Annotated in this window: 50 protein-coding genes, 1 tRNA gene and 1 pseudogene (2 of these 52 running past the window's edge); 25 read left to right on the top strand and 27 right to left on the bottom strand. The window is 72.4% G+C overall.

Annotated features, from left to right (window positions below; genetic code table 11):
- On the bottom strand, positions 1-190 hold the beginning of the coding sequence (locus HG542_RS00495) for a hydroxysqualene dehydroxylase (RefSeq protein WP_171077926.1). Its footprint begins 1,595 nt before the window's first position; 190 of the gene's 1,785 nt are visible here — the first part of the coding sequence; its start codon is at positions 188-190; its stop codon lies off the left edge, out of view.
- A 180-nt stretch (positions 191-370) separates the two neighbouring features.
- On the opposite strand from HG542_RS00495, the gene HG542_RS00490 reads away from it, so the two are divergent.
- Complete coding sequence (locus HG542_RS00490) at positions 371-676, top strand: 4a-hydroxytetrahydrobiopterin dehydratase (RefSeq protein ID WP_171077925.1); 306 nt, start codon at positions 371-373, stop codon at positions 674-676.
- Positions 677-733: 57 nt separating this feature from the next.
- Here the strand turns inward: HG542_RS00490 and HG542_RS00485 are convergent, their stop codons facing one another.
- The 3 genes from HG542_RS00485 to HG542_RS00475 all read right to left on the bottom strand — a co-directional run bounded on the left by HG542_RS00485 (position 734) and on the right by HG542_RS00475 (position 4,703).
- On the bottom strand, positions 734-1,576 hold the full coding sequence (locus HG542_RS00485) for an aldo/keto reductase (protein WP_308438077.1): 843 nt from the start codon (positions 1,574-1,576) through the stop codon (positions 734-736).
- 88 nt (positions 1,577-1,664) lie between these two features.
- Positions 1,665-3,488, bottom strand: a complete 1,824-nt coding sequence (locus HG542_RS00480; protein ID WP_171077924.1) for an AMP-dependent synthetase/ligase — start codon at positions 3,486-3,488, stop codon at positions 1,665-1,667.
- Between the two features lie 288 nt (positions 3,489-3,776).
- On the bottom strand, positions 3,777-4,703 hold the full coding sequence (locus tag HG542_RS00475; RefSeq protein ID WP_171077923.1) for a LysR family transcriptional regulator: 927 nt from the start codon (positions 4,701-4,703) through the stop codon (positions 3,777-3,779).
- A 65-nt stretch (positions 4,704-4,768) separates the two neighbouring features.
- Here HG542_RS00475 and HG542_RS00470 point away from each other — a divergent pair, with 65 nt between their 5' ends.
- Entirely contained in the window at positions 4,769-5,812 is a 1,044-nt protein-coding gene (locus HG542_RS00470; protein WP_227725052.1) for a bile acid:sodium symporter family protein, read from the top strand.
- Positions 5,813-5,879: 67 nt separating this feature from the next.
- On the opposite strand, the pseudogene HG542_RS00465 reads toward HG542_RS00470, so the two are convergent.
- Positions 5,880-7,718 (bottom strand): annotated as a pseudogene (locus HG542_RS00465) (exo-alpha-sialidase); the annotation flags it as partial.
- 121 nt (positions 7,719-7,839) lie between these two features.
- Entirely contained in the window at positions 7,840-8,772 is a 933-nt protein-coding gene (locus HG542_RS00460) for a quinone oxidoreductase family protein (RefSeq protein ID WP_171077922.1), read from the bottom strand.
- Positions 8,773-8,870: 98 nt separating this feature from the next.
- On the opposite strand from HG542_RS00460, the gene HG542_RS00455 reads away from it, so the two are divergent.
- The 9 genes from HG542_RS00455 (at position 8,871) to HG542_RS00415 (ending at position 20,246) form a co-directional block, all read left to right on the top strand.
- A complete protein-coding gene (locus HG542_RS00455; protein WP_171077921.1) occupies positions 8,871-9,431 on the top strand; it encodes a MarR family winged helix-turn-helix transcriptional regulator in 561 nt (186 codons plus the stop codon).
- 157 nt (positions 9,432-9,588) lie between these two features.
- Positions 9,589-11,931, top strand: coding sequence for a serine/threonine-protein kinase (locus tag HG542_RS00450; RefSeq protein WP_171077920.1), 2,343 nt, complete (start codon positions 9,589-9,591; stop codon positions 11,929-11,931).
- A gap of 1 nt (position 11,932) precedes the next feature.
- Entirely contained in the window at positions 11,933-13,180 is a 1,248-nt protein-coding gene (locus HG542_RS00445) for a TRAFAC clade GTPase domain-containing protein (protein WP_171077919.1), read from the top strand.
- A complete protein-coding gene (locus tag HG542_RS00440; protein ID WP_171077918.1) occupies positions 13,177-15,552 on the top strand; it encodes a GTPase-associated protein 1-related protein in 2,376 nt (791 codons plus the stop codon). The genes HG542_RS00445 and HG542_RS00440 overlap by 4 nt, the downstream gene beginning before the upstream one ends.
- Positions 15,549-17,150 (top strand): TRAFAC clade GTPase domain-containing protein, encoded by a 1,602-nt coding sequence (locus HG542_RS00435; RefSeq protein ID WP_171077917.1) that lies wholly within the window; start codon positions 15,549-15,551, stop codon positions 17,148-17,150. Before HG542_RS00440 ends, HG542_RS00435 begins: the two co-directional genes overlap by 4 nt.
- Before the next feature lie 64 nt (positions 17,151-17,214).
- On the top strand, positions 17,215-17,370 hold the full coding sequence (locus tag HG542_RS00430) for a hypothetical protein (RefSeq protein ID WP_171077916.1): 156 nt from the start codon (positions 17,215-17,217) through the stop codon (positions 17,368-17,370).
- A 31-nt stretch (positions 17,371-17,401) separates the two neighbouring features.
- Positions 17,402-18,067, top strand: a complete 666-nt coding sequence (locus HG542_RS00425; RefSeq protein ID WP_171077999.1) for a vWA domain-containing protein — start codon at positions 17,402-17,404, stop codon at positions 18,065-18,067.
- On the top strand, positions 18,064-18,915 hold the full coding sequence (locus HG542_RS00420) for a PP2C family serine/threonine-protein phosphatase (protein ID WP_308699096.1): 852 nt from the start codon (positions 18,064-18,066) through the stop codon (positions 18,913-18,915). The genes HG542_RS00425 and HG542_RS00420 overlap by 4 nt, the downstream gene beginning before the upstream one ends.
- Positions 18,915-20,246 carry a protein kinase domain-containing protein gene (locus HG542_RS00415; RefSeq protein WP_171077914.1) on the top strand — a complete coding sequence of 444 codons (1,332 nt, stop codon included), beginning with the start codon at positions 18,915-18,917 and terminating at the stop codon, positions 20,244-20,246. The genes HG542_RS00420 and HG542_RS00415 overlap by 1 nt, the downstream gene beginning before the upstream one ends.
- Before the next feature lie 15 nt (positions 20,247-20,261).
- Here HG542_RS00415 and HG542_RS00410 read toward each other — a convergent pair whose 3' ends face one another.
- Genes HG542_RS00410 through fdhD form a run of 3 tightly spaced genes read right to left on the bottom strand, consistent with a single transcriptional unit; the run spans position 20,262 to position 22,964 of the window.
- On the bottom strand, positions 20,262-20,585 hold the full coding sequence (locus HG542_RS00410) for a hypothetical protein (protein WP_171077913.1): 324 nt from the start codon (positions 20,583-20,585) through the stop codon (positions 20,262-20,264).
- 35 nt (positions 20,586-20,620) lie between these two features.
- Positions 20,621-22,087, bottom strand: a complete 1,467-nt coding sequence (locus tag HG542_RS00405; protein WP_171077912.1) for an AbeC-like domain-containing protein — start codon at positions 22,085-22,087, stop codon at positions 20,621-20,623.
- Between the two features lie 43 nt (positions 22,088-22,130).
- Positions 22,131-22,964, bottom strand: coding sequence for a formate dehydrogenase accessory sulfurtransferase FdhD (gene fdhD, locus HG542_RS00400; protein ID WP_171077911.1), 834 nt, complete (start codon positions 22,962-22,964; stop codon positions 22,131-22,133).
- Positions 22,965-23,208: 244 nt separating this feature from the next.
- Here fdhD and HG542_RS00395 point away from each other — a divergent pair, with 244 nt between their 5' ends.
- A complete protein-coding gene (locus tag HG542_RS00395; RefSeq protein ID WP_171077910.1) occupies positions 23,209-24,756 on the top strand; it encodes an aldehyde dehydrogenase family protein in 1,548 nt (515 codons plus the stop codon).
- 28 nt (positions 24,757-24,784) lie between these two features.
- On the opposite strand, the gene HG542_RS00390 is transcribed toward HG542_RS00395, so the two are convergent.
- Positions 24,785-26,107, bottom strand: coding sequence for a DUF2254 domain-containing protein (locus HG542_RS00390; RefSeq protein ID WP_171077909.1), 1,323 nt, complete (start codon positions 26,105-26,107; stop codon positions 24,785-24,787).
- A 107-nt stretch (positions 26,108-26,214) separates the two neighbouring features.
- Between HG542_RS00390 and HG542_RS00385 the strand changes: the two genes are divergently transcribed.
- Positions 26,215-26,302, top strand: a tRNA-Leu gene (locus HG542_RS00385).
- Positions 26,303-26,399: 97 nt separating this feature from the next.
- On the opposite strand, the gene HG542_RS35885 is transcribed toward HG542_RS00385, so the two are convergent.
- The 5 genes from HG542_RS35885 to HG542_RS00360 are packed head-to-tail and all read right to left on the bottom strand — an operon-like array spanning position 26,400 to position 31,477.
- Positions 26,400-27,035, bottom strand: coding sequence for a helix-turn-helix transcriptional regulator (locus HG542_RS35885; protein WP_171077908.1), 636 nt, complete (start codon positions 27,033-27,035; stop codon positions 26,400-26,402).
- A complete protein-coding gene (locus HG542_RS00375) occupies positions 27,032-28,096 on the bottom strand; it encodes an LLM class flavin-dependent oxidoreductase (protein ID WP_171077907.1) in 1,065 nt (354 codons plus the stop codon). The genes HG542_RS35885 and HG542_RS00375 overlap by 4 nt, the downstream gene beginning before the upstream one ends.
- Before the next feature lie 39 nt (positions 28,097-28,135).
- A complete protein-coding gene (locus HG542_RS00370) occupies positions 28,136-29,482 on the bottom strand; it encodes a YcaO-like family protein (RefSeq protein ID WP_171077906.1) in 1,347 nt (448 codons plus the stop codon).
- Positions 29,466-30,512 (bottom strand): TOMM precursor leader peptide-binding protein, encoded by a 1,047-nt coding sequence (locus HG542_RS00365; protein WP_171077905.1) that lies wholly within the window; start codon positions 30,510-30,512, stop codon positions 29,466-29,468. Before HG542_RS00365 ends, HG542_RS00370 begins: the two co-directional genes overlap by 17 nt.
- Positions 30,513-30,541: 29 nt before the next feature.
- On the bottom strand, positions 30,542-31,477 hold the full coding sequence (locus HG542_RS00360) for a SagB/ThcOx family dehydrogenase (protein ID WP_171077904.1): 936 nt from the start codon (positions 31,475-31,477) through the stop codon (positions 30,542-30,544).
- Between the two features lie 552 nt (positions 31,478-32,029).
- On the opposite strand from HG542_RS00360, the gene fabG reads away from it, so the two are divergent.
- The 6 genes from fabG to HG542_RS00330 are packed head-to-tail and all read left to right on the top strand — an operon-like array spanning position 32,030 to position 36,915.
- A complete protein-coding gene (gene fabG / locus HG542_RS00355) occupies positions 32,030-32,770 on the top strand; it encodes a 3-oxoacyl-ACP reductase FabG (RefSeq protein ID WP_171077903.1) in 741 nt (246 codons plus the stop codon).
- Positions 32,771-32,812: 42 nt separating this feature from the next.
- Complete coding sequence (locus tag HG542_RS00350; RefSeq protein WP_171077902.1) at positions 32,813-33,070, top strand: acyl carrier protein; 258 nt, start codon at positions 32,813-32,815, stop codon at positions 33,068-33,070.
- A 3-nt stretch (positions 33,071-33,073) separates the two neighbouring features.
- Positions 33,074-34,282, top strand: coding sequence for a beta-ketoacyl-[acyl-carrier-protein] synthase family protein (locus HG542_RS00345; protein WP_171077901.1), 1,209 nt, complete (start codon positions 33,074-33,076; stop codon positions 34,280-34,282).
- Positions 34,279-35,424 (top strand): beta-ketoacyl synthase N-terminal-like domain-containing protein, encoded by a 1,146-nt coding sequence (locus tag HG542_RS00340; RefSeq protein WP_171077900.1) that lies wholly within the window; start codon positions 34,279-34,281, stop codon positions 35,422-35,424. The genes HG542_RS00345 and HG542_RS00340 overlap by 4 nt, the downstream gene beginning before the upstream one ends.
- Entirely contained in the window at positions 35,414-36,184 is a 771-nt protein-coding gene (locus HG542_RS00335; protein ID WP_171077899.1) for an alpha/beta fold hydrolase, read from the top strand. Before HG542_RS00340 ends, HG542_RS00335 begins: the two co-directional genes overlap by 11 nt.
- A 23-nt stretch (positions 36,185-36,207) precedes the next feature.
- Complete coding sequence (locus HG542_RS00330; RefSeq protein ID WP_171077898.1) at positions 36,208-36,915, top strand: DsbA family protein; 708 nt, start codon at positions 36,208-36,210, stop codon at positions 36,913-36,915.
- Here the strand turns inward: HG542_RS00330 and HG542_RS00325 are convergent.
- On the bottom strand, positions 36,882-38,168 hold the full coding sequence (locus HG542_RS00325; protein ID WP_171077897.1) for an ATP-binding protein: 1,287 nt from the start codon (positions 38,166-38,168) through the stop codon (positions 36,882-36,884). The genes HG542_RS00330 and HG542_RS00325 overlap by 34 nt on opposite strands.
- A 208-nt stretch (positions 38,169-38,376) precedes the next feature.
- Here HG542_RS00325 and HG542_RS00320 point away from each other — a divergent pair, with 208 nt between their 5' ends.
- The 3 genes from HG542_RS00320 to HG542_RS00310 all read left to right on the top strand — a co-directional run bounded on the left by HG542_RS00320 (position 38,377) and on the right by HG542_RS00310 (position 41,671).
- Positions 38,377-39,012 (top strand): PadR family transcriptional regulator, encoded by a 636-nt coding sequence (locus tag HG542_RS00320; protein WP_171077896.1) that lies wholly within the window; start codon positions 38,377-38,379, stop codon positions 39,010-39,012.
- Positions 39,009-40,574: an MFS transporter gene (locus tag HG542_RS00315; protein WP_171077895.1), complete on the top strand. Its 1,566-nt coding sequence runs from the start codon at positions 39,009-39,011 to the stop codon at positions 40,572-40,574. The genes HG542_RS00320 and HG542_RS00315 overlap by 4 nt, the downstream gene beginning before the upstream one ends.
- Positions 40,575-40,672: 98 nt before the next feature.
- The gene (locus HG542_RS00310; protein ID WP_229922759.1) at positions 40,673-41,671 is read left to right on the top strand and encodes a beta-ketoacyl-ACP synthase 3; all 999 of its coding nucleotides are present in this window, start codon (positions 40,673-40,675) and stop codon (positions 41,669-41,671) included.
- A gap of 13 nt (positions 41,672-41,684) precedes the next feature.
- On the opposite strand, the gene HG542_RS00305 is transcribed toward HG542_RS00310, so the two are convergent.
- The 4 genes from HG542_RS00305 to HG542_RS00290 all read right to left on the bottom strand — a co-directional run bounded on the left by HG542_RS00305 (position 41,685) and on the right by HG542_RS00290 (position 45,397).
- Positions 41,685-42,698: a ketoacyl-ACP synthase III family protein gene (locus tag HG542_RS00305; protein WP_171077894.1), complete on the bottom strand. Its 1,014-nt coding sequence runs from the start codon at positions 42,696-42,698 to the stop codon at positions 41,685-41,687.
- 107 nt (positions 42,699-42,805) lie between these two features.
- Entirely contained in the window at positions 42,806-43,915 is a 1,110-nt protein-coding gene (locus tag HG542_RS00300; RefSeq protein ID WP_171077893.1) for a beta-ketoacyl synthase N-terminal-like domain-containing protein, read from the bottom strand.
- Positions 43,912-45,141 (bottom strand): beta-ketoacyl-[acyl-carrier-protein] synthase family protein, encoded by a 1,230-nt coding sequence (locus HG542_RS35880; protein WP_171077892.1) that lies wholly within the window; start codon positions 45,139-45,141, stop codon positions 43,912-43,914. Before HG542_RS35880 ends, HG542_RS00300 begins: the two co-directional genes overlap by 4 nt.
- A complete protein-coding gene (locus HG542_RS00290; RefSeq protein ID WP_218038987.1) occupies positions 45,128-45,397 on the bottom strand; it encodes an acyl carrier protein in 270 nt (89 codons plus the stop codon). The genes HG542_RS35880 and HG542_RS00290 overlap by 14 nt, the downstream gene beginning before the upstream one ends.
- Positions 45,398-45,573: 176 nt before the next feature.
- Here HG542_RS00290 and HG542_RS00285 point away from each other — a divergent pair, with 176 nt between their 5' ends.
- The gene (locus HG542_RS00285; protein ID WP_171077891.1) at positions 45,574-46,809 is read left to right on the top strand and encodes an LLM class flavin-dependent oxidoreductase; all 1,236 of its coding nucleotides are present in this window, start codon (positions 45,574-45,576) and stop codon (positions 46,807-46,809) included.
- 44 nt (positions 46,810-46,853) lie between these two features.
- On the opposite strand, the gene HG542_RS00280 is transcribed toward HG542_RS00285, so the two are convergent.
- Positions 46,854-47,231: a hypothetical protein gene (locus HG542_RS00280; RefSeq protein ID WP_171077890.1), complete on the bottom strand. Its 378-nt coding sequence runs from the start codon at positions 47,229-47,231 to the stop codon at positions 46,854-46,856.
- A gap of 638 nt (positions 47,232-47,869) precedes the next feature.
- Here HG542_RS00280 and HG542_RS00275 point away from each other — a divergent pair.
- Entirely contained in the window at positions 47,870-48,130 is a 261-nt protein-coding gene (locus HG542_RS00275) for a hypothetical protein (protein ID WP_171077889.1), read from the top strand.
- 37 nt (positions 48,131-48,167) lie between these two features.
- Here the strand turns inward: HG542_RS00275 and HG542_RS00270 are convergent, their stop codons facing one another.
- Together HG542_RS00270 and HG542_RS00265 are read right to left on the bottom strand one after the other, a co-directional pair.
- Positions 48,168-48,344 carry a DUF397 domain-containing protein gene (locus HG542_RS00270; RefSeq protein WP_171077888.1) on the bottom strand — a complete coding sequence of 59 codons (177 nt, stop codon included), beginning with the start codon at positions 48,342-48,344 and terminating at the stop codon, positions 48,168-48,170.
- The gene (locus tag HG542_RS00265; RefSeq protein ID WP_171077887.1) at positions 48,341-49,240 is read right to left on the bottom strand and encodes a helix-turn-helix domain-containing protein; all 900 of its coding nucleotides are present in this window, start codon (positions 49,238-49,240) and stop codon (positions 48,341-48,343) included. Before HG542_RS00265 ends, HG542_RS00270 begins: the two co-directional genes overlap by 4 nt.
- A gap of 186 nt (positions 49,241-49,426) precedes the next feature.
- Between HG542_RS00265 and HG542_RS00260 the strand changes: the two genes are divergently transcribed.
- Positions 49,427-50,989 carry an FAD-dependent monooxygenase gene (locus HG542_RS00260; RefSeq protein WP_171077886.1) on the top strand — a complete coding sequence of 521 codons (1,563 nt, stop codon included), beginning with the start codon at positions 49,427-49,429 and terminating at the stop codon, positions 50,987-50,989.
- A 37-nt stretch (positions 50,990-51,026) separates the two neighbouring features.
- Here the strand turns inward: HG542_RS00260 and HG542_RS00255 are convergent, their stop codons facing one another.
- From HG542_RS00255 to HG542_RS00240, 4 genes are all read right to left on the bottom strand, one after another.
- Positions 51,027-51,905: an NADP-dependent oxidoreductase gene (locus HG542_RS00255; protein ID WP_171077885.1), complete on the bottom strand. Its 879-nt coding sequence runs from the start codon at positions 51,903-51,905 to the stop codon at positions 51,027-51,029.
- A 230-nt stretch (positions 51,906-52,135) separates the two neighbouring features.
- Positions 52,136-53,347, bottom strand: coding sequence for a cytochrome P450 (locus tag HG542_RS00250; protein WP_171077884.1), 1,212 nt, complete (start codon positions 53,345-53,347; stop codon positions 52,136-52,138).
- Entirely contained in the window at positions 53,344-54,951 is a 1,608-nt protein-coding gene (locus HG542_RS00245) for an FAD-dependent monooxygenase (RefSeq protein WP_373313178.1), read from the bottom strand. Before HG542_RS00245 ends, HG542_RS00250 begins: the two co-directional genes overlap by 4 nt.
- Positions 54,952-54,955: 4 nt before the next feature.
- Positions 54,956-56,141: the end of a ferritin-like domain-containing protein gene (locus HG542_RS00240; protein ID WP_171077883.1), read on the bottom strand. It continues 2,102 nt past the right edge of the window; the window shows 1,186 of its 3,288 coding nt (coding positions 2,103-3,288); its start codon lies beyond the right edge, outside the window; it ends in the stop codon at positions 54,956-54,958.

Raw genomic sequence — 56,141 nt, 5'->3', positions numbered from 1 at the left:
CATGGGCGGCGGTCAGTCCGGCGACGCCACCGCCGAGGACGGCGACCGTCCGGGCCGCGGTGCTGCGGCGGTTCCGGCGGGGCGTGGTGGCGGCGGCCGGTGCGGGGCGGGCGAGTGCGGCCGCGGCGGTGAGGGCCGCCGCGCCGCCGATGAAGCCTCTGCGTGTGCCGGTGCCTGTCGTGCCTGCCATGACCCACCCGCCCCTGCCGTCGGACCTTCTTGTCATGCTCGGCGCAGGAGCATAGAAGTGGGCCGTGTGCCCCGGAAGGCCGAAGCGGGTACGTGAGGGGCGTGGGTACACATTGGCGCGAAAGCGCCCCTGTCCCATGGGACGCTCGCACCACAGAGGCTCGCGACGAAGGGATGGGCGATGGCTGTCGAACCGCTCTCGCAGAAGGACGTCGAGGTGCGCCTTCAGGAACTGCCCGGCTGGTCCGCCGACGGTGACCGGATCACCCGGACGTATTCCTTCGGCGGGCACTTCCCGGCTGCCGCCATGGTGATCCACATCGCGCAGATCCAGGAGGAGCTCGACCACCATGCGGAGGTGGTACTGGGGTACAACACGGTGTCACTTGCCGTGAACACGCACAGCGTCGGGGGCAAGGTCACGGACCTGGACCTGCAACTGGCCCGCCGCGTGGAGGCGATTGCGGCGGGACACGGGGCGCGGTGACCCGGCACGCCGGACGGGCCGGTTTCCCCGGCCCGTCCGGCGGTTCAGTTCAGCGGCTCAGTTCCAGTCGAACTCGTCCGGATCCGGCCCCAGTCGCTTCCCGCTGTCGAGCGCGGCGAGCGCCTTCATGTCGTCCTCGTCGAGGGTGAAGTCGAAGACGTCGATGTTCTCGCGGATGCGGGCCGGCGTCACCGACTTCGGGATCGCCACGTTGCCCAGCTGCAGGTGCCAGCGCAGCACCACCTGGGCCGCCGACTTCCCGTGCTTGGCGGCGATGCCGGCCAGCACCGGGGCCTTGAGCAGCTCGCCGCCCTGGCCCAGCGGCGACCACGCCTCCGTCGCGATGCCGTGCTCGGCGTGGAACGCGCGCAGCTCGGCCTGCGCGAAGTTCGGGTGCAGCTCGATCTGGTTGACGGCCGGGACGAGCGACGTCTCGGCGAGCAGCCGCTCCAGCTGCGGAACATGGAAGTTGGAGACACCCACCGCCTTCGCCCGGCCGCTCTCGGCGATCTCGGCGAAGGTGCGCCAGATGGTGAGGTAGTCGTCGCGCATGGCGCGCGGCCAGTGGATGAGGTACAGATCCACGTAGTCCAGGCCCAGCTTGGCCAGGGACGCGTCGAACTCGCGCAGGACGCTGTCGCGCGTCCAGGTCTCGGACGCGCTGTTCCACAGCTTGGTGGTGACGAACAACTCGTCACGCGGGATGTCCGAGGAGGTCAGCGCCTTGCCGGTACCCGCTTCGTTCTCGTACACCGCGGCCGTGTCGATGCTGCGGTAACCCGCCTCGAGGGCGTGCGACACCGCGGCGGTCGCCTCGGCGTCCGGAACCTGCCAGACGCCGAAGCCGAGCTGCGGCATCTCGACGCCGTTGTTGAGGGTGATGGACGGGACCTTGCTCACGAGCAATCGATCCTTACTGGTTCGGTTCGGAAGCGCTTACTCCAAGCGTCAACCGGAACCACTCGCATCGCATTCCCGCACACCCGGCTCATTTGCCGTAGAGCGCCTCGACCTCCACGGCATAGGCCTTCTCTATCGCCCGGCGCCGGAGTTTCAGTGTGGCCGTCAGCAGGCCCTGTTCCTCGGTGAACTGCGCGCCCAGGATGCGGAAGGTCCGGATGGACTCGGCCTGTGAGACAAGGGTGTTGGCGGCCACCACGCCCCGCCGGATCTCGGCCTCCAGGTCCGGGTCGCGCACCAGCTCCGCCGGCTCCATCGGCGGCTTGTCGCGCATCTGCAGCCAGTGGGCCACGGCCTCCGGGTCGAGGGTGACCAGTGCGGCGACGTACGGGCGGTCGTTGCCGACCACGATGCACTGCGAGATCAGCGGGTGCGCCCGCACCCGCTCCTCCAGCACCAGCGGCGAGACGCTCTTGCCGCCGGACGTCACCAGGATCTCCTTCTTGCGGCCGGTGATCGTCAGATAGCCGTCCTCGTCCAGCGAGCCCAGGTCGCCCGTGGCCAGCCAGCCCGACCGCAGCACCGCCTCCGTCGTCCGCGGATCGCCGAGGTAGCCGCTGAAGACCTGGCCGCCGCGCACCCACACCTCGCCGTCGTCGGCGATGTGCACCGTGGTGCCGGGCACGGGCACCCCGACGGTGCCGAAACGCGTGCGCTCGGGCGGGTTGGCGGTGGCGGCGCCGGTGGTCTCCGTCAGCCCGTAGCCCTCGAAGACGGTGATGCCTGCGCCCGCGAAGAACAGCCCCAGGCGCCGCTCCATCGCCGAACCGCCGGACATCGCATGGCGCACCCGCCCGCCCAGCACATCACGGAAGCGCGCGTAGACCAGCCGGTCGAACACCTGGTGCTGCAGCCGCAGGGCGGCGCCGGGACCGGACCCCGTGCCGAAGGCGCGGGCCTCCTGCGCCTCCGCGTAGCGCACGGCCACCTCGACGGCCCGCTCGAACGGGCCCTCCCGCCCCGCGCGCTCGGCCTCGCGGCGGGCCGTGGCGAAGACCTTCTCGAAGACGTACGGCACCGCCAGGACGAACGTCGGCCGGAACGCCTGCAGGTCCGGCAGCAACTCCTCGGCCGACAACTGCGGCTGGTGGCCCAGTTTGACCCCGCCGCGCACCGCCGCGACCTGCACCATCCGCCCGAAGACATGGGCCAGGGGGAGGAAGAGCAGAGTGGACGGCTCGTCGCCGGGCCGGGACCGGAAGACCGGTTCGTAGCGGCGGACGAGATTGTCGGTCTCCGTCATGAAGTTGGCGTGGGTCAGGACGCAGCCGCGGGGGCGGCCCGTGGTGCCGGAGGTGTAGATGACGGTGGCCGGCGAGTCGGGGGTGACGGCCATGCGGTGCCGGTGCACGACGTCGTCGTCGATGCGGGTCCCGGCCTCGCGCAGCTCCTCCACGGCCCCCGCGTCGAGCTGCCACAGCCGGGCCAGATGCGGGAGCCGGCCGATGACCGAGCCGATGGTCATGGCATGGTCCTCGTGCTCGACGACGCAGGCGGTCACGCCGGCGTCGTGCAGCATCCAGAACACCTGCTCGGTGGAGGACGTGGGATACAGCGGCACGGGCTGCGCGCCGATGCACCACAGCGCGAAGTCGAACAGCGTCCACTCGTAGCGCGTACGGGACATGAGGGCCACCCGGTCGCCGAACCGGACGCCCTGCGCGAGCAGGCCCTTGGCGAGGGCGAGGACCTCGTCCCGGAAGGCGGCCGCCGTCACGTCCTGCCATTCGCCGGCCGCGCGGCGGCCGAGCGCGACGCGCCCGGGGTCCGCCTCCGCATGGTCGAAGACGGCGTCCGCCAGGCCTCCGGCCTGGGGCGCCGTCACCAGCGACGGCTCGGTGACTTCGCGCAACGGCTCCTCGCTCCTTGCGGTGTCCGGGCGTGCAGCGGCACGGCCGGCGCGGCACGGCAGGGTGCCCGCACAGCGCCGTGACCGTACCCGGCTCCTCGGCGGAGCGAACCCCTCCGGCGCGCCGCGCGGCGCGGCCTCGACGGGATCCGCACCGAACCTCCGCGTGATCCGCCGGTGATCCGCACAGGAGCGTCACGGTCCGGCGTCGGTCCGGCGGCGCCGGGTCCACTCGGGTGCCACGGGCATCAGGCGTCACCAGTCGTCACATGAACCGGGGCGGCACGCGGGTCACGGGCCCGTCGTCGCCGTGGCCGCCGGGGCCTGGAGGCGGTCGCCGCCCGCGAGGATCGCCTCCGCCAGCGCCTCCGCGGCACCGCGGGCCGCACTGCCCCGCGCGGCGCCGTGGAGCAGCACCACGTCGATACCGCCGAGCTCCGGCAGCCCGGCCCGGGCCGGGAGCCGCACCAGGCCCGGCGGGATCATGCCGCTCGTGTGCGCCATGACGCCCAGGCCCGCACGGGCCGCCGCCACCAGTCCGTTGAGGCTGCCGCTGGTGCAGGTCACCCGCCAGGCGCGGCCGTGCTGTTCCAGCACTTCCAGGGCGCGGGCCCGGGTCACCGCGGGCGGCGGGAAGACGACCAGCGGCAGCGGCCGGTGGGGGTCCAGGCGCAGCCGCTCGCTGCCGATCCACACCAGCTGGTCCCGCCAGACCAGGCGGCCCGCCGGCTCCTGCGGGCCGTGGGGGTCGTCCGGGTGGCCGGGGTGGTCCGGGCGGCGTTTGGCGAGCACCAGGTCCAGCCGCCCGGCCGCCAGCCGGCGCTGCAGGGTGCCGGAGAGCTCGACGGTCAGCTCCAGGTCGACCTCGGGGTGGTCGCGGCGGAAGGCCTCCAGAATCTCCGGCAGCCGGGTCAGCACGAAGTCCTCGGAGGCGCCGAACCGGAGCCGCCCGCGCAGCCGGGTGCCCGCGAACCAGCCCGCCGCCCGCTCGTTGGCCTCCAGGATCGTGCGGGCGAAACCGAGCATGGCCTCCCCGTCCTCCGTCAGCGTCACGCTGTGCGTGTCCCGGGCGAACAGCTGCCGCCCGGCGGCCTCCTCCAGGCGTCGCACCTGCTGGCTCACCGTCGACTGCCGTACCCCGAGGCGCCGTGCGGCCTGGGTGAAGCTGAGCGTCTGGGCCACGGTGAGGAACGTGCGCAGCTGCGTCGGATCGAACACGCGACCAGAGTAGCTCTGGTTATCGGATTCCGTGATGGCAGTGAGCACGGTGAACGGGGTTCCCGATGAGGCTGCCGGCGGGCAGGCTGGACGGCATGCGCCGCCTCCTCTCCCGCCTTCCCCTGGACCCCTATATAGCCGCCCTGCTCGGCACCGTGCTCCTCGCCGCCCTCCTGCCGGCCCGCGGCACGGCCGCGACCACCGTGGACGGCGCCTCCACCGGCGCGGTCGCCCTGCTCTTCTTCCTGTACGGTGCACGGCTCTCCACCCGCGAGGCCATGGACGGCCTGCGCCACTGGCGCCTCCATCTGACCGTCCTGGCCTGCACGTTCGCCGTCTTCCCACTGCTCGGGCTGGCCTCCCGCGGCCTCGTCCCCTACGTCCTGACCCCGCAGCTGCAGACCGGCCTGCTCTTCCTGTGTCTGGTTCCGTCCACCATCCAGTCCTCGATCGCCTTCACCTCCATCGCCCGCGGCAACGTGGCGGCCGCGATCTGTGCCGGATCGTTCTCCAGCATCGTGGGCATCGTGCTGACCCCGCTCCTCGCGGCGGCACTGCTGGGCAACAACGCCGTCGGCTTCTCCCTCGACTCCCTCCTGTCCGTCGTGCTGCGGCTCCTGGTGCCCTTCGTCGCCGGACAGCTCCTGCGCCGCTGGATCGGCGGCTTCATCACCCGCCACAAGAAGGTCCTCGGCTATGTCGACCGGGGCTCGATCCTCCTCGTCGTCTACGCCGCGTTCAGCGAGGGCGTGGTCCGGGGCATCTGGCACCAGGTCACGCCGCTGCGGCTGGTGGCGCTCCTGGGCGTCGAGGCCGTGCTGCTGGCGGTCATGCTCACCTTCACCGGCCTCGGCACCCGGTGGCTCGGGTTCGGGCGCGAGGACCGCATCGCCATCACCTTCGCCGGCTCGAAGAAGAGCCTGGCGGCCGGACTGCCGATGGCGACCGTACTGTTCGGCGCGCAGGCCGGACTGATGGTGCTGCCGCTGATGCTGTTCCATCAGCTGCAGTTGATGGTGTGTGCCGTGCTCGCCAAGCGGTACGGACGGCAGTCCGAGGTGACTGCGCCCGCGGGTCTGGCGGCGGGGGCCCCGGCTGCCGCCGGCTGAATGTCGCGCACGGGTCGGCTGTGGCTGGTCGCGCAGTTCCCCGCGCCCCTTGCGGGGCCGGTGTGTCGACTGTGTCCAAGGGCAGCCACAGCACCGTCTTGTCCCGGGACGTCACCCGGATCTCGTCCAGCTCGCCCGTCAAGTACTCACGGGCGTCCGGCTTCTGGCCCACGTGCACCCCGAACGTCGTTGTCCGGCTCACCGATCCGGGTACGTCCGGCACCGTCGTCGAGGTGCCGTCGACGGTGAGCGTGAGCCGGCCCGCCGCCCGGCGCAGCGTCATGTGGTGCCACTCGCCGTCGTTGTACGCCCCGGCCGAGTACACCGTCGACGTCCGGGCCGGAGCCGCCCCGGCGACGGCCGTGACCTGTGCCGCCACCCGCCCCGCCGCAGGCTCGCCCCGCAACGACACCTGAGGGGCCCCGCCGACCCCGCCCATCCACAGGAACGGCTGCTCCCCGTTCTCCGCGCTGTAGCGGAACCACAGGGAAGCGGTGAACTCGCGTTGGCCGAGGGGGAGTCCGGCCCGATAGGGCAGCCGCACCGCGCCGTCCTCGCCGTCGAAGGCGAGCGCCCCGCCGACCCGGCCCTCCACCGGCCGCGCCCCGCCCAGGACCGCGGCCCCCGCCGCACCGGGTGCGCGGTCGGGCGTCGTGGCGTCCGGCCCGCGCCGTGGGCCGAGCCAGTCCTCGGTGAAGCGGGCGAAGCGGATCTCGTCGCGGGCGTCGTGCTTTCCGGCCTCGTAGAGCAGGCCGGCCGTGCCCGGGCCGGTCACGGTCATGTCGGAGTACCCCGACCAGTCGGCCGTGACCCGCCGGCCGCGGTCGGTGCTCTCCCAGGTGCGCCCCTGGTCGTAGGAGGAACGGATGGTCATGGCGCGGCGCCGGTCGGGGTCGGCGGGCGCCGAGAACAGCCAGCGGCCGGGGCGCAGGGGAATCACGGCTCCTTGCACCATGGGCGTGTAGAGGTCCGGCAGTGCCCGGAACGGCGAGGCGAAGCTCGCGCCGCCGTCCCGGCTCACGGCCTCGTCACGGTTGCCGAGGTCCGTGCCGCCCTGCTCGCGGCCGTTCACATAGATGTCTGCGTCATCGCGCTCCGCAAGGGTGAGTTCGGAAGGCTGCTGGCGGTAGGTGTCGTCGCGGGCGATGGGGTGGGTGTCGGTGGCGCCGAGGCGCCAGTGGGCTCCGCCGTCGTCGCTCAGGGCGAGGGCGGCGTGGTTGGCGGATGTGTGGACGCCGTCGTGGCTCTCGGCGTTGACGCCGATCACCAGGCGGCCGCGGTGCGGGCCGTGCGCGAGCTGGATGCCGTGGCCGGGACCGGTGGCGTACCAGGAGTTCCAGCCGGACGGCCGCAGCGCGGTGGTCAGTTCGCGCGGCTCCGACCAGTTGGCGCCGTCGTCGTCGCTGTATTGCAGATGCGGGGTGCGGTTGCAGGGCACGTCGCAGTTCGCGGCGTCGTCGCGCCCTTCGTTGTAGGTGCTGGCCAGCACGATCCGACCGGTGCGCCGGTCCACGACGGGCGCGGGGTTGCCGTGGGTGTCGCCGTCGCCGGGGTCGACGACCTGGAGCGGCCCCCAGGTGCGGCCACCGTCGGTGGAGCGCTTGAGGACGATGTCGATGTCGGTGGCGTCACCGCAGTTGTGCTTGCGGCCCTCGGCGAACGCGAGCACGGTGCCGCGGGTCGTGGTGACGATGGCGGGGATGCGGTAGCAGGCGTATCCGGGATCCTGCGCCGCCTTGAACAGCGCACGCTCCTCGAAACCGCCGCGCGCGGCACCGGTGTTCGCGGCTGCGTCCTCGGCCCCGGCCGGGGCCGCGTGGGGGAGCAGGGCGATCAGGGCGAGCAACGCACCGCCGAGACCGGTGAACGCCAGGTGAAGGCTCGTGGAACGATACGCCGCCGCCATGGCCCGTCCCTTTCGCGTACGGGCCTGCGAGGCCCCACGTGTCCGGTGGGTCAACGTACGGGGCGGTCTCCGCTCCCACAAGGAACCCTCGGCAACCGTCAGTCGAAGGAAGCACAAAGGGTTACGCGGGCCGCAGTAGCACCTTCCCCTGGTTGGTGCGGGACTCGATGATCTCGTGCGCCTTCGCCGCATCCTCCAGCGGCAGTTCGGCGTGGACGTGCGGCCGTAGCCGGCCGGACGCGAACAGCTCCCACAGTTCCTGCCGCCACTGCTCCATCAGTGCAGGCCGGTTGCGCGCTATGAGCGCCATCTGGAAACCGATGGCGGATTTCGCGCCCACCAGCAGGTCGTACGCCTGCAGGGTGCCGCCGCCCGAGCTGTAGGTCACCAGCCGGCCGCCCGGCGCGAGCGCGGCCAGGCAGGGGGAGAGCAGCTCGCCGCCGACCGCGTCCAGGACGATGTCGACCGGCTCGCCCCAGGAGGCGTCCTCGTACGTGACGACCTCGTCCGCGCCCAGGGACCGTACGAACTCCGCCTTGGCGGGCGAGCCCACCGCCGCCACGACCCGCCCCGCGCCGCGCGCCTTGGCGAGCTGCACCGCCAAGTGCCCCACGCCGCTGGCCGCGCCCGTCACCAGCACCGACTCGCCCTCGGCCGGCCTCGCGGCCTCGTACGCCCCGAGGGCGACCAGACCGCAGCGGACCAGCGCGACCGCGTCGGCCGGGGTGGCCCCCTCGGGGATGCGCGAGGCCATCGCGGTGTGCAGCAGGGCGAAGTCCGCGTATCCGTCGCCGAAGCACAGGCCCGTCACGCGCTCGCCCACCGCGAACTCCGTGACATCCGGGCCGACGGCGACGATCTCCCCGGCGACCTCGCCGCCCAGGCTCGCCGGCAGCGCCAATCCGCCCTCGCGCACCTTGCGGACGACGGGCAGCGTCACCCCGATCGCCTCGGTGCGCACGAGCAGTTCACCCGCACCGGGCGGGGGGACCTCGGTCTCCTCTACGCGCAGCACCTCGGGGCCGCCGTTCTCGTGATACCGGACGCGACGCATGGCAAGCACCTCCACAAATTCGTTGGGAGCTCCAATGAATGACTCCACCGTACACGACTTCGTTGGGAACTCCAATGGTTTCCGGATAGGCTCACCCCATGGCAGACACCAAGACGCCGCGCCCGGGGCGGACCGCGGCCCGGCCGGCGGCCCAGGCCCCGGCCCGGAACGAGGCCCGGGCGGCGGCCCGGACCGCGGCGGCGGACCCCACGCCCGCGCTCGACCGGATCCAGGCCCTCCCCAGCTGGCTGCTCAACCGCGCCTCGGCGCGCGGCCGCCGCCTCGTGGCCGAGGCGCTCGCGCGCGACGGGATGCGGATGCCGCACCACGCGGTGCTCTCCGCCGTCGCCGACCTCGAACCCGTCGCCCAGGCCGAACTCGGGCGCACCACCGGCTTCGACCCCAAGGACATGGTCGGCATCCTCAACGACCTCCAGGGCCGGGACCTCGTCTCCCGTGCGCCCGACCCCAACGACCGCCGCAAGAACGCCATCACCCTCACCCCCGAGGGGCGCAAGCGCCTCACGCGCCTCGCCAAGCTCGGCGACGAGGCCAACGAGGCCCTGCTGTCCGCCCTTTCGCCCGCCGAGCGAGAGCTGTTCCTCGCCCTTCTCCAGCGGGTCGTCGAAGGCGAAGGCGACGTTGTGCCGGGTTCTTGACGATCTTTCTCGGAAAACCTCCGCGGCGGCGCCCCCGATCTGGTGAGATGGCACCTTGCACGCGACTCGCATGCGATGTGCACCTGGTGTGCATGTGATGTGCATGGGATGAGACGTGCAGGGTCGGGACACGGCGGAGGCACGGGGGCAAGTGCGGATGGCGGCACGGGAATTCGGGGATCTCCTCGGGCTGCCCCAGGCGCTTCCCGACATGCCGGTCTCGCCCCTCGTTCCGGCTTATGCGGACCTTCGCGCCCAGCAAGCCGCGCTCGGCCTGCGCCACGCCGCCGACGGACTGTTCCCGCCCGCTCCGGGGCGGCCCGCACCCACCGTGCGCTTCCTCGTCCTCGACGGCCTGCGCATCCCCGGCCGGGGCGGCCGCCCGCAGCACGTCGACCGTGCTCTCCTCGCCCGGCTCGGTGCCGAGTTGTCCCGGACCGGGGCGTCGTCCGACACAGCTTCCCGGGCCGGGCTCCTGGCCCGCTACGACGCCGTCCTCGCCCACGATCCGATGGGGCTGCGCCGCATCGTCCTGTACGAACTCCTGCGCCTGTTGCACGAGGAACCGCGCGGCCCCCGCCCCGAAGCAGCCGTCGACCTCGGGGTCGACCCCGCCGAGGCCTCGGCCCTCGCCCTCGCCGCCCGCCGGGCGCCCCGCCTCGACGCCGCCCGGCGCGCTGCGGCCGAGACGCTCCCGGACGCCTGGCGCGAGCGCCGCATCCGGCATGCCCGGTCCCTCGCCGCACAGCTGCCGACTCCCTTGCACGATCAGCGTGTTGCCCGCCTCGTCGCCCGCATCGACGCCCGCGCACGGCACGTCGACGACCTGTTGCGCGAAGCGGACGCCCTGGCACGGGCCGGCGACCCGGCCGCCGCCGAGCGCTACTTGAGCGCGGCACAGGCCGCCGAGGACGACCCGCACGCCCTGCGCGGCCTTGTCCGCACCGGTCGCCGGGGCGGTCTCCAGGCGGAGCCGGGCCGGGCCGGCGTCCGCCTCGTCTGGCGGCACGACACCGCCGGGACCGACACGCGGCACCGCACCACCGGGCCCGACATCCGGCACGACACCACCGGCCCGGACATCCGGAACCGGAAATGGCGGATCCTGCGCCACACGGCCGGGCACGCCCCCGTGCCCGCAGGGGAGGCCGAGGCCCCGCCCCCCGGCGACGGCACGAACAGCGCCGCCGTCCTCACCTTCACCGACACCGCCGCACCCCTCGGCGAGCGCGTCCGCTACGCCGTCCTGCCGCTCGACGGCGGTCGGATCGCAGGCCTGCCCCTCGTCTGTGCGGACGTGCTCGTCGCACCCGAGGCCGATGACATCGCCCTGACCGACGCCCGTGCCCGCGTCGACGCCACGTGGCGCACACCACCGGGAGCCCGGAGCGTCGAAGTCGTCCGCACCGGCCCCCGGCCGGGGACGACGGCCGCCGGAGTATCCGCCGGCCCGCACGGCTTCCGGGACGACGGGCTGACGCCCGGCACGTACACGTACCGCATCAGCTGCGTCTACCGCACGGCCGCCGGCCGCGACGTCCGGTCGCCCGGTGTGCGCGTACGCCGGACGGTGCACCCCTGGCCCGACGCCGTCACGGCCCTGACCGTGCGGCCCGGTGACACACCCGGCACCCTCGCCGTGACCTGGACCGGCGGCACCGAGGGGGAGGTCCGCCTGGTGGAGTGGCCCGGGCCGCCGCCACCGCCCGGGCAGGATCTTCCCGTCGGCGGACCCCTGCCGCCCCGACTGCCCTGGCCGGGCTGCGGAACGGGCGGGTTCCGGCCGCCGAGCGGCACCACCGCGAACGTCACCGCCCTCACGGTCCTCGGCGAGCGGGCCGTCACCGGTGCGAGCGTCCGGATCCATGTTCCCGAAGCCGTCGGGGCGTTGACGGCCCGCCGGACCGCACCCGGCCGGGTGCGGCTGACCTTCGACTGGCCGCGGGCTGCGGACCGCGTCCTCGTCCGCTGGTGGCAGGACGGTACGGCACAGGAGCGCAGCATCGCCCGCAGCACCTACCTCCGCGAAGGGCTGCACCTCGACGTCACCGCTTCGGTGGCACGCTTCCAGGCCGAACCGCTCGGCGTCGCGGACGTCGACGTGCTGCTCCCGCCCGCCCCCGCGGAGGCGGACATACCGGCCGACGTCGCCGTCGCGTACACGGTCGAACGCGCGGGACGGTTCTCCGGCCGGCGCCGCGTGAGCATCCGCGCCGGCATCCTCGGCGGAGCCGGCCGCGCGCTCCCCGACCTCCCGGAGTTCCTGCTCGTCGCCCGCACCGCGGCCGAGCCCCTGCCCCGCACACCCGACGACGGAACACCCGTACTGCGCGTGAGCGGGCGGGAATTGAGTGACGGCCCGGTGCGCCGCGACGTCGGAGCCGCGGTGGCCGCCGCCGGCATCCGCCGGCCCTACACACTGCGTGCCTTCCTGCTCGGTCCGCACGCCCGCGCCGTACGCCTCGAAGACCCCCCGTACAACGACCTGGTGGTGCGCTGACATGACGACCGTCATCTGCCCCTACTGCTTCGCCCGGGACCGGGCCGCCCGGCTCGGCTACCGCTGCCTGATGTCCGCCACCGGGATCCGCGGAGGAGCCAAGTGCGATCCCGAACGCGACGACGTCTGGGCCGACTTCAAGGGCCCCGCGGTGCCTCCGCAGGCCCGGATGCGCGGCCCGGTCTTCGACGCCCCGCGCACCCTGCGCGGCAGCGGCGGGCGCGCGGCCTGCCCCGGCTGCGGCGTCCCCACGCCCGTACGCGTCTGCCGCCGCTGCCACAGCGACCTGCCCAGCGACTACTGCGACCAGGACAGCCGCATCATCGCCCTGGTGGGTGCCAAGGCCACCGGCAAGAGCACCTACGTCACCGTGCTCGTCAACGAACTGCGGCACCGTGTCGGAGGCGCGTACCGGGCGTCGCTGGCCGCCATGGGGGCCGACACGCAGCGCCGCGACCGGGAGACGGCCGCAGAGCTCTACGAAAGGCTCCAGCTGCCCGGAGCCACCAGACCCGCGGCACTCGGCTTCAACGACCCGTTGCTGTACCGGCTGAGCGTTCCCGCCCGCAGCCGGCTCGGCGCGGGCAGCAGGCACACCGCACTGGTCTTCTTCGACGCGGCCGGCGAGGATCTGCGCAACGCCGAGGCCATGGACCGCTACACCGCCTACCTCGCCGCCGCCGACGGCATCATCCTGCTCGTCGACCCCTTGCAACTGCCCTCCGTCCGCGACGAACTCGCAGGCACCGGCGGACCGCCCCTGCCGCCCGTGGAGACCTCGCCGCAGCAGATCGCCGCCGACGTCGCGGGTCAGCTGCGCAGTCACCGCCGGGCGGGTTCGCGCGGCAGGCTGTCGACCCCCGTCGCCGTGGCGCTCACCAAGACCGACATGCTGCGTCCCCTGCTCTCCCCGCAGTCGCCCCTGCACGGCAACGCGTCCCACCACGGCGGCGCCCTGGACGACGCCGACCGCACGGCGGTCCACGAGGAGGTGCGCTCGCTGCTGGGGAGTTGGGACGGCGGGGCGCTGCACCGGCAGTTGGAGAGCGATTTCTCCGACGTCGGGCTCTTCGGCCTGTCCGCCCTCGGGGCGCCGCCTCCGCCCGATGCTCCGGCCGATGCACCCAAGTCGGGCCCGCAGCCGGTCCGGGTGGAGGATCCGCTGCTGTGGCTGCTGGCCCGGCGGAACCTGCTGCCGGTGCGCAAGCAGGGCAGGGCCGCTCGTGCGGAAGGGGCGGGCATCGCATGACCGTGCAGCAGCTGCACTACACGTCGGCCGCCCCGGGCCCGGACGGTTCGGGCTTCCGCTTCACCGCGGTCAGCGACGACCTGCCCGCCGCCCTGCTGGGAGAGGTGGAGCAGTTGGTGGGATACGAGCCCCCGCGCGACGCCCCCGCCCGCCCGAGCACCGCCGAACTCGCCTCGTTCCCCGTGGCGTTCAGCCACCACCGGCTCTCCGACGGCAGCCGGCTGCTCTGCCGCGCGGTCTACACCGGCACCGACTACAGCGGACGCTACGGCAACTTCCACGCCCACGCCGTCCGGCTGCCCGGCGGCGGCGGACTGCCCGGCAGCATGCTGCCCATCCAGGCGTGGGAGTCACCGTTCTGGGCCGACCGCACGCCCGAGGACGGTGTGCCCGACCGGTCGGCCGAGTTCACACCGGGCCGTCACATCGACAGGACCGGTCTGCTGGAGTTCGTCCGCGCCCGGGCCGAGCGGCTCGAACCCTTTCTGACGGATGTGCGCACGCTCTTCCGCTCGCCCGACGCCCCCCAGCTCCTCGTCGTGGAGCGCGACAGCGTGCACATCGCGCACTGGATCGCCGTCGCAAGCTCCGTCCTTCCGCCCGAACTCGCCGACCGGCTCACATTCACCACCTACACCCGTCGCCCTCTGCTGGCCCGGCAGCAGATCGTCGGCACCCTGCCGGACGCGGATGCCGGCGGGTTCGCGTCCGACCACCGCTACCGCGTCCACGACTGCACCGGCGGGCATTCCAGCCCAGACCGCGAAGAGGCCGACCCCTGGGCGGCCGTCGCCGCGCGCCTGTGGCTGGCCGGGCGCCCCGAACTCGTCGCAGCGGCGGTACGCAGCCGGACGGGCACCGACCACGGTGCGGCGGACGACGTCGGGCAGCTGGCCGCCCTGGCCGCTGCCGAGGGCATCGCGCTCGACGCGGCCGGGCGCACGGCAGCGGCACGCCGGGCCCGCACACACTCCGCCGGGTCGCCCGGAACCGCGCTGCTTCTCGGCCTCGCCGCCGGTGGGACGGAGCGCACTGCCGGGGAATGGACGGCACTCGCCGGTCTCGCGGACGAGTTCGCACCGCTGGCCGCACAGCCGGCCATGGACCCGCTCAAGCGCGACCTGCTCCAGGAGCTGGAGCGAGCGGCCGCAGCGCCGCTCGACGCGCTGCTGCCCCTGTTCCGCCTCGCCGACGCGCTCGACGCCGGCCGGACCGCCGCCCTGCCCGCCCTCACGGAACGGCTCGGCACAGCCCTTCTCGACGGGCCGGAAAGGGACAGGAGTTCCGCACGCGCGGCCCTGGACGGCCGGCCCGAACTGGCCGCCGCCGTCCTCGGCATCCTCGACCGGGCTGCCGCAACGGGCGACCCGCGGGCCGTCTCCCGCGTCCTGACGGCCGAACTCCCCGGCGCCGACCTCGCGTTCCACCCCCACCTGCGCATGGCCGCCGCCGCGGCCACCGCGGGCGACCTCGCGCGGGCCGACCGCCCCGGACTCTTCACCGCACTCCTGAACACCGCGGGCACCGAGCACCGGAGCACACCGTCCGTCCTCCGCACGGCCTTCCGGCTCGTCTGGGGCGACACCCCGCCCCGACCGGTGGAGGCCGGCACCCTGCTCGCCGAACTCCCGGCAGCGTGGCACCGCGCAGCAGGCCTCGACGAGGTCTTCGTGCGGGCCGCCCTCGACAGCACGCCCGACGACCCGGAGGCACCCGAGCTCGCCAAGTCCCTGCTCCTGCACTGCAGCGAGACCCTGGAGCCCCGGCACCGGGCGGCTCTGCTGCTGCTCGAACTGGCCGGTGACATCGCGGGGGGCGAGGCCCGGGCCGGCTGCGCGGGGCAGGCGGTCGCCCTGCGCGCCCAGGCCCTCCCGCTGGAGGCCGGCATCGAGCAGCGGGTGAGCGCCGCACTCGCCGGGCGGCTGCTGGGCGCGGACCCGCCGCTGGGCGAGCTGTTGGCCCTCGTCCGCTCCGGCGACGAGCACTTCCTGCGCGCGTACGCCGAGGCCGCCCGCCACGAGAGTGTTGCCGACCGGATGCGCCGCGAACCCGCCTACGCCGCGGACTGCTTCACCGCATGGCAGACCGCACCGGGCGACGGCGGCCCCTGGGACGAGATCCGCACCGGACTGCTCACCTCGGTCCTGCGGCCCGTGGTACGTCGCATGCCCGCCGAGGACGTCGAAGCGCTGCTCGCGCGTCTGCGCCGCCGGGGCGGGCCCTGGGCCGGGCAGTTCGAGGACTGGAACCGCCCCGGTGTGCTGGGCCGCGTCGCCGGCCGCTGGCGCGCCCGGAGCGTCAGCCGCAACGGCGGCGCGGCGGGCCGTGGTCCGGGTGACATCGAACCGACCGGAGAGGAGCGCCACCGGTGACCGACGTCCTGCTGTGGGTGCTGAAACCCTTCGCCGCCGTCAACTTCCTGGTCGCCGTCGGCATCTTCCTCCGCACCGCCCCCGAGTTCCTGTGGCGGGCCCTGTACGCGACAGGCCGCTGCCTGGGTCCCTGGCACGCCGGTGCACCGGACCCCCGGATCGAGCCCCCTGGCGCAGCGGGGGAGCCCGCCCATCCGGCGTACTGGTACCGCCAGGTGTGGAAGGACGTCGGGGCCGCCGCACTCAGCGGCGTCCGCATCGTCCAATACCTGCTCGTCCGCGAGTGGTTGGGACGTGTCACCCGCAACCTGCTGCGGGGCTGCACCCCTGCAGGGCCGAGGGGCGACAGCCCGTTCACCCGGACCGTCATGCGTGTCATCGGGATCGGCGTGGCTGCGGGAGCGGGTGCGGCCGCCGTCCTCGCCGGGCTCCTCCTCGCGGAGGCCGTGGCACTGCTCGTGCTGGGCGTCGCCCTGGTGTGCGCGGCTCTGGCCCTCGCGGTGCTGGCCGTACGGGCCGTGGAGGGCGCGGGCAGGATCGTCCGCGGCGTCCGGATGACCTGTCCGCACCCCGGCTGCTACCGGCGGATCGCCCTGCCCGTCCATCAGTGCCCGGCATGTACGGCGCGCCATGAGCGGCTGCGGCCGGGCCGGTTCGGAGTGCTGCGGCGGGTCTGTGCGTGCGGCAACGGGCTGCGCACCGGTCTGCCGGGCGGGCGCGCCAAGCTGGCTGCGCTGTGCCCGCACTGCGACCAGCGGCTGCCCAGGGCACTGGGCACCACGCGGACCGTGCACCTGCCCATCGTCGGCGGCACGTCGTCCGGCAAGACCATGCTGCTGGCGGCCATCGTCGCCGGACTGGCCTCGTGGGACCGGCGCGGCCTGCTGAGCATGGAGTGCGCCACCCGGTACGACGCGGACGAACTCGCCGCACTGACACGGCAGCTGGACGGACAGGGCTGGGCCCGTGCCACCACGGGCCGGCAGCCCCGTGCCGTCATGCTCCTCGTCTCGCGGGGCCGCCGCCGGAGGCTGCTGTACCTGTACGACCCGATGGGCGAGAGCCTGCGCGACGCCGGAGCGGTGCGCGAGCAGCAGTACCTCGCGCATGCCGACGGGGTGGTTCTGGTCGTCGACGCGCTGGCCGAACCCGGCGTGCGCTCCCTGCTCGGCGGCGAGGACGGGCACCGGGCCGTGGCCGCCCGGCCCTCTCCCGAGGGCCCTGTGGCCACGTACGAGCGGCTGGCGGGCGAGATGCAGGCGCTGACCGGCCGGCGCAGCCGCACCCCCGTCGCCACCGTGGTCACCAAGCGGGACGTCCTGGACACCCTGGTCTCGCTGCCCGTGCCCGGCCCGCGCATCGACGCATGGCTGGAGAGCATCGGCCTCGGCAACCTCGTCCGTGGCCTGGCCCACAGCTTCGGCCGCACGCGCTACTGGGCCGTCAGCGCCCACGCCGCCACGGGGACGGGCGCACTGGACGGCGAACAGCGGCGTGCAGCCGAGCCGGTGCTGTGGCTGCTGGCCCAAACCGGACTGCCGGTGGGGAAGTTGCTCACCGACGAGGTGCGCGCGTCGGCCGGGCCGGTGAGGGCGTGACGTGACGTGCTGCTGCGGATAGGGTCTGAACACTCGGACGGTGAGGGAGAGAAGACGGCGCACGGTGACATCCGTATCCACCCACAAGCCCATCCCGGTACCCGCCCATGTGGCGCGGCAACGCCGCATCGTGCTGGGCCTGTTCATCTCGGCATGCGTCGTCCTCATGGGTGCGACGGTGCTGTCTCTTCTGCTGTTGTTGAACGGAACGTTGGAGTGATGCCTGCGTGAGCGATATTCCCGGTGGCCCGATGGAGAGCCGCCCGGTGCACTTCATCTGGATCCTCGACTGCTCGTACTCGATGCTCGGGGAGAAGATCGGCACACTCAACTACGCCATCCGGGAGGCGATCCCGGAGATGCAGTCGGTGGCGCACGACAACGCTTCCGCCCAGCTCCTCATCCGGGTCCTGACCTTCTCCAGCACCGCGCAGTGGCACCAGGCGGCGCCCGTCCCCGTCGACGACTTCACCTGGCAGGACATCCAGGTCGACGGCGGCACCAACCTCGGGGCGGCCCTGTCCCTCGTGGCCCGCGAGCTCGAGACGCCGCCCATGCCGCAGCGGGCGCTCAAGCCGGTGCTGTGCCTGGTCTCGGACGGCCAGCCGCTGGACGAGTGGCGCGACGGTCTGAAGGCCATCGACGCGACGCCGTGGGGCAAGAAGGCCGTGCGGGTCGCCATCGCCATCGGGGCCGACGCCGACCGCGGCGTCCTCCAGGAGTTCCTCGGCAACCCCGAGCTCCCCGTGCTGGACGCCAACAGCCCCAAGCAGCTGGCGGCGGCCATCCGCTGGGCCTCCACGGCGGCGGTCAAGGCGGCCTCGCAGCCCGTCGCGGGCGGCGCGGCCACCAAACAGCTCGGCCCCGCCTTCGCGCCGCCCAAGCTCCAGGATCACGATGACGACGACGTGTGGTGAGCGTGCCGCACTGGAGGATCTTCCGGGAGTCGGTCCAGGGCCCGGGCAAAGCGGGTAACCAGGACTGGTACGACGCAGAAGGCACGGCGGAGGGCAACCTCGTACTTGCCGTCGCCGACGGACACGGCTCGGCGGTCCACTCGCGCAGCGGACTCGGTGCACGCTTCGCGGTCGACATCTTCATGCGCTGCGCGCGCGAGTTCGCCGCACGCGCCGGGGAAACGCCGGGAAACCTGCGGCAGTTGCGTCACGACGCCTGCCGTCGGGTGCCCCGCGAGGTCGTACGCGACTGGCAGGACGAGGTGCACCGGCACCTCAAGGACCATCCGCTGGCCGGTGTGACCCGGGGCGACGAGCTGCTGCCGTACGGCACCACACTCCTCGGCGCGGTCTGCGTGCCCGGCCTGGTGGTCGCCTGGCAGCTCGGCGACGGCGACCTGATGCTCGTCGAGGCCGACGGCACGATCAGTGCGCCGCTCGCCCCGTCCGAACCGGAACTCGGTGACGAGACGGAGTCCCTGTGCAGCCGTCAGGCGTGGGACCTGATGCGTGTGCACTGGGCGCCGGTGTCCGATCCGGGGCGGCTGCCGAGGCTGCTGATGCTGTCGACCGACGGGCTGTCCAAGAGCTTCGCGGCACAGGACGGGTTCGTCCGGTTCGTCCGGGAGGTGAGCGAACGCCTGGCGGCCGAGGGCCCCGAGGCGATCGGTGCTGCGCTTCCCGGATGGCTGGCCCGGGCGAGCACGTACTCGGGCGACGACACCACCGTGGCCGCCGTGTGGCGGCGGCCGGACGACCCGGACCCGTCCGAGGACGGGTCGCAGGACCGAGAAACGGAGAACGACTGATGTCCGGCATGCTCGACAACGGCGACCGCCTCACGACCGACACGGGCGACGAGATCGTGGTCGCCGGGATGCTGGGAGCGGGCGGCCAGGGCGAGGTCCACCGCGTCACCACGCCGTCCGGCGAGAAGGCGCTCAAGTGGTACTACCCGAGCTGCGCCACTCCCGAGCAGCGCAAGATCGTGGAGGAGCTGGTCAGCCGGGACTTCGACGACGACCGCTTCCTGTGGCCCCATGCGTTCGTCACCGACGGAGCCGGCGGATTCGGCTACCTCATGGACATCCGCCCCGACCGGTTCAAGGGCCTCCCGGCGCTCTTCCGGCGCCAGTTGCGCACCACGCCCGTCGCCCTGGTGACCGCGGGCCTGAACATGGTCGAGGCCTACCAGGCCCTGCACTCCCGCGGCATCGCCTACCGCGACATCTCCTGGGGCAACATCTTCTTCGACCCCGCCAACGGCGACGTCCTCGTCTGCGACAACGACAACGCCGTGGTCGAGGGAGAGGCCAGCGGGATCTCGGGAACCATGGAGTTCATGGCACCGGAGCTGGTGCGGGGCGAACCGGGCGCCATACCCGGCACCCAGACGGACCTGCACTCGCTCTCCGTCCTGTTGTTCATGCTGCTCATGAACCACCACCCGCTCAAGGGCAAGGCGGAGCTGGCCATCCGCTGCCTGGACGAGGCCGCCGAGAAGCGGCTGTACGGCAAGAACCCGGTCTTCGTCTTCGACCCCGTCGACAAGAGCAACGAGCCGGATCCGGACGAGCAGACCACTGTTCTGGCCACCTGGAAGGTGGTGCCTCCGGTCCTGAGCGAGCTGTTCGTGAAGAACTTCACCGAGGGGCTGCGCGACGCGTCCCGCCGGGTGCGCGAGTCGCAGTGGCGCGACGCCCTGCGCCAGGTCCGCGACACCATCGTCGACTGCGCCGACTGCGGCCGGCAGAACATGACCGAGCCCCGTTCCACCAACGCCCGCGCCTGCTGGTCGTGCCGCAGCACGCTGATCCTGCCGCCCCGGCTCGTGATCACCACGGCCGTGCTGCACGCCGAGCGGCACCTGCGACTGCGCCGTGCGGCACGGGTGCACGCGCACCACCTGCTGGACGAACCCGCGCGGCACGACTACGGCGACGGCACGCTCGTCGCCGAACTCGTCGAACACCCCGCGAAACCCGGCCGCTTCGGCCTGGCCAACCGTTCCACGACCACCTGGAGGGCCCGCCGCTCCGACGGCACCGTCCAGGACGTGGCACCCGGACAGACCGTCCCGCTGCGGTCCGGGCTGGAGGTCGACCTGGGCGGCGCCCGGGCCGTGGTGCACGCCGAGTGAGCCCGCGGGCCGCGCTCACATCCCCAGAGCGCGGCCCAGGTCCTGGACCAGGGCGAGCGAACCGCTTCCCGCCGCCGCCCCCGTGGTGATCAGTTCCAGCCACTTGCGGACCCGCCCCCGGTCGACGGGCCGCCGCTCCTCGTCCGCGCGCACCAGCTCGCCCTGCACCAGACCGGCGGGTCCGGCGAGTTCGGGGTGTTCCACGCGCAGCAGGCGTACGAGCTCACCGGCCAGCCGGAGCGTCTCGGCCGGGGACTGGCCGTGGTGGATCTCTATCCTGCCGTTGTCGCCGAAGTTGCCCGGCCCTGTGATGTCGCCGTGGAAGTTGTAGGTGCTCATGGAACTCCTTCTCGCTTGCCCGGCTGCCCGGTTGCTCAGTTTCCGCCCTGCGCCGCACCCGGCTGGCCGTAGGTGTTGATCTGCCCGTTGGAACCGATGTTGGCGTTGCCGGTGATGTCACCGGAGATGTTGTACGTCTGAGTGGCGATCACCTGCTGCGCACGGTCGAAGTCGCCGGTGTCGATGTTGTGGTCCTGCAGGAAGCGCTCCGTGGCGATCAGCACGCCCTGTTGAAGACGCAGGAAGGTGTCCCGGGAGTCCGTCCGTTCCGTGTGTCCCATGGCGCCCCAGTCGGAGCAGTGGTTGCGCAGGCTGTCGGTGGCACCGTAGTCGTAGGCCAGATGCTGCTTGGTGATGCTCCTGCGCGTCTTCTCCAGCTCGCGGGCGTACCGGGCCTGGTCGCCGCGCCGGCGGGCGGCCCGGCCGGGGGCGCCCCACACGCCGCGCCAGGTGTGCGCCATGCCGAACCGCAGCAGGCTCCACCAGTACTCGAAGCCCCCCAGGGGGAGGAACCCGACGGTGCCGAACCGGTGTTGCAAGGGAGGCAGCACATAGGCGGCCACTTCCCAGGACAGCCGGGGGTGCAGCAGGCGGGCCCGCAGATGCATGGACACCACGATTCTGCCGCCCTCGCCCACCATCTCCAGGCTCAGATAGGTGCGCATGCCCGCGCCCGACTGCACCACGGCGGACTGCACGTACTGCCGCGGGACGCGCACGGCGGGCCGTTGCAGCCGGTCGGGCAGCAGATCGGGCAGATGCAGAGCACTCAGACCGTTCACATACAGCCGGTTCTGTGCCCTCAGTCCCTCCAGACCGACGATGTCCGCCATCTCCTCGGCCACATAGGTGTGGAGGTCGACGGCGTCGAAGGGCTTGGCGGTCAGCTTGCCGCCTGTCGGCGAGTCCGCGGCACGGCTGATGTCGATGGACTCCCAGACGACTTCCTTGATTTTCCGGCCGCTGCCGACGAAGGGGTTCGTCGACTCGAAGGACGCGTCGTACGGCAGGACGTTCGCACGCCGCAACTCACGCAGCCGGTCCTCCACTTCGGCCGCCACGGGCGGTGCCAGGTCGGCGGACTTGCGCGACCCCCGGTACACCTCCAGTGCGGCCTGCCGTGCCTGATGCTCGGCCCGGCAGACGAGCACGGCCCCGCAGCAGAAGAGGGCGACGAGCAGGAGCAGGAAGCCCAGGACACCGGCGGACGACCCCTGGCCGAGGCTCGCCACGGCTCCGAGCAGCGCGCCGGCCACACCGCACAGGACGAACGAGAGATGCCTGTCCCGCAACTCCAGCCGCCGCCAGGCCGCTTCGGCGTGACGCACCAGCGCGACGAGGTTCACACCGAGCGGCAGACCGTTCGCCTTGAGCCGGTCGGCCGTGAACTCCCGCCGCACGTCGCGTGCGAAGCTCTCGTCGAGATGCGTCGTCGCGCACAGCCGCCGTGTGACGGCGTCGCGCCGGTACTGCGGCAACGGCGGCAACTGTCTCGGCGCCATGCTGCTCCCTCCCCCTTGCGCCGGCTCGGAGCCGGGCCCGAACTCACCCTAGGGCAATGCGTCCTTCACCGGCGTACACGTTCATCGACGCCCCCCGCAGAAAGCCCACCAGCGTCATCCCCGCCTCCGCAGCCAGGTCGACGGCCAGCGAGGACGGTGCCGACACCGCGGCGAGCACCGGGATGCCCGCCATGACCGCCTTCTGCGCCAGCTCGAACGAGGCGCGGCCGGAGACGACAAGTACGGTGCCGGACAGGGGCAGCAGGCCCTGCTGGAGGGCGCGGCCGACGAGCTTGTCGACCGCGTTGTGCCGGCCCACGTCCTCGCGCACGTCCAGCAGTTCGCCCTCCGGCGAGAACAGTGCGGCGGCGTGCAGGCCGCCCGTGCGGTCGAAGACGCGTTGCGCCTCGCGCAGCCGATCGGGCAGTTCGGCCAGCAGACCGGGCGTCAGACGCATCGGCGCCGGGCCGTCGGCCACGGGCCAGCGGGCGGTGGTGCGGACGGCGTCCAGACTCGCCTTGCCGCACAGGCCGCAGGAGGACGTGGTGTAGACGTTGCGCTCGAGCGTGATGTCGGGGACGGGGACGCCGGGGGCGAGGCGGACGTCGACGACGTTGTACGTGTTGCTGCCGTCCTCCGTCGCACCGGCGCAGTAGACGATGTTCGCCAGGTCCCCGGCGCTGCCCAGGACGCCCTCGCTGACGAGGAAACCGGCGGCGAGCGCGAAGTCGTCGCCCGGTGTGCGCATGGTGATGGCGAGGGGCTTGCCGTTCAGCCGGATCTCCAGGGGCTCCTCGGCGACGAGAGTGTCGGGCCGGACGGTCGCGGCCCCGTCCCGGATGCGGATGACGCGGCGTCGTTCGGTGACCCGTCCCATGTGTCGATCAGTCCTGGTGCGCGTTGGAAGGCAGTGTCGTGGAGAACCGTCTCACGTGACCTGGGCCTCATTGGCAGCGGGCACCCTTCCTGCCGGCCGCACCAGGGCTACCGTTCGGTAGCAAGTGGTGACAGCAGTGGACACCGCAGCGCCGCCTTCCCTGCCCGAACGCTCCGAACGCTCCGAACGCCCCGATACCGCCCTGGATATCGCCCCGATCGTGCACCGAGAGCGGAGATCCGTGATGGCATCCACCCTTCCGCGCGTTCTGAAACCCGGCACCGAATGGGACACCGCCTGGCAGCGATGCCGGGCCGTCGCCCCGGAGGCCTTCCGGGAGGACCGCGTCCTCAACCTCTGGAACGGCGCCTGGCAGCTGGACGGCCGTCCGCTGCCCGCCGCGACCCCCGTCGACGGCACCCCGATCCCGGGCCCGCCCCGCCTCGACCGGGGCACCGCCCGGCACGCCGTACGGGCCTCCCTGGACCAGCACCGCGCCTGGCGCGACCTGCCGCTCGCCGAGCGCCGGGCACGGGTGGGCGCCGCCCTCGACGCCCTCGCCGCGCACCGCGACCTCCTCGCCCTGCTGCTCGTCTGGGAGATCGGCAAGCCGTGGCGGCTCGCCCGGGCCGACGTCGACCGGGCCGTGGACGGCGTGCGCTGGTACGCCGACGGGATCGACCGCATGCTCACCGGGCGCACCCCGCTGCCCGGCCCCGTCAGCAACATCGCCAGCTGGAACTACCCGATGAGCGTGCTCGTCCACGCCGTGCTCGTCCAGATGCTGGCCGGCAATGCGGCCATCGCCAAGACGCCCACCGACGGCGGTCTGTCGTGTCTGACGCTGGCGGCCGCCCTCATCGCCAGGGAGGGCCTGCCGCTGACCCTGGTGAGCGGGAGCGGCGGAGAGCTCTCCGAGGCGCTCGTGCGGGCCCCGGAGATCGGCTGTGTGTCGTTCGTCGGCGGACGCGACACGGGCGCCCGCGTGGCGACCGCCGTCGCCGACCTCGGCAAGCGGCACATCCTGGAACAGGAGGGCCTCAATGCCTGGGGCATCTGGGAGTTCTCCGCCTGGGACTCCCTCGCCCCACAGATCCGCAAGACGTTCGACTACGCGAAGCAGCGCTGCACGGCCTACCCGCGGTTCGTCGTGCAGCGCAGCGCGTTCGCGGAGTTCCTGGCGGTGTACCTGCCTGCCGTGCGGTCGGTGCGCCTCGGTCATCCGCTGGCGGTCGCCGACCCGGCGGACGCGCTGCCCGAGCTGGACTTCGGGCCGCTCATCAACGCGGCCAAGGCGGAGGAACTGAGGGCCCAGGTCGACGAGGCGGTGGACCGCGGTGCCGTTCCGCTGCACCGAGGCACGCTCGACGCGAGCTGCTTCCTGCCCGGTCAGGACACCCGGGCCTACGTCGCACCGGTCACTCTCCTCAACCCGCCTCCGGCGTCGCCGCTCCATCACGCGGAACCGTTCGGGCCCGTCGACACGATCGTCCTCGTCGACACCGAGGCCGAGCTGCTCGCTGCGATGAACGCGAGCAACGGTGCGCTGGTGGCGACGTTGTCGTGTGACGACCCTGCGGTGCACGAGCGCCTCGCCCCGCAGATCCGCGCCTTCAAGGTGGGCCGCGGCGTGCCGCGTTCGCGCGGCGACCGCGAGGAGCTCTTCGGCGGCTTCGGGGCGTCGTGGCGGGGCGCGTTCGTAGGAGGGGAGCTGCTGGTACGGGCGGTGACGGAGGGGCCGGGGGAGGAGCGGGTGCCGGGGAACTTCCCGGAGTACCACTTGATGCCGTGAGGTCGATGCCGTGAGGCAACTCGCCGGCTCAGCCGATCCCCTGTCGGTCCGGCAGCACCGCGAAATCACGTTCGGCGGCCGCAGGCACCGCCCGCTCCACTGCCTGCGTGAGCAGCGCGCGGTGCCGTTCGAGCGGCGGGCGGCGCTCCTCGGGCGCCAGGTGCAGCAGGTCGTCCAGCCCGGCGATCAGGCGGCGCGTCACCTGCGGTTGCCCGGTGGCGCAGCCGCGGATCTCGGTGAAGCCGAGGTCGACCAGGTCCGTCCAGCCGGGCAGGTCCTGTACGAGCCGGATGGCGCCCTTGCGGTCGTGGTGGTGCAGCATGCCGAGCGGCCGGTCCGCGATGGCCGCCAGGAACTGGACGATGCGGTCCAGGCACTGGACGGCCGTCGTGGGGTCGTTGACGGCGGGGGAGAGAGCCCGCTGGGCGATGTCGGACAGCTGCCGCAGCCCGAAGCCGAGGTCCTGGTGGAAGGTCCGTTCCACGCCGACCGAGACGGTGTACCGGAGCGCCCGCGGCGGTGGCACCGTCCCGCCGTGCACGGCGAGCACCGGGGTGCCCGGCACCACGTAGTCGCCGACCCTCGGGATCAGCCGCAGCACGGTGCTGTGCCGGCGGGCCACCCGCACCAGACGGGCGATGTGGACATCGCGCAGCACCCCGGCCCGCCCCCGGTGCAGGATCTCCGCCTCGGCGGGCGGGAGACCGGGGGCGCCCGGGACGACGGTCCGGATGTGCCGGTCGAGCATGCGGAAGGACTCGCGGATGATGCGGTCGATGACGTGGGCGACCCGCATCAGCCGGATCGTGGAGTTCACGTACGCGACGAACAGCCCGAGGCTGACCAGCACCATCAGCACACAGAGGACGGCGGAGACGAACGGCACGGTCGACACCGTGCGCGGGTCGGTGTTCCCCTCGTACGAGGCCTGCACGAGCAGGGTGAACAGGAACGTCGCCAGGAACACCGCGAACGTGCACTTGGTGATCCGGCTGCGGACGTACAGCCGCACGACGCGCGGCGTCATCTGCCCGGCCGCCATCTGCACGGCGACGAGCGAGATCGAGAAGACGACACCGACGAAGGTCAGCATGGCCGAGCCGACGGTGCTGATGATCGTCTTGGCATCGTTCGCGATCTTGATCAGCGCGTCGACCTCGGCGTAGTCCCCGTCGTCCTGCAGCGTCCGGATCAGCAGGCGATCCAGCTCCAGCACCCCCGAGGCCAGCACCACGGCCCCGGCGAGCCCGACGGTCGGCGCGAACCAGAACGTGTCCCGCAGATGCTCCCGCAACGGTGACAGGGGACGCGGCACGCGCCGCGGCGCGGAGGAGTGTCCGTCATTGCCCATAAACAGACCTTATGTCTGCGGTGAAGCGCCTGGTCAACGGCACTCCGAAACCTTGATAGAGTTATCCATGTCGCCGCGGGGAGCGCCCCGCAGAGACAAACACCTGAGTCCGGGTGGCGGAATGGCAGACGCGCTAGCTTGAGGTGCTAGTGCCCTTTATCGGGCGTGGGGGTTCAAGTCCCCCCTCGGACACCAGCAGAGACCCCAGTTGATCTGGGGTTTTTCTGTTTCCCGGGCAGTGGCGTGACCAACCGTGTGACCAACGGCCCAGCGGTGACGATGTACACCCTGATCACCACTCCGCCTCGTACGCCCGCAGCGCCGCCTCCACGCGGTTCGTCACCCCCAACTTCCCGAAGATCCGCGTCAGGTGGAACTCCACCGTGCGCCGGCTGACATGCAGGGACGCGGCCATGTCGGCGTTGCTGAGCCCCGCGCACAGCAGGGCGAGCACCTGGCGTTCGCGTCTGCTCAGGCCGTGGGAGCGGGCAGCGGGACTGCGGCGGCAGTGGCGGTCGATGACCAGGAGGCCCGAGGACGCCACGGTGAGGGCCGTCGTGAGGCGGTCGGCGCTGATGCCCTCGGCCAGGTAGACGTCGCAGCCGCGGCGCATCCAGCGTTCGGTGCGGGCCTCGTCGCCCGGCGGGCCCAGTACGGCGATCCGGCAGGCGGGGACGGCCGAGCAGGCGGAGTCCGCCACCGCGACGGCCTGGCCGTCCGTCAGGCCGGTGCCCAGCAGCAGCCAGGGGTCGGTCTGGGCGCCGGTGAGCCGGGCGAAGGACTCCGGGTGCCCGGCCAAGTGGTCCGCGTCGACCTCGGCGAGGCAGGCGCGCAGGGCGTCCTCCACCGCTGCGCGGAGCTCGTGCGGCCAGTGGCCGGTTCCGACGACCGTGCGTTCCTGCGGGGTCCCCCGTCGAATTCGGTTCACGGCACGTGGGGCAGCACCTTGTCGATGAACGTGCGAAGACTGCGCTGCATGACCGTTCCGTCCTGGCCCCCGAAGTCCACGTTCCACAGGCATACATCCGCGTTCAGGCTCTCGCGCAGCCAGTGGATGCGCTCGACCGCTGCCTTGGGCGAGCCCACGACGTGAGTGCCGCCGTATTCCAACTCGGCGTCCGTCACCAGGTCGAAGGACCGGCGCAGGTTGGCGTAACCGGGATAGTCCTGCGAGGAGGTGTTGGACCAGGAGCCGGCCGCCTCCGCCATCACGTCGATGTACTCGCGCAACAGCGGCAGCGCCGTGTCCATGGCCTCCTGGTCGCTGTCGGCGACCAGCAGCGGCACGGAGATCGCAACGCGCGGCTTCATGCCCGTTCCCTCGTGCGTGTCCTCGAACGTCTCCAGGTACAGCCTCACCAGGTCCTGGGTGGTCTCCAGATCCTTGGCCAGCGGTGAGGGGGTGACCAGCAGCCCGAAACCCTGCTCCGCCAGCCAGGCGAAGCTCTCCCGGGAGCGTACGGCTGCGCCCCACACCGGCGGGTGCGGGCGCTGGACGACCGGCGGCAGGGACGTCGCGTCGTGGAAGGAGAAGAACGGCGACTCCGCGCTCGCCTTCTCCTGCGTCCACAGCTGGATGACGGCTCGGATCGTGTCCACGTAGCGGTCGCGGCTGGTGTCCATCGGCACGCCGAACGCCTCGAACTCGTACGGCAGCCAGGCCCGGGCGAAGCCGATGTCCACGCGGCCGTGGCTGATCGCGTCCACCATGGCGGCGTGCGCGGCCAGTTGGACGGGGTGGTGGAAGACCGGCAGCACGCAGCCGGTCATCAGGCGGATGCGGGACGTCTGGGCCGCGACCGCCGCCAGGAACGTCAGCGGGCTGGGGCAGTAGCCGCCGTAGTCGCCCAGGTAGTGCTCGGTCATCTTGACATAGGACAGGCCCGCGGCGTCCGCGGTGCGGGCGGCCGCCAGGACGTCGTCGTAGTACTGGGGTGCGCTGCGCCTGGCGGGCCGGCAGTCCGGCAGCAGCGAGATTCCGTGTTCCATCTTCCTTCTCCTCCGCTCTTGTCCGCTCTTGTCCGCGGGTCAGGGGTACGGGTGCGGGCCGCGGTCGGCGAACCCGCCGTAGTCCGCGAAACGGCGGTGCGCGGCGGGCGGGGCGCCGGGGAAGCAGAGGCTGAGGGTGTCCGGCGACCACACGCGGTGGGCGGCGAAGCCGAGTTGGCGGATGTCGACCGTGGTGAGGTCCGCGTGGTAGAGCCGTTTGCCGGTGTTGCGGAATGCCGTGACGATGTCCTTCAGCCGTTCGCGGTCGGGGCGTTCGTCGTCCGGCGGGAGACTGCCGGCCGGTGCGGCCGTCGACTGGGCGAAGCGTTTCTCGACCGTATCCGCCCCCTGCGGCGCGGCGTAGCGGGCCACGTTGCCTTCGAGGTCGTAGATGTCCTTGTCCCCGTCCCTGCCCTCTTCCCGGCCTTCGCTGACGTACGTCCATGCCGCGAACGACTGCACGCCCACTGCTTCCAGCAGCGCCTGGTACATCACCCGCTGGAGCCGCCCCCCGCTGCCGAGCCCGACCGCCACGGCCGGGACCGCGCCGGGTGTGGCGCGCAGGATGCAGGCGACGCACAGGCCCGGCAGGTCGGCGGAGGGCAGCAGGTGGAACTCCGGCCGGGGCCGGCCCGCGCAGCGCCGGGCGATGATGGCGTCGAGCTGCCGGGTCCGGGCGTCGGGCAGGATCCTTACGCCCGTGCCCGTGCCGTACCAGTGGCCGAGCGCGGCGTCGACCTGGACGAGCTCCTCCAGCGCGCTGCGCAGGGCGTTCGGCCCGCTGGTGTGCGCGCCGGTGCCGGTGGTGACCGCCGACTGCAGCCATGGCTCGTCCTGGCGGGGGACGTAGCCGAGGAGGAAGAACTGGGCGGGGATCCAGGCGCGTTCATCGTCTCCGCCGCTCAGAGAGGGCAGCAGCAGCCAGCCCAGCGGCCGGTCCGGGTCGAAGGGTTCGAAGGGGAAGCCGGGGCGCTCGTACTGGCCGGGCAGGAAGACGCCGAACGCCTCCGGCGGCAGGACGGGCTCGCCGGCGGCGGCGAGTTCGGTGTACGAGGCGTGCCGGACGGTGAACGTGCCGCCGAAGGCGGCGGCGTGGCCCGCGTAGCGTTCGATCGCCTCGCCCAGCACGCGGATGCGGCTTTCGAAGGGCTGGATGCCGAATCCGCCGATGTGATAGGCGTTCGGCTTCGGGGCGGGCAGGCCCTCCAGGACGTGGACGCCGGTCAGTTCGGCGCCTTCGAGGAAGAAGCCGGGGGCCCGGCGCGTGCGCAGGAGGCCGCCGACGGAGGTCAGCAGGCCGCACAGCGGGCTGTACATCCGGCGTTGCAGTGCGGCGGTCCGCTCGTCGGGGTGCCGGTGGACAACGGTCTCAGTCGTCGGTGTCATCGAGCCACGCCCTCGCGTCGAAGTGCACGGTGGTGTCGTCGCGTCCGGCGACGGAGCCGCAGCCCGGGCAGCCGGGCAGCCGGAGCACTTCGTGGTAGGCGATCTCCATGGTGGGCACGTGGATGCCGAGCACCTTCTCGATGGTGAACGTGGCCCCGGTGGCCAGGTAGTTGGTGGCCTCCAGGGCCGTGTGGCAGGCCAGCAGGCCCTTGAGGGGGCCGAGGACGGCGGGTGTGCCGTGCCGTACCGCTCCCTCGGCGAGCGCCTCCTTGTAGCGCAGATAACTGGCGTTCTCACGGAGGTTCATGGTCACCCGGGTCTCGAAGCACTCGTAGCAGGCCGAGCGGCCGGGCACGAAGGTCGGGCCGACGAGGACGAACGGGCCGTCGACGGCCGCGTGCAGCCAGGGGAAGCCCAGCCGCCCCGAGAGCCGGCTCAGCAGCGTCAGGCGCACCGGGTGGATCACCGTGTCGGCCACGATCACCAGGTGTTCGCGCCACGGTTCGAAGGCCTCCGCGAACTCGGCGAGCGCCAGCTCGTCCCCGAGGACGTCCGGGCCGGCCGACGCCAGCGCGGCGACCGCCGGTTCGTCGTCGCGCCCGACGAGCACCCGGCCGCCCGCAATCCCGTCGAGATGCGCCGCGAGGGTTGCGGTGATTCCGGGGTCGCCCAGGAGCAGCACGCTCTGCGGCAGTTTGGTGCCGGGGCCGGTGGCCAGGCGCAGGGCGCCGATGGTGTCCACGTAGGCGTCGAGCGCGCTCTGTGGTGCGCTCTCGACGGCGCCCAGTGAGAGCAGGTGGTCGACGAGCGACTCCACCTCGGCCCGGGACACGCCCTCACGCTTGGCGAGTTCGCGCGAGGTGACCGAGCCGTCGAGGCTGCGGACGAGGGTGAGGAGCTTGCCCGAGCCGGAGTCGTCGGTGAGCGTGTACGAGCGTTTGTTCCACACGCCGCTGCGCAGCTCCACCACGTCGGGACTGTGGCCGACGACCGTCAGCGACCGCTTGATCCGCACTGTCCCGTTGCCCATGGTCTGGCTCCCCTCGCCGGCCCCGCCGGTCACTGGTCCTCGGCCGCGTCGCCCGCGACGACGACGTGCGTCAGGGTGCGGTAGACGCCGTCGAGTCCCAGGGCCTCGTGGGCCTCGTCGTCGTAGAAGCTGGAGAAGTCGGTGGTGCCGATCCCGAGGGCGGCCGCCGTCAGGTGCACGGCGTGGGCCATCGCCCCGGTCTCGTGGAAGACGTGCCGCATGCCCCGCGGGCCGTACTTGCGCATGGAGCGCCAGGGCTGGGCGACGAAGAGCAGCAGGGCGGCCGCCCGGTCGAGCGCGACGGTGGCGGCTCCCGTGTCCGCTGCTGCGAGCAGACCCTCCACTCCTGTCGGCAGGTCCTGGCGGGCCAGGGCGTCCTCGGCAGGCAGGAAGCGATAGAGCGCTCGTTCCAGGCCTCTCACGCGCAGGGCGGCCAGCCAGAGTTCCACCGGGTACAGACCACCTGCGCTGGCCACGCTGCGGAAGGACAGGCGCGCCGTCTCCCCGTGCGCGAGGCGGGCCTCGCCGTGTCCGGTGACCGCGCCCGCATGGCGCAGCAGGGTGGCCAGACCGGTGAGCGCGAGGGGCTCGCCGGTGTATTCGCGGACGCTGCGCCGCCGCGCCACCGCGTCGTGCAGCGGGGTGTCCACGGGCCGTTCCGGGGAGGGCAGAGGGATTGCGCCGATGCGGTCCTCGGGTTCGTGGTCGGCACAGGAGACCGCGAGGACCATGGGGTCGTCGAAGTAGTGGGAGATCGACAGCTGGCTTTCGCGGTCCCAGCGGCGATTGCGGCCGGCGACGAGGAACTCCTCGGCGATGCGCGGGAATTCGCCGCTCGTCAGGCCGGTGAACCGGTCGCTGTGGGTCCGCAGGCCGGCCGCCGAGGGCTGCGGGCCGAGGGTGCGTGACTCGCTGTGGTAGACGGCGCTGTTGCGCAGTCCGGTACCGGCGTTGCCTGGGTCCACGGTGGGCATCCTCATCCGGTCGGCGTAGAGGCAGTGCGGGGCCGGGCGGGCCGCGGCCCGCCCGGCCCCGCACGTCCAGCTCTCTTGGTCAGCGCGCGCGAACCGCGGCCGCAGTGGAACCGGCACCCGGTACGACGACGTCCGGCGCCGACTCGGTGCTCTGGCCCTTGCGGTCCTCGATCCTGATCTCGGTGGAGATATTCACGGTTACCCTCCCTCCCGTGTGAGTGGTCCAGGGAAACTGTGCGGTCCGGAGAATTGAATGAACAGGGCCATTCGCCTTCGCCGTACCACGGGGATGGACCGTAGTGAGACGTTCGGTGCATCGTCAAGATGTCCCGTGGAACTGGAAGTCCGCCGTTCTGGATGCGCTTTTCAGAAATGCAGGAATGCGGGAATGGCGATGCGGGAGAGATGATCGCGCCGGCGGTTCACCGTATCGGCAGCCCAAGAGGATCTCGAAGGTTTCTGCATGGCAAGAACCAGCTATTGCAGGGCCCGCGGCCCCCGGGCAGCCTTGACGGGCAGCGAGGCCGTGAGGGGGGAGGGCCAATGACAGCCGACCAGTTGGCAGTCGTCACGGGCGGATCCCGCGGCATCGGCCGGGCGATCGTGCTGCGGCTGGCCGGCGAAGGGGTGCCGGTGGCCTTCTGCTACCGGTCGGACACCGCTGCCGCCGAGCGGACCGCCGAAGCCGTGCGCGAGCTCGGGGTGCAGTGCGTGCACGCGCCCTGCGACGTGGGGAATCCCGCGGAGGTGAGCGCGTTCCTGGAAAAGGCGAAGGCGGAGCTGGGAAAGCCCGGCCTGCTGGTCAACTGCGCCGGAATCGTACGGGACAACCCCATCGTCCTCATGCCGCACGCGGACTGGGTGAATGTGCTGGAGACCAACCTCACCGGCACCTACAACTTCTGCCGGTCCCTCGCATTCGAGTTCATGAAGCGCAGAAGCGGAGTGATCGTCAACGTCTCCTCGGTGGTCGGTGTGCGCGGCCATGCCACACAGGCCAACTATGCGGCGGCCAAAGCCGGAATCATCGGGTTGAGCGCCACCCTGGCGAAGGAACTCGCACCCTACGGCGTGCGGGTCAATGTCGTGGCGCCCGGCCTCGTCGAGACCGACATGACGGCACCCCTGCCCGAGAAGGCCCGCCGCCAGGCGCTGGAGAGCATCGGGCTGGGACGCTTCGGCAGCGCGCAGGAGGTCGCCGAGGCGGTCGCCTTCCTCGCTTCCGACCGGGCCGGCTACATCACCGGACAGGTGCTCCAGGTCGACGGCGGCATGGTCCTGTGAGAACAGCCCCCTCGTGACTGCCCCACCTCACCGGAGGAAGAGATGACCCAGGCAACACGGCCGCACTGGGAAGAGCTTCGCGAGATGGCCGCCGAAGTCCTCGAGGTCGAGCCCGAGGAGATCAGCGACACGGGTCTGTTCACCGAGGAACACGACTCCGACTCGCTGCGCGCCATCGAGCTGCTCTCCCGCGTCGAGAAGAAGTACCGGATCGAACTGCCGCAGTCGGAGCTGCCGAACATGGCGAGTCTGAGCGCGCTGTACGACGTGGTGGCGAAGTACGCCCACTGGCACGACTGACGCATGGACCGCCGCGTCGTGATCACCGGTTTGGGCCCGGTGTCCAGCATCGGCACGGGCATCGCCGCGTTCGGCGCGTCCCTGCGCGTGGGGCGCAGCGGGATCTCCCCGGTCACCAGCTTCGACACCACGGGCTTTCCCTACGTCATGGCCGGGGAGGTGCGCGACTTCGTCCCGGGCGCGGTGCTGCGCGTCCTGGACCCCCGGGAGTGGGGCCGCACCAGCCTGTTCGCCGCCGTGGCCGCCCGCCTCGCGGTCGAGGACGCGGGACTGGATCCCGCAACCGTGCCCCCGGAGCGTGCCGGCTGCGTCATCGGGACCACCAGCGGCGAGTCGCGCGTACTGCAAGGGCTGACGGAGCAGTGGGTGGCCGAGGGGATGCCGGCCCTGTCGCCGGAGGACGTGCGGCAGTGTCCCCCGTCCCGGATCGCCGCGGCGGTCAGCTGCGAACTGGGCTTCACCGGCGAGGCGATGACGCTGTCGGCCGCGTGCGCCGCGAGCAACTACGCGATCGGCTACGCCTACGACCTCATCGCCTCGGGCGAGACGGACTACATGGTGGCCGGCGGCGCCGACTCCACCGTGCGCTGGGCCCATGCGGGCTTCTACCGGGTCGGTGCCCTGGCGGAGCACGCCTGCGCCCCCTTCGACCGCAACCGTTCCGGCACGCTGACCGGCGAGGGCGGCAGCGCACTGCTCCTGGAGACCCCGGAGACCGCCCGGGCCCGGGGCGCCCGCATCCACGCCGAGGTGCTGGGCTACGGCCTCAGCTGCGACGCCGGCCACCCGGTGGCCCCCGACCCCGCGGGCATCGCCGACTGCATGCGCCGCGCGCACCGCAACGCCGGCATCACGCCCGCCGATGTCGGCTACATCTGCGCGCACGGCACCGGGACGCCGGCCAACGACCTCGCCGAAGTCACCGCGGTGCGCGAGGTGTTCGGCGCAAGTCCGCCGCCGATGAGCTCCATCAAGTCGATGCTCGGCCACACCATGGGAGCCGCCAGCGGCTTCGGCGCGATCGCGGCCGTCCTGGTCCTCACGCAGGGCTTTCTGCCGCCCACCATCAACGTCACCGAACCCGACCCCGCCCTCGTGCCCGTCGACCCGGTGCCCGGCCGGGCGCGCCCCGCGGACGTACGCGTGGTGCAGAACAACGGCTTCGCCTTCGGCGGCAACAACGCCATCACCCTCTTCGGGCGGGCGACATGACGCCGGACCGGGGCGCGCCGCCGGTCGTCACGGGGTGGAGCGCGCTGTCCTCCCTGGGGACCGGCGCCGACGCCTTCGCCGCGGCCGTCCGTGCGGGCCGCAGCGGACTCGTCGACGTCCGCGGCATGTTCGACGGCGGGGAGCTGCCGCGGCACACCGCGTGCGCCATGCCCGGCTTCCGCGCCCGCGACCACCTGGGCCGCAAGGGAACCGGCTACCTCGACCGCAGCACCGCCCTGGCGGTCGTCGCGGCCCGGCTCGCCCTGGCCGACACCGACCTGGAGCTCGGCGACGACAACCGCCGCACCACGGGCGTCGTCCTCGGCACCACGGCCGGCAGCATCCGGGCCACCAGCGCGTACGACCGGGACACCCTCACCCAGGACCGGCCCTACCTGGTCGACCCGATGCTCTTCCCGACGGCCGTGATGAACTCCGCGGCGAGCCGCTGCGCGGTCTGGCACCGGCTCCACGGGGTCAACGCCACCGTCGCCGGCGGCCAGCTCGCCGGGATCGACGCGCTGCGGTACGGCCGGACGCTCATGGCCCGCGGCCATGCCGACGCCCTGCTCGTCGGTGCAGTGGAGGAGTTCAGCCCCCACATGGCCTGGGGCGACGAGCGCCTGTACGGCTCCGAGCCCGGCCGGGCGCCGCTGGGCGAGGGCGCGGTGGTCCTGGTGGCCGAGGACGCCGAGCGGGTGCGCGCATCCGGCCGGAGCGCCGATGCCGAGCTGCCGGCGGTCGCGTTCGGCCGGTTCGCCCCTCCCGGCGGGTCCCCGGACCCGGGCAAGGGGCTGGCGGACTGCATCGACCGTGCGCTGCGGCAGGCCGGCGTGCACGCCGACGAGGTACGGTTCGTGGCCACCGGCGAGCGCGGGATCCCGCACCTGGACGCGGCCGAGCAGGCCGGCGTCGACGCCGTGCTGGGGCCGGGGACGCACCGGCTGCGGATCAAGGAACTGGTCGGTGAGTGCCACGCCGCCGCGGGCATGTTCCAGCTCGCCGCCCTGCTCGCGCTGCACCGCAACGACCCCGCCCTGGACGGCCGTACGAGCGTGGTGACCTCCGTGTCGTCCGGCGGTGCGGTCGGTGCAGCCGTCCTGCGCGGCTTCAGCCGGACCCGGCGCGGCCATGCCGGGTGAGCCGCCGGCCCCCGTCGCCGGTCACCTGCTCCCGGGCAGCGGACCCGTGCTGGTCGCCGTGCACGGGGCGGAGGGCAGCTGGCAGGAATGGCGGCCGCTGGCCCGGAAGTTGCGGGAGCACCACCGCGTGCTCGCGCTCGACCTGCCCTGGCGGGCCGGCAACGACTACGCCTGGGTGCGCCACGGCTCCGCCGGTGCGTGGCTGCAGCGCACCCTGGCCGCTCTCGACGAGCAGCCGGCCGCGCTGCTGGGCCACTCGCTGGGCGCCAATGCCGTTCTGGAGTGCATCGGTGCGCATCGAGGCACCGTGCCCGCCGTGCTGTTCGCCCCCTTCTTCCGCGCGTCGGCCGGGCCCGTGGACCGGCGGCTGTACGAGGAGTTCTGCGCCGCGTTCCGCTACGCGGTCGGCGACGGCATGCGTGTCGCCCTCGGCGAGCGGGCCGCACGGCTCGATCCGGCACTGTTCGCGTCGATGGTGGACATCGCCCTCGAACGGGTGGGGCAGCACGGACTGCGCACGCTCTTCGGCCACTTCACCCGCACCGCCGAACTCGACCTGGCGGGCGACGCCCCGCCGGCCCTCGTGCTCGCCGGGGAGCGGGATCCGGCGCTCGCCGGAGCCCGTGCCCTCGCCCTGGCCTCGGCCATGCCACGGGCGACCGTCGCGCACCGGGCGGGCTACGGGCACTGCTTCCACGTGGAGCGGGCCGGTCCCGTGGCGGAGGACGTCGTCGAATTCCTGAGGAAGGCCGCCGGATGAAAGGCCGTTGAATGCCCCGCCGGATGACCCGTCGCCCCCGACAACCCCGTCTCTACTTCAACTTCCGGAGCCCCTACAGCTGGATGGCCCTCCGGCAGCTCGACGCGCTCCTCCCGCCCGGCGCGGAGCCCGTCGACCGCCACCCGTATTGGGATCCGGACGCGGAGATCCGCGCCGCCCTGGCCCGGCGCGGCGCCGAGGTGCTCTACACCCCGATGACCAAGGCCAAGCACCTGTACGTCCTCGCCGACACCAAGCGCCTCGCCCGCCACTTCGGCTACGTCATGGCCTGGCCCGTCGACGTCGACCCGTGCTGGGAAGTGCCGCACCTGGCCTGGCTGCACGCCCGCCGCGGGGGCACGGAGGAGGTGCTCTACCGGGCCCTGGTGGCGGCGCGCTGGGAGCGCGGGGAGGACATCTGCGACCCGCACGTGCTGCACCGCGTTGCGCAGGAGGCCGGGCTGGACGGGCCCGCACTGGCCGCGGCGCACCGCGACCCCGGCATCCGCGAGGAGGCGGTGGAGGCGCTGGAGGCCGCGTACCACGACGATGTGTTCGGGGTCCCGTACTTCATGGCGGGCAGACAGCGCTTCTGGGGCCTGGACCGCCTCGGCCTCTTCCTCCGGGCTCTGACGGCGGAGTCCGGGCCGGAGCCGCTGGAGGGCGTGCCGCACGAGGTCCGGCATGCGGTCGGCAGCTACGACCGGGACACGGCGGGCGGTTGCGGCTGACGGGGCAGGGCCCGCTCCGGAGGAGCGCAGGCACCGCGCTGGGCGACCCAACTGGCCACCTCCACCCGGGAGGAGACCTCCAGCTTCTTCAGCACCTGCCGGACGTGGTTGACGGCCGTCCACTCGGAGATGCCCAGCCGCCGCGCGATCGCCCGGTTGGTCAGCCCCAGCGCCACCAGTTCGGCCACCTGCCGCTGCCGCCGGGTCAGCAGGCACGGCGGTTCGTGGCCGGCCTCGCGCAGGAACGTACGCGTCGTGCGCAGCAGGGAGAACCGCCGCTGTCCGTCGCCCTCTTCGTGTGCCTGGACGAACTGCTGGTCGACGAGAGTCTCCAGCAGCCGACGGGCCTCGGCCGGCCGGCTGCCGGCTGCTTCCGCGTCGTGCAGGGTGAAGTCCGTCTCCAGCCTGGCCAATCGTTTCAGCAGGGCCGTGGCGTCGGGCGACAGCGTGTGCAGATGCTCGGCCAGGGCCGTGCGCAGGCTCGTGTGCCGCCACGGCGGTATGCGCCGGCCGCCGGTGAGCTCCTCCAGTCCCGAGCGGACCGCGGCGGCCAGCGTGGCCGGTTCGTGGATCCTGAACCGGGCCGCGGCGTATTCGAGGGCCAGCGGGAGTCCGTCCAGCTCGTGGCAAAGGTCGGCGATCGCCGACCGGTTGCCCTCGGTCACCGTGAAGTCCGGGCGGATCGCCGCCACGGCGTGCAGGAGCAGGGCCACCGAGGGGATACGGACGAGCCGGCCCGCCGGAAGCACCTCGCCAGGGCGGGGCGTCGGCAGCGGCCGTACCGGGAAGAGCCGTTCGCAGTGGACGCCCAGGGGCGAGCGTCTGGTGGCCAGCACGTCGACCGTGTCGTCGGACATCAGCAGATCGACGACGGCGAAGGCGAGTTCGGGCGCCGCGAACTCGCAGTTGTCCATGATCAGCAGCTGCCGGCCGCCGCTGCCGGGCAGCGGGTCCACCGTGCCGGGCCCGGGGGCGCCGTGGCCCGCCGCGCCCGGCGAGGGGGCGAAGTCCACCGTGTGGACCCGGTGCCGGTGGCAGGCGCGCAGCTGTTCCCCCACCGCGGCCGCCAGTCGGCTCTTGCCCACGCCGACCGGGCCGGTGAGGGTGGTGAGGCGGTGCCCGGCGGTGATCCGGCGGCAGAGCTGCTCGATGTCGGCGGCTCTGCCGAAGAGCGGCGACAGGGCCGATCCGGCCGTACCGTCCGGGTCGCCGTCGTGCGCAGCCCGGTGAACATGTCGCGGACCCCCGACCATTCGCCAACCGCCCCCCGCTCGCGACCGGTGTGTGGTCAAGTGCCCACCCGTCGCGATGAACTGACGCTCTCTCAGGCTCCATCAGGAGGATAGGGGAGCTCCTTGCCGAAAAGCGAGCAGAATGCACCGGTCCGGCTGCCGGCCCGGGGCGGTCCGTCCTATGCTTCGCATGGACTACTCCAACTGGAATAGATGGAGGCCCGATTCGATGGCCGCGCCGAAATCACCGAAATCACCGAAGCTCAACCTGATCTCACTGGCTCTGCTGGAGCTGCTGGACGAGGAGGACATGCACCCCTACGAGATGCAGCAGCGGCTGCGGGACCGCGGCAGGGACCGCCTGGTCAAGCTGACCGCCGGCTCGCTCTACCACTCCGTGGAACGCCTGGAGAAACTGGGTCTGATCACGGCCGTCGAGACCAATCGGCAGGGCCGGCTGCCCGAACGCACGGTGTACGCCATCACCGCCGACGGCCGCGCCGCCTTCACCGACCGGCTCCGCGAGATGGTGGCCACCCCCGACCGCGAATACCCCGCCTTCCCCCTCGCGCTGGCCTTCCTGCACTCGCTGGAGCGCGACGAGGCCATCGAGCGCCTGACATGGCGCTCGACGATGCTGGAGGCCGAGATCGCCGCCGAGGAGGCCGTGGCCGGGCGGCTGACCGAACAGGGCACGGAGCCCCTGTACTTCCTCGACCTCACCTGGCAGATCGCCGCCCACCGCAGCCAGTTGGAATGGATCCAAAAGACGATCCAGCAGCTGAGCACGAACTCCCTGACCTGGCCCGCGCCCGCCTCCGCACGCCGTGCCGCCGCTCCGGGCGAGGACGGAGATGACCGATGACGCGGTTATCCACGCGCAGCCCGTGGCTGGGGCTCGGCGCGCTGTGCCTGGGCCTGTTCATGATCCTGCTCGACACCACGATCGTGAACATCGCCGTGCCGAACATGCTGACCAGCCTGCACGCAGGACTCGACCAGATCCTGTGGATCGTCAACATCTACATCCTCGCCTACGCGGTCCCGCTCATCGTCGCCAGCCGCCTGGGAGACCGCTTCGGCCGCAAGCGGCTCTACGTGACCGGTCTGGTCGTCTTCACCGTCGCCTCGGCACTGTGCGGGCTCGCCGACACCGGCGGCTCCCTCATCGCCGCCCGCGCCCTCCAGGGCGTCGGGGCGGCCCTGATGAACCCGCAGACCCTCGCCTTCATCAGCGTGCTGTTCCCGGCCGAGAAACGTGGCGCCGCGTTCGGCATGTGGAGCGCCGTGGCCGGTGTCTCGACCATCGCCGGCCCGCTGCTCGGCGGGCTCATCGTCGAGAAGCTCGACTGGCACTGGATCTTCTTCGTCAACGTGCCGGTGGGAGCGGTCGGTCTGCTCCTCGTCCTGCTATGGGTCCCCGAGTCCCGCACCGCCACCGCCCACCGCTTCGACCCGCTCGGGGTCGTACTGCTCACCGGCGCGCTGGCCGCCGTCACCTTCGGCCTGCTGGAGGGCAGCCGCTACCACTGGGGGACGATCGCGGGCCCGCTGTCCATCCCGCTGCTCCTGGGCGGCGGTTGCGTGCTGCTGGCCGCCTTCGTGCTCGTCCAGCTGCGCTCCACCGACCCGCTGGTCCCCTTGGGGCTCTTCGCCCACCGCAACTTCGCGCTGGCCAACGTCGTGGCCACGGCCGTGGGCTTCGCCATGGTGAGCCTGCTGCCGCTGATGATCTTCCTTCAGGGGGTCCTGGGCCTGACACCGCTCCAGGCCGGGCTGCTCACGGCACCGGCATCCGTGATCGCCTCGGCCATCGCCCCGTTCGCCGGATTCCGCGCCGACCGGACCGGCGGCAAGTACTTGCTGATGGCCGGGCTCCTCTCCTTCGCCGCCGGCATCGGTGCCGCGGCCCTGGTCGCCAAGCCCGACATCAGCAGCTGGTGGGTGCTGCCCGCGGTGGCGGTGCTCGGTGTGGGCATCGGCCTGCTCTTCACGTCCATGACCACCGTCGCCGTGGGGGACGTGACCCCGGAGCTGTCCGGAGCCGCCTCCGGCGTCTTCAACACGACCCGGCAGCTGGGCCAGGCGCTCGGCACCGCCGCCGTAGGTGCCCTGCTGCAGAGCACGCTCCACCACTCGCTCGGCGACGAGGCCACCCGCTTGAGCGCCCAACTGCCCGATGCCTACCGCGCGGGCTTCGTCAAGGCCATCACGGCCACCGGCGACAACCCCCTCTACGTCCAGGCGCCGAAGCACATCGGAGTGCCGGGGCCCGTGGGGGAGCAGCTGCGGCAGCTGGGGACCGAGGCGTTCGGCAACGCCTTCGTCGAGGCCATGCGCTGGACGCTGTTGCTGCCCCTGGGCTTCACCCTCCTCGCGGCGGTTTTCTGCTTCGGGCTCAAGCCACGACGGCGTACGGCCGGGTAGCGCGCGGGTGTTGCGGGGTTCCGCAGTTGTCCCGGGACGCCGGACGGGCCGACACTCGGGCCGTCCGGCGGTCGTCGACAGGAGACGGAGGAGGGGGATTGGCGAGAGACCACCCTGCACGGCGCGCGGGCCTGCGGGCCACATCCGGGGCCGCGCACACCGCCGTCCTGGGGCTCGCCGGAGCCCGGCCCGCCCGTGTGGTGGAGAACGAGGAGTTCACCGCGGTCCTCGACACCACCGACCACTGGATCCGCAGCAGGGTCGGCATCGTCCGCCGCCGCTTCGCCGCCCCCGACGAGTCCGTGGCGGACCTCGCGGTCCGGGCGGGGGAGAAGGCCGTTGCGGACGCCGACCTGACGCCCTCGGCGATCGACACGGTGATCGTGGCCACCTGCACGATGCCCAGTCCCATCCCCAACGCCGCCGCCCAGGTGGCCGACCGGATCGGCATCGAGGCCGCCGCCGCCTTCGACCTCAACGCGGCCTGCGCGGGCTTCTGTTACGCGCTCGGCACGGCGTCGGACATGGTCCGGGCCGGCTCGGCCGGGCGGGTGCTGGTCATCGGCGCGGAGAAGCTCACGGACTGGGTGAACCCGGCCGACCGCAGCACCGCCATCATCTTCGCCGACGGCGCCGGGGCCGTCGTCGTCGGACCGGCCGCCCGGCAGGCCATCGGCCCGGCCGTGTGGGGCAGCGCGGGCGACCGGGTGGCGACGGTGGGGATCTGGGACCGCACCCACCTCACGCAGGAGGGGCTGTCGGTCTACCTGTGGGCCACCAACGAGATCGCGCCCGTCGCCGAACGGGCCGTCGAACGCGCCGGACTGACCCTGGCCGACATCGACGCGCTCGTCCCGCACCAGGCCAACCTGCGCATCGTGCAGGCGATCGGCCGGCAGCTCAAGGAGCGCGGCGCCCGCGCGGACCTGGTCGTCGCCGACGACATCGTGGAGTCGGGCAACACCTCCTCCGCCTCCATCCCCCTCGCGCTGGACCACATGCGGGCAGCGGGCAGCATCTCCACCGGGGACGTGCTGCTCCTCGTCGGCTTCGGCGCCGGACTGTCCTACGCGGCCCAGGTGATCGAGTGCCCGTGACCCGCCCGGGCCCTCACGCGATCTCGACGACCGCCGCGGCGAAGGTGAGCCCCACCCCCACGGCCAGCAGCAGGAGCCGGTCCCCGGAGGCGACCCGCCCGCTGCCCACCAGGAATTCGAGGGCGAGCGCCTGGTCGGCCAGACCGGTGTGCCCGATGTGGCGCCCGTGATCGGTCCACGTCGTCCGGCTGTCGTCGATGCCCAGAGGCTCGCACAGCGCCCAAGTACGCCACTGCAGACCCATGTTGGGCACGAGGAACCAGCGGATCTCCTCGTGGGCGACACCGGCCTGGCGCAGCGCGTCCCGGGCCGTGTCCCGCACCGCGTTCTGGAACTGCGTGCGGAAGGCCAGCGGCCCGATCTTCTTGTAGAGGGCCTGCTTCCGCTTGCGCAGCTTCAGCGGCAGCTCTCCGCGCGTGGCACCGGCCAGCAGAGAGCCGCGAGCGACCTCCTCCATCGCGGGCAGGGCGGAGAAGGAGGTGGCGAGCAGCCGCGCGAAGCCGCCGCCGTCGTCGTCCGACAGCACCACGGCGCTGGCCGCGTCGCCCCAGATGTAGCCCTCCTCGGAGCGGTATCGGTCCCAGCCCGGCAGGCAGAAGCGGTCGGCGGTGGCCACCAGCGCGGTGTGGGTGTCGGTGGAGCCGTGGAGATAGCGGGCGGCGACGTCCAGCATCGTGATCCCGCCGCTGCACCCCTGGCGCACCTCCATATTCAGGGCGGTCGCGCGGATGCCGAGGTGCCGGTGCAGATAGGAGGCGGGGGTGGTGTGCTGGGGGTCCCACTGGCACCCGTAGATGACCAGGTCGACGTCCGCGGCGGGTGTGCCGGCCTCGGCGAGCGCCTTGCGGGCGGCCGTCGTCGCCATCTCCGGCGGGGTCTCGTCCTCGGGGGCGACGGGCACGCCCAGGATCCCGTTCTTCGCATGCTCCTCGGGCGAGTAACTGCCCGCGGTCACCGCGCTGTCGGCGGAACAGATCTGGGGCAGCGCGGTGCCCAGCCCCTTGATGTGGATCCCGTCATACCGCATGCCGCTCTTCCTCTCGCAGGGTGATCGCGCCCCGAAGGGGCGCGGGGCGGTGACATATGCGGCTCCGCCGCGCGGGCGCGACCGGCCACGACGAGCCCGCAGTCGACTCACTGCACTTCCCGCGGAGCGCTTGGGCGTACGACGCAAACGGCCAGTCCGCAGTCGGCGTCCGCCGCCAGGACGACGGCGACCGCCGGGCCCGGCCGGGGATCCGCCTCCTGCCGGGCGAGGACCTCGGCCAGCTGGACCGTCGCCATGGCGCCGAAGCAGTCGCCGAAGTACGGTTCCGGGTCCAGCCACCGGGTGCCGGGCCGGCCGAAGCGCCGACGGGCCGCCGTGCGCCAGAGCGCGTCGGACGCGGCCCCGGTCCCGGTCGCGGAGACGGCCGTGACGGCCTCGGCGGACACCGCCGCCCTGGCCAGGGCGGCGTCGATGACGTCGGCGTACGCGCCTTCTGTCACCGGGCCGCCCGGGCAGGCCACTTCGGTGGCGAGCAGCTCGGCCCGCGGCACCCGCCCCGCCCGGCGTGCCGTCCCCGCGTCCTCGACCACGAAGAACACCGCCGCCTCGCCCTGGAACCGGCGGCCGTCCGGATCCCGTCCGGCCCGGGCGACCCAGGCGTTGGGGGGCGTGAACTCCTCCACCGCCCCGGCCAGTACGGTGCGCGCGTACCCGCCGCGCAGGGCGGCCACGGCGTGCCGCAGCGCGACCAGGCCGCTGGTCCGCCCCGCGGACACGGTGACGTTCGCGCCGCGGGCCCCGAGCCGGATCGCGGTCTCCGCCGCGGAGCCGTTGAGCGCGCCGTTCGGGAAGAGCGCGGGGTTGACCATGTGCGGGCGCGCGGCGAGGAAGGTCTCGCGGCCGAACCAGTAGCCCCGGGAGACGCTGCCGGCGCTGGTGCCGACGGCCACCCCGACGCAGTCGCGGTTGCCGTCGCCGATCTCCAGTCCGCTGTCGGCGACGGCGGACTCGCAGGCGACCAGGGCCAGTTCGGAGCTGCGGTCGGTGAACCGGGTGGCCTTGGCGCCCAGCAGCCCCGGACCGTCGAAGTCCACGGCGGCGAACGCCTCCTGCACGGGCAGCACTTCGGCGAAGCAGCCGTCCGTGCCGCCGGGGCGCCCCGGCGGCACGGCCAGGGTCCGATGGAAGGCGGCGCGGCCGACGCCCGCCGGCGTCACACTGCCCCAGCCGGTCAGCACCGGCGGCTCGCCGTTCACCGCTCCACCCGCCCCAGGACGACGATGGCGTTGTTGCCGCCGAAGGCGAAGCCGTTGTTCTGCGCCACCCCGATCAGGCCCGGCCGGGCCCGGCCCGGGACCGCGTCCAGCCACGCGAAGGCGGGGTCGGGGCGGGAGAAGTGCGCCGTCGGCGGCAGGAATCCGTGCCGGATGCCCAGGACGGTGGCGATCGAGGCGAACGCCCCGGCCGCGCCCATCGTGTGGCCCAGCAGCGACTTGAGCGCGCCGATCGGCGGCACCGTGTCCCCGAAGACGGTGCGCAGCGCCTCGGCCTCGATGCGGTCGTTGATGCCGGTGCCCGTTCCGTGCGCGGAGACGTAGTCGATGTCGGCGGGCCGCACCCCTGCCCGGTCGTGCGCCATCCGGATGCAGCGCACGATCCCTTCGGGGTCCGGCCGCACCGGGTACTTGGCGTCGCAGGTCAGCCCGTAGCCGAGCACCTCGGCGTAGACGGCGGCGCCGCGTTCGAGGGCCGCCGCGTACGGTTCGAGGACCAGCGCGGCACCGCCCTCGGCGGCGGTCATGCCCTCCCGGTCGCGGTCGAAGGGCGCGCACGGCCGGGCGGCCAGGGCGCCGATGCGGTGGAAGCCCGCGTGCGTGAACCGGTTGACCGCGTCGGCCCCGCCGGTGACCGCGAGGTCGGCCTCGCCGGTGCGCACCAGGTCGTAGCCGTAGCCCAGGGCGTAGTTCGACGCCGAGCAGGCGGTGCCCACGGTGACGGCCTCGCCGCGCAGCCCCAGTTCGTGGTTGACGGCAGCGGCGATCCGGCCCGCGGGCAGCTTGCGGGCCAGTTCCCCGGGGGTCGCCGGGAGGCCGTCGGCCACCCAGCCCTCGGCGAGCTCCACCAGGGTGGTGGACTCGCCCGAGGCGGTTCCCATCACCACGGCCGTGCGCGCGCTGCGCAGCCGGTCGTCCGTGAGCCCGGCGTCGTGCACGGCCAGACGCGCCGCGGCGGCCGCGAACTGCCCGCTGCGGCCCCAGGACTTGGGGTCGGTCCTGCGCAGCAGCGTCTCCGGCCGGAAGTCCGGCACCTCGCCGGTCAGCGTGATCGGGAAGCCCGTCGCGTCGAAGGTCCGGGCCGGTGCGATCCCGCACCGGCCGTCCTGCACCGCGCGGCAGAACGCACGGGCGCCGATGCCGATGCCCGACACCGGCCCGACACCGGTGATCACCACCCGGCGTCCGGGCGCATCACCAGCCGGCACGGCTCGCGACGACCTCGTAGGCGGAACGGAGCGTGATGAGCCGGGGCAGCTCGTCCTCCGGGATCTCGACGCCGAACCGCTTCTCCAGCCGGACGAGCAGCTCGATGAGGATCAGCGAGTCGGCGCCGAACTCCTCGGTGAACGACTCGGCAGCGGCGACCTGTTCGGGGTCGGCCTGGACCAGTTCCGCGATCAGGTCGCGCACCTCGTGCAGCCGGTCCGTGTCGATCCGGCCCGGGTCGCGTGCTGTGGGCACCGCGGTCTCCCCTCGTCTCCCGCTCTCCGGCAGCAGGCTTGCACCGGGACGGGGGCCGGGCAACTGTGGAATGCCGCAGTTGACGGTGCCGTATCGGGCTGAAGAGTATGGCGGCACTCAACGCTCAACTTCTCCTGTTCGGCAGCGAATTGGGTCGCCCTGCGGAAGGGATCGCCATGCGGTTCGGGCTGTTCTACGAACTCCAGTTGCCCCGCCCGTGGCAGCCGGACTCCGAGCTACGGTCCGTGCACGAGACCCTGGAGCAGATCGAGCTGGCGGACCGGCTCGGCTACGACTTCGCCTGGATGGTGGAGCACCACTTCCTGGAGGAGTACAGCCACTGCTCGGCCCCCGAGGTGCTGCTCGGCGCGGCGAGCCAGCGCACCCGGCGGATCCGGCTCGGGCACGGGATCATGGTGCTGCCGCAGCGCTTCAACCACACCGCGCGGGTGGCGGAGCGGATCGCCACCCTCGACCTGCTCTCGCACGGCAGGGTGGAGTTCGGCTCCGGCGAGTCCACGACCGAGGCCGAGCTCGGCGGCTTCGGCGTGGCGCGCGGGACCAAGCGCGAAGAGTGGCTGGAGGCGCTGGGCGCGGCGGCGCGCATGTTCGTCGAGGAGCCGTTCGCCGGGCACGACGGGACGTTTCTGTCGATGCCTCCGCGCAATGTGATTCCCAAGCCCCTGCAGAAACCGCACCCTCCGCTGTGGACCGCCTGTATAAAACGGGAATCCCTGGCCGCCGCGGCGGAAAAGGGACTGGGCGCGCTGACTTTCTCCTTCGTGGAACCGGAGGATGCGCGCAAATGGGTCGGTGAATACTATGCGGCGCTGGAGTCGCAGGCCTGCGTCCCGGTGGGTTTCTCGGTCAACCCGCAGGTGGCGATGACGATGTATGTGATGTGCGACGCCGACGACGCACGGGCCAGGATGCGCGGCCTGGACGGCCACCGGTTCTTCGCCCGTTCCCTGGCCTATTACTTCGGGGTCGGCTCGCCCGCGCCGGGCCGCACGGACCTCGCCACGGAGCTGGGCCTCGACCTGTCCCGCCCGCGGGGCGCGGAGAGCGCACCGGAGCGGCTGGACGGGGCCTTCGGCGCGGTGGGCAGCCCGGACAAGGTGCGTGAGGTGCTGCGGCGGTACGAGGCAGCCGGCGTGGACCAGATCCTGCTCATCGCGCAGTCCGGGCGGATCCGGCACGAGCACATCTGCGAGTCGATGGAGCTGTTCGCCCGGGAGGTGATGCCCGAGTTCCACGAGCGCCACGAGCGGCTGGAGCGCGAGAAGATGCAGCGGCTGCGCCCCGCGATCGAACAGGCCCTCGCCCGCCGGGAGTCCCCCCGCCGGGCCGCTCCCGGCTACCGCATCCCGCCCACGGCGGGCCCCAAGCCGCCTGTTCCGCCAGGCCGGTGAACCGGGGCCGGCAGGGGTTTTCCGTTGTTCCGGTCGGGCTCGGCCTACAAAGTCAAAAGAGACTCGAGGGAGCGCAGCTGCCGGCGGATCTCGTCCAAGGGCAGGGTCTGGGCGCGGTCCAGGACGAGGTAGATGAAGACGCCGCCCTCGCGCAGTCGCGGCAGCGGCCGGATCATGTGCAGCTCTCTGTCCAGCGTGATCAGGATGTCTTCCACGCTGTCCGGGGCATACCCGAGGAGCTCCAGCGTGTACAGCTTGGCGCGCATGACATCGCTGTCCCCGTAGGCGACTTTGTCCATGTCCAGACCGCTGCCGCGGTCCAGGCAGCCCAAGACCCTGCGCTGCTGGAAATCGACTATCGCGACACCGGTGGCCCCGTCGATCGCCAATGCCTGTTCCAGGACTGTTCCCACGGTGTCCATGCGTCCACGACCTCCTCCGAGCAGGATCCCGAGAGGGCGCGGCTGCGCCCGGGGTCACCGGCTCCTCAGGGCATGCACGCTAGCGGAGATGACGCACATCACGCATGTCCGGAGCTGCATGGGGTCGGCGAGGTGTTCGTCCTGTGCCTGCCGGAGCAGGCCAGGGCGTCCTCGGCGGCGTGGTGCGCGGTCCCGCGTCGTCGTGCTCCTGGGGGCGCGGAGCCTGCTGGTCCACCTGCGGCGGCAGCAGGAGCGCGTGCCGCGCCTCGTGCCCGGTGCCCGTGTCGAGACCGTCTCCAGCACCGGGCACGGACCGCAGATCGACCACGCAATCGTGGTCAATTCGCGCATGGTGGAGTTCCTCGACTCCATCGACGCCCTCGACCGACGCGCGGGGCCTCGGCTGACACGGCGTCGGGCCCGCCGCGCCCGGACCTGCGGTTTGGATCAACAGCCCTGTTCCTTATATCGTTTGGCGCTGGAACCGTGGAGGGAAGCGCCTGATGGCAACCAAATTTGAGCAGGTTGACGAAGCCGAAAAGGATGCGCCGGGAGTCGAGCCGGTCGCCGTTCCGGTCGGCGGTCAGGAAATCACAACGTACTGGCGGAAGATTCATCACGATGATCTCAACCCGGCAGTGACGGAAGACGTGTTCACCGTCGAAATTCTCGTTCCGGTCGTCGGCACCGAGGAGTACGAGACCGGCGAGACGAACGAGGACGGCAGCCTCGTGCTCGCCACCCGGCCGTGCGTGACCCACGAGCGGCGCGAGGTGGACCTGGGCAAGGAGTCCATGGACAAGTTCCTGGAGGCCCTCAAGCCGTTCCTCGCGGTCTCCCGCGAGCCCCAGCCGATTCCTGCGCAGGGGCGGAAGCGGAAGTCCAAGGCGTCCGCCTAGGGGTTGCCGCCGGGCGCGGCTGGGCCTGATTGCCGGCTCAGCCGCGTGCCGCGGTGCGGACGAATCGCACCCATTCCGCTCGTGCGACGGTGAGATGTCGTCTCGTCGCGTCCTTGGAATCCCTTATGCGGACGGAATCGTCCGTGACGGCCACTTCGACGCACGCTCCGCCCTCATTGGTGCTGTGGCTGCTTTTGAACCAGACTGCTCTCATGTTTCTCCCAGCAACTTCTCGATTGCCGTCAGGGAGTCACGGGGCGTGAGGGCCTGGGCCCGGATGCTGCCGTAACGTGCGGCAAGCATACGGACCTCTTCCTGATCCGAGATCAGTTTGCTGGCGTTCTGCACTTCCAGATAGGCGACCTGCGGTTGTCCTTTCGGGGTGATCAGGATGAATGCCCCGCCCAGTCCTGCGTGTTCGGTGCGGTCCGTCGGCATCACCTGGAGCTGCAGGCTCCGCATCTCCCCGAGCCGCAGCAGATGTTGCAGCTGTCTGCGGTGAACCTCGCGGCCGCCGAGCGGGCGGTGCAGTACCGACTCCTCGATGACGCTTGTCACGAGCGGTGCGGGCCACCGCGTGAGGAGCTCCTGCCGGGCCAGTCGGGCGGCGACCCGCTGTTCGATCGTCGGCTCGTCGAGGAGCGGCATGCGCATACCGAACAACGCGCGGGCGTGTTCCTCGGTCTGCAACAGGCCGGGAAACACCTGGTTCCCGTACTCGTGGAACTCGACCGCCTCCGCTTCCAGCCGCGCGTAATCCCTGAACCACACCGGATGCCGGATCCGCATGGCCTGCTTCGCCCGCTCCACCGCATCCGACGCCGCCGTCAGAACCCCACCCGCGTCGAGCAGTTCGTCCACCGCCGTCAGCAGCGCCGGCTGCGGCACCCGCCGCCCCTGTTCGACCGAGGCGATCGTCTCCTCGCCGTATCCCAGCCGCCGCCCCAGCTCCCGCTGCGTCAGCCCGGCGCGCTCGCGCAGCGCCTTCACCTGACGTCCCAGCACGCGGAACAGGTCCGCCGCGCCCTGGTCGGCATCCTCGTCCGTGGGGTGCGCCAACCTCACCACCCTCCCCTTGCCGTACACAAGTACAGCTACCACTCCAGCCATCTCGCGGCCACCTTAGAGTCGCGCGGACACGCTCGGTGACGCGAACCGAGGTATTCACACGCCCGGGGTGCGGCACCCCCGAAGAAGTGGTCGATGGCCGGATTTTTTCCGCCAAGTCCTGACGATCTACCGCCCCGCCGGGGCACAGTGGGAGCACCATGCACTCCGCAGGGGGAGGAGATCGCGGTGAACGCAGCGGACGATGTCCGGGACGTGGTGGTCATCGGAGCCGGGCCCACGGGCCTGGCACTGGCCGTGGGGTTGCGGCAGTACGGGGTGGACGTGGCCCTCGTGGAGAAGGAGGCGCGGGAGAAGCGGGAGGCGCGGGCCGGGGTCATCTGGCAGCGGGAGCTGGAGGTGCTGGACGACCTCGGGTGTGCCGAAAGGTTTCTGAAGGCCGGGCTTCCCCTGCGGCGCGTCGAGGTGCACGCCGAAGGGCGCAAGGTCGGCGGGATCGATCTGACCGCCTCCCGCACGCCGTTCCCGCGGCCGCTCGCCATCGAACAGGACGCTGTGGAGCGGCTGCTGGGCGAGCGGCTCGCCGAAGTGGGCGGCGAGGTGGAGTGGTCCACCGAGGCCGTGGCCGTGCGGACGCACGAGGGCGGCGCCGAGGTCGATCTGCGCGGTGCCGACGGGACGCAGCGGACCGTGCGGTGCGCATGGGTCGTGGGGTGCGAAGGCTCCCGCAGCATTGTGCGCACATCGCTCGGCATCCCCTTCGAAGGGGACCGGCGGCCGGACCTGCAGTGCGTGCAGCTCAACGCCGAAGTCGAGTGGAAGCATCCGTACCGGCCGGACCAGAGCTTCTTCTTCCTGGAGCGCGGAGCCTCGATGGGCGTCTCGCCCCGGCCCGGCGGCGGGTACCGGTTCTTCTGCTTCCGTACCGACCCCGACCCCTCGCAGGTCGAGCCGCCGGGTGTCGAGGAGATGCGCGCGCTCCTCGCCGATACCGTCCACGACCCCGACGTGCGACTCGTGCCGACCGATCCGCCGTGGGCCAACCGGGCCCGCTTCCAGGACCGGTTCGCCGCGACCCTGCGTGAGGGGCGTGCCCTGCTCGCCGGGGACAGTGCGCACCTGTGGGCCCCCATCGGGGGGCACGGGCTCAACACCGGGCTGCGCGGGGCGCACAATCTCGCCTGGAAGCTCGCCGCCGTGCAGCGCGGCTGGGCCGACGAGACGCTCGTCGACACGTACGCCTCCGAGCAACGGCTCACGGCGCAGAAGGTGATGCGGGAGATGCAGCACGATGTGCTCGAGCTGCCGCCCACGGCTGTGACCCTTCTGGGCATGCGGACGCTCGGGCCCCGGCTGCTCGGCAGTACGTGGTTCCCGGCGCGCATCCGCACCATACTGAGCGACCTCACGATGCATCATCGCGAGGGGGTGCTGGCCGAACACCGCGCTGCACGCGGGGCGTTGCGGGCCGGCGACCGGCTGCCGGATCTTCCCGTCACGGTGGCGGGGGAGCCGCGGCGGCTGCACGACCTGCTCGCGTACGAGCGGTGGACGCTGCTCGTCGCACCCGGTGCGGACGTCGACGGAGACGAGTTGGGCGATGCCCTCGCCCGATGTGCCGTGCCCGTCGAGGTGTTCCGGCCGCGGCTCGAGCGCGGTGCGCCGGGGCGCATGCCGCGGGCTCCGCTGGTTCTGGTGCGGCCCGATCGGCATGTGGGGCTGATTACCGATCGGGCCGCGGACCTGGACGCCTATCTGCAGCGGTGGTTCGGCGCCAAGGCGGGGTGCTAGGGCGTGTCCGATGGGTCGGCGAAGCGCGTGATGTACCTCAGAAGGTGATGAGGACCTTGCCGAGGAGGCCTCCGGCTTCGAAGCTCTCGTGGGCGGTGCGGATGTCGTCGAGCGGGAAGCGGTGGGCGATCCGCAGCCGCAGCTCATCGGTGTCGACGAGCTCGGCGAGGTGGGCGAGGTCGGTGGCGTTCTCCTGGACGTAGCTCGTGCGGGCGCCCGGCACGTCGGGCAGGGGGTGGTCGGCGACGGAGACGAAGCGCCCTCCGGGGGCGAGGGCCGCAGCCACGTCCGTGCCGACGGTGTCGAGGACGGCCTCGTACCGGCCGCGGGGAAGGTCCTGCGGGCGGTGCCAGACCTGCTCCGCGCCGAGCTCCGTCGCTGCCTGCTCATGGCCGGGCCGGGAGACCAGGGCATCGACGTGGGCGCCGGTCAGGCGGGCGAGTTGGACGGCCAGACCGCCGACCGCCCCGGCGGCACCGACGACCAGAATGCGTTCGCCGGCGCTCAACTCCGTGGCCCGCAGCGCCTGCAAGGCGGTCGTCCCGGCCAGCGGAAGGGCCGCCGCGTCCGCCAACGGCACAGTGGCCGGTGCGGGTGCGAGCAGGTGACCGGGCAGGGCGACCAGCTCTGCCCAGGTGCCACGTCCGGTGGCGATCTGCGCGGACATGGCGATCACTTGGGCGCCCACCTCGTGGGCGGGGTCGTTGCTCGCGACGACGCGGCCGGAGATGTCCCAGCCGAGCGTCGCCGGCAGCGGCGGGCCGACCTCCCAGGCGCGCGTCTTCCAGTCCACCGGGTTGAGGCTGCTGGCTTCGGTGCGGATGAGGACTTCACCGGCGGCGGGTTCGGGTATGGCAACCTCGCGGAGGGTCAGGACGTCGGGACCGCCGTGACGGTCGATCTGGACAGCGCGCATGGTCGGAAGGGACCTTTCGGGAAGGGACGGGTTCGGGGATCGAACAGCGGTGCCCACCGGGGCGTTGCCGGTGGGCTGCGCGGTCCCGCTCCGGGGCAGGACCAGGCAGGTCAGGGCCAGGCCGGTCCGGCGGCCGCGTTCTTGCCCATGCCTGGGAAGCTAGAGCCTCACATCGGTGTGAGAGTCAAGGAGAACCTGCTCCGGCCAAATCGCGCAGTTCCCCGCGCCCCTTACGGGGCGCCTCCCCTACGGCGCGCCCCCGGCCGCACCATCAGCCTCTCCGGCCCATGGAACACCAAATCCTCCGCGTACCGCACCGGTTCGTCCCCCAGCATCAAGTGGGGCAGGCCCCGTAGCAGTTCCCCCAGCCCCAACTCCGCCTCCGCGCGCGCCAGTGGCGCGCCCACGCAGTAGTGGATGCCCATCCCGAAGCCCGCGTGGCGCCGTGCGTCGCGGCGGATGTCCAGGTGGTCCGGGTCCGGGAAGTGGGCCGGGTCGCGGTTGGCCGAGCCCAGGACCATGGTGACCTTTTCGCCCTCCTTGATCGTCCGGCCTCCGATCCCGTCGTCCCGGTGCGCCCAGCGGCTGATCATCTGCACCGGGGAGTCGTAGCGCACCAGTTCCTCCACCGCCGCCGGGAGCAGTTCCGGCCGTTCCCGCAGCAGTGCCAGCTGGTCCGGGTGGGCCATCAGGGCCAGCAGGCCCTTGCCCAGCAGGTTCGTCGTCGTCTCGTGGCCGGCCGTCAGGAGGTGGATGCACGTGCCCACGAGCGTGTCGTCGTCAGCCGGTTCCGCGGCCGCGAGCATGGCCGCGATCAAGTCATCGCGCCTTTCCGTACTGCGCCGCCTCCCCAGCTCCTCGCGGAAGTAGGCGTCCAGCTCCCGCGCGGCGTCGTCCGCGACCCGGAAGGCGTCCGGCCTGCGGGCCACCCGCGAGCTGGTGGCCTGCTGCAGGTCCACCGCGCGGGCGCGGAACCAGGGCCGGTCCGACCGCGGCACGCCCAGCAGCTCGCTGATGACGAGGATGGGGAGCGGGGCCGCGAAGCGGTCGACCAGGTCGGCCTCCCGCTCCGCGCCCAGTTCCGCGACCAGCCCCGCCGCCAGTTCGCGGATGCGTGGGCGCAGGCCCTCCACGATGCGCGGGGTGAAGGCCTTCGCCACCAGTGCCCGTACCCGGGTGTGTTCCGGCGGGTCCATGAAGACCATCCAGTGCGAAGCGGTCCGCTTCAAGTGCGGGCAGGTGCCGGGGATTCGGGAGGGGAGCGCCCCGCGCCCGTATCCGCGCCCGGTCAGCACATGGGCCACGTCGTCGTGGCGGAACAGGTACCAGGTGTCGTCCGCCCGGTGCACCGGGTCGTGTTCGCGGTAGTGCCGGTAAAGCGGGTACGGGTCCGCAAGGGGGACGTCCGCCGTGCGGAACGGCCCGGGGGTCTGCACCGTCATCGCGCACCTCGCACCGTGTCGACGAGCCGGCCCGGGTCCGCAGGGAGTCGAGTACCGCGCCAGGCCACATGTCCGTCCGGGCGGACGACGACATGCGGCTTCTTGTAGAGCGCGGCGACCGCCTCGTCGTCGCAGCGCGTCGTCTCCAGCGGAACCCGCCGGTCCGCGAAGGCCGCCGCCAGCGGATCGACCGGGTCGTCCGTGAACGACAGCAGGCGGAAGCCCTGCCCGAACAGGTCCAGCGTCGACCTCCTCTCGTCCAGCCACGCATGCGGGGCCCTGCCCCCCGGCACGGCATCCGTGCGCCAGTCGCCGGGGCCCTCGTCGACGACGAGGTCCGACGTGTAGCGGAAGCCGAAGTGCACGTCCGGCGCCTCGAACTCGCGCCGCACCCCGCCCCGTTCGAGCTCCTCCGCCAGCGCGGACCGGGCCCGGGCGCCGTCCTCCGAGTTGAGGAGGATCTCCTTCGGCAGCTCGCGGGCCATCGTCCGCATCAGGTTCGCATTGGCCTCCTCCAGGCTGCGCTCGGCCACCGGGCGCCGCTCGGTGTCGTAGGAGTCGAGCAGTCCGGCCCCCGCCCAGCCCGCCAGTTCGGCGGCCAGCTTCCAGCCCAGGTCCGCGGCGTCGCAGATGCCCGTGTTCATACCGAAGCCGCCGGAGGGCGACAGCGTGTGCGCCGCGTCGCCCGCCAGCAGCAGCCGGCCGCTGCGGAAGCGCCGGGCGACGCGGTGGGTGAGATACCAGACGTTCTCGGAGACGATCTCCAGCGGGGTGTCGAAGGCGATGGCCGACCGGACCATGGCCAGGGCGTCCTCGTCGAGATCGCGGGACCGGGTGCTCCCGCCGGCCGCCACCGTCAGCCGGTACAGCTCGCGCCCGTCCATCGAGCGCAGCGGGAAGCGCAGGGCGGGCGGCTGGGTGAGGAAGTGCACCAACGCGCCCCGCGCGCCCAGCTGGTGACGCAACTGCGGTGCCCGGAAGAGGATGTTGCGGAAGACCCTCGTCGCGTGCCGGGACGGTGCCGGGATCCCCGCGGCCTTGCGCAGGGAGGAGGAGGCCCCGTCGCAGGCGACCAGATAGCGGGCCCGGACGGTCAGCCGCTTGCGGGTGCGCAGGTCGGTGGCCCATGCGGTGACGCCCTCGGGGTCCTGGCGGAAGCCGTCCACCCGGCACTCGCGGCGCAGCGGCCCCTCCGGGTCGACGCCCACCTCGCGTGCCAGCAAGGGGGAGAGCCAGTGCTGCGGGCACACCTGCTCCGGCTCGGGCGTGTACGGCAGGGGCGGGCGGGTGCCGGCGGTGCCGAAGGGGATGCGGTGGATCTCGTGGCCGCCGACCGCCGTCACCCAGGCGATGTCCAGCGGGTGGTCGGCGGGCCAGCCCGCGTCTCGGATCCGCCCGGCGACTCCCCAGCGGCGGAAGAGTTCCATGGACCGCGGGCCCACCGTGCCCACCTTCGGGTGGACGACCGTGCCGTCCGAGGCGTCCAGTATCAGGAACCGTATGCCGCGGTACCGCAGGTCCAGGGCCAGCGCCATGCCGACCGGGCCCGCCCCCACGACGAGGACGTCGGTGTGGAGCATCGTCGGTGTCGTCTGCTGAGCCATGCCCTCAGGTCCCCTCACGGCGGAAGAAGTCGGCGAAAAAGGCACTCAGTTCGGCGACCTGCGCGGGCACCGGAGCGCACTTGCGCGCCGCCGCCGACAGGTGCTCGAAGCGCAGCGCCAGCGAGCGGCGCGCCACGTCCGGGCGGGGGATGCAGGCCGGTACGGCTTCGAGTTCGAAGGTCGGGCCCGCGGTGCGGCCGGGCCGTCCCGACTCCATGGTGACCAGCAGTTCCGCGAGCGGGCGCATCATGCCGGTCATCACGTCGATGGAGGCGTTCATCAGCTTCGACCGCCGCAGGCTCCCGTCCGGGCTCTCGCCGAAGTGCTGCACCATCAGCTGCAGCATCATGTGGTACGAGCGGTTGAACAGCCGCCCGACCGCCCGTGCTTCGGGGTCGGTGACCGGTTCCATGGCCGCGACGCCCGCCCCCAGGGTGGGGTTGCGCAGCACGGGGTAGGCGGGGTTCCAGGGCAGCAGCCTGCCGTGCGGGCCGGGCACGCGCTCGCTCGTCAGCACCTCTCCCATCCGCAGGAACGTGTGGAAGTGCGACGCCTCCGCGGGCCCGGCGCCCCCTGCGGGCGCCGCCCCGCCCTCGCCCTGCTCGGTGATCAGGTCGACGGCGAACAGGGCGCTGGTGAGGTCGTCCACCTCCAACTGGTAGTCCGGGTGACGGGCGTTGACGGACTCGCGCAGGAACAGGTGGTGTTCGCCCCCGCCGCGCCCCTTCTCCACCAGGAACAGGTCCGGGATGCGCTGCAGGCCCTCCCTGATGCCCGCGTACAGCTCGCTCACCGAAGTCCACGTGAAGCCCAGCGGCACCACGCGGCTGCGGCCGTCGCCGTTCTCCCGGCGCACGTCCGGGGCGAGGCCCGCCGGCTGCTCGATCGCGATGTAGCGCTGCACACTGCCGATGCTCAGCCCCTCCAGCGCGAGGTCCAGCGGCAGCGGCACCTGGGCGTTGAGCGTGCCGAAATCGATCGCCGGCACGTGGAACGGCTCGCCCAGGGCGGTGATGATGTTGTTCACCAGCAGGAAGTGGATCATCTCCTCGCGGGCCACGTTCAGCAGGCTGCCGCGGATCCCGTCGTCCAGCGTCGCCCCGCCCTGCCCGCAGGCGATCTCCAGTTGTTCCGGCGTCCACAGGCCGCGCCGCACGTACTCCTGCCCGGCGCCGTAGGCCGGTACGGAG

Origin of the sequence: Streptomyces morookaense, assembly GCF_013030945.1 — a bacterium.
Taxonomy (GTDB): Bacteria; Actinomycetota; Actinomycetes; order Streptomycetales; family Streptomycetaceae; genus Streptomyces; species Streptomyces morookaensis.
Note: the sequence above shows the minus strand (reverse complement) of the source record. Positions and strands in the feature narration are given on the sequence as shown.

What these genes read in the sequence shown, in the direction of transcription:
- HG542_RS00315 (WP_171077895.1), top strand. Translation starts at nt 39,009, where the DNA reads ATGACGCGGTTATCCACGCGCAGCCCGTGGCTGGGGCTCGGCGCGCTG.
- HG542_RS00370 (WP_171077906.1), bottom strand. Translation starts at nt 29,482, where the DNA reads ATGACACCGACGACTGAGACCGTTGTCCACCGGCACCCCGACGAGCGG.
- HG542_RS00320 (WP_171077896.1), top strand. Translation starts at nt 38,377, where the DNA reads ATGGCCGCGCCGAAATCACCGAAATCACCGAAGCTCAACCTGATCTCA.
- HG542_RS00245 (WP_373313178.1), bottom strand. Translation starts at nt 54,951, where the DNA reads ATGGCTCAGCAGACGACACCGACGATGCTCCACACCGACGTCCTCGTC.
- HG542_RS00350 (WP_171077902.1), top strand. Translation starts at nt 32,813, where the DNA reads ATGACCCAGGCAACACGGCCGCACTGGGAAGAGCTTCGCGAGATGGCC.
- HG542_RS00395 (WP_171077910.1), top strand. Translation starts at nt 23,209, where the DNA reads ATGGCATCCACCCTTCCGCGCGTTCTGAAACCCGGCACCGAATGGGAC.
- HG542_RS00365 (WP_171077905.1), bottom strand. Translation starts at nt 30,512, where the DNA reads ATGGGCAACGGGACAGTGCGGATCAAGCGGTCGCTGACGGTCGTCGGC.
- HG542_RS00410 (WP_171077913.1), bottom strand. Translation starts at nt 20,585, where the DNA reads ATGAGCACCTACAACTTCCACGGCGACATCACAGGGCCGGGCAACTTC.
- HG542_RS00440 (WP_171077918.1), top strand. Translation starts at nt 13,177, where the DNA reads ATGACCGTGCAGCAGCTGCACTACACGTCGGCCGCCCCGGGCCCGGAC.
- fabG (WP_171077903.1), top strand. Translation starts at nt 32,030, where the DNA reads ATGACAGCCGACCAGTTGGCAGTCGTCACGGGCGGATCCCGCGGCATC.
- HG542_RS00405 (WP_171077912.1), bottom strand. Translation starts at nt 22,087, where the DNA reads ATGGCGCCGAGACAGTTGCCGCCGTTGCCGCAGTACCGGCGCGACGCC.
- HG542_RS00285 (WP_171077891.1), top strand. Translation starts at nt 45,574, where the DNA reads ATGCGGTTCGGGCTGTTCTACGAACTCCAGTTGCCCCGCCCGTGGCAG.
- HG542_RS00460 (WP_171077922.1), bottom strand. Translation starts at nt 8,772, where the DNA reads ATGCGTCGCGTCCGGTATCACGAGAACGGCGGCCCCGAGGTGCTGCGC.
- HG542_RS00490 (WP_171077925.1), top strand. Translation starts at nt 371, where the DNA reads ATGGCTGTCGAACCGCTCTCGCAGAAGGACGTCGAGGTGCGCCTTCAG.
- HG542_RS00325 (WP_171077897.1), bottom strand. Translation starts at nt 38,168, where the DNA reads ATGGTCGGGGGTCCGCGACATGTTCACCGGGCTGCGCACGACGGCGAC.
- HG542_RS00470 (WP_227725052.1), top strand. Translation starts at nt 4,769, where the DNA reads ATGAGGCTGCCGGCGGGCAGGCTGGACGGCATGCGCCGCCTCCTCTCC.
- HG542_RS00445 (WP_171077919.1), top strand. Translation starts at nt 11,933, where the DNA reads ATGACGACCGTCATCTGCCCCTACTGCTTCGCCCGGGACCGGGCCGCC.
- HG542_RS00305 (WP_171077894.1), bottom strand. Translation starts at nt 42,698, where the DNA reads ATGCGGTATGACGGGATCCACATCAAGGGGCTGGGCACCGCGCTGCCC.
- HG542_RS00450 (WP_171077920.1), top strand. Translation starts at nt 9,589, where the DNA reads ATGGCGGCACGGGAATTCGGGGATCTCCTCGGGCTGCCCCAGGCGCTT.
- HG542_RS00250 (WP_171077884.1), bottom strand. Translation starts at nt 53,347, where the DNA reads ATGACGGTGCAGACCCCCGGGCCGTTCCGCACGGCGGACGTCCCCCTT.
- HG542_RS00455 (WP_171077921.1), top strand. Translation starts at nt 8,871, where the DNA reads ATGGCAGACACCAAGACGCCGCGCCCGGGGCGGACCGCGGCCCGGCCG.
- HG542_RS00425 (WP_171077999.1), top strand. Translation starts at nt 17,402, where the DNA reads ATGGAGAGCCGCCCGGTGCACTTCATCTGGATCCTCGACTGCTCGTAC.
- HG542_RS00335 (WP_171077899.1), top strand. Translation starts at nt 35,414, where the DNA reads ATGCCGGGTGAGCCGCCGGCCCCCGTCGCCGGTCACCTGCTCCCGGGC.
- HG542_RS00280 (WP_171077890.1), bottom strand. Translation starts at nt 47,231, where the DNA reads ATGGACACCGTGGGAACAGTCCTGGAACAGGCATTGGCGATCGACGGG.
- HG542_RS00415 (WP_171077914.1), top strand. Translation starts at nt 18,915, where the DNA reads ATGTCCGGCATGCTCGACAACGGCGACCGCCTCACGACCGACACGGGC.
- HG542_RS00270 (WP_171077888.1), bottom strand. Translation starts at nt 48,344, where the DNA reads ATGAGAGCAGTCTGGTTCAAAAGCAGCCACAGCACCAATGAGGGCGGA.
- fdhD (WP_171077911.1), bottom strand. Translation starts at nt 22,964, where the DNA reads ATGGGACGGGTCACCGAACGACGCCGCGTCATCCGCATCCGGGACGGG.
- HG542_RS00345 (WP_171077901.1), top strand. Translation starts at nt 33,074, where the DNA reads ATGGACCGCCGCGTCGTGATCACCGGTTTGGGCCCGGTGTCCAGCATC.
- HG542_RS00255 (WP_171077885.1), bottom strand. Translation starts at nt 51,905, where the DNA reads ATGCGCGCTGTCCAGATCGACCGTCACGGCGGTCCCGACGTCCTGACC.
- HG542_RS00330 (WP_171077898.1), top strand. Translation starts at nt 36,208, where the DNA reads ATGACCCGTCGCCCCCGACAACCCCGTCTCTACTTCAACTTCCGGAGC.
- HG542_RS00265 (WP_171077887.1), bottom strand. Translation starts at nt 49,240, where the DNA reads ATGGCTGGAGTGGTAGCTGTACTTGTGTACGGCAAGGGGAGGGTGGTG.
- HG542_RS00340 (WP_171077900.1), top strand. Translation starts at nt 34,279, where the DNA reads ATGACGCCGGACCGGGGCGCGCCGCCGGTCGTCACGGGGTGGAGCGCG.
- HG542_RS00375 (WP_171077907.1), bottom strand. Translation starts at nt 28,096, where the DNA reads ATGGAACACGGAATCTCGCTGCTGCCGGACTGCCGGCCCGCCAGGCGC.
- HG542_RS00390 (WP_171077909.1), bottom strand. Translation starts at nt 26,107, where the DNA reads ATGGGCAATGACGGACACTCCTCCGCGCCGCGGCGCGTGCCGCGTCCC.